Annotated in this window: 59 protein-coding genes and 3 tRNA genes (2 of these 62 cut by a window edge); 45 read left to right on the top strand and 17 right to left on the bottom strand. The window is 61.9% G+C overall.

Annotation, left to right across the window (positions count from 1 at the left end; all coding sequences use genetic code 11):
• The 17 genes from ACK3BK_RS19545 to recX all read left to right on the top strand — a co-directional run.
• On the top strand, positions 1-951 hold the 3' portion of the coding sequence (locus ACK3BK_RS19545) for a phage tail protein (protein ID WP_411383115.1). It extends 786 nt beyond the left edge of the window; only the last 951 of its 1737 coding nucleotides appear in the window; its start codon lies beyond the left edge, outside the window; its stop codon occupies positions 949-951.
• A 39-nt stretch (positions 952-990) separates the two neighbouring features.
• The gene (locus ACK3BK_RS19540) at positions 991-1587 is read left to right on the top strand and encodes a hypothetical protein (RefSeq protein ID WP_411383114.1); all 597 of its coding nucleotides are present in this window, start codon (positions 991-993) and stop codon (positions 1585-1587) included.
• Between the two features lie 106 nt (positions 1588-1693).
• Positions 1694-2860, top strand: coding sequence for a phage tail sheath family protein (locus ACK3BK_RS19535; RefSeq protein ID WP_186718875.1), 1167 nt, complete (start codon positions 1694-1696; stop codon positions 2858-2860).
• Positions 2861-2873: 13 nt separating this feature from the next.
• Positions 2874-3383, top strand: coding sequence for a phage major tail tube protein (locus ACK3BK_RS19530; protein ID WP_065862264.1), 510 nt, complete (start codon positions 2874-2876; stop codon positions 3381-3383).
• Between the two features lie 11 nt (positions 3384-3394).
• Positions 3395-3697, top strand: coding sequence for a phage tail assembly protein (locus ACK3BK_RS19525; protein WP_054891038.1), 303 nt, complete (start codon positions 3395-3397; stop codon positions 3695-3697).
• A gap of 124 nt (positions 3698-3821) precedes the next feature.
• Positions 3822-5852, top strand: coding sequence for a hypothetical protein (locus tag ACK3BK_RS19520; protein ID WP_411383113.1), 2031 nt, complete (start codon positions 3822-3824; stop codon positions 5850-5852).
• Positions 5853-5867: 15 nt separating this feature from the next.
• Positions 5868-6713 (top strand): phage tail protein, encoded by an 846-nt coding sequence (locus ACK3BK_RS19515; RefSeq protein WP_411383112.1) that lies wholly within the window; start codon positions 5868-5870, stop codon positions 6711-6713.
• Positions 6688-6894: a tail protein X gene (locus ACK3BK_RS19510; RefSeq protein WP_063545897.1), complete on the top strand. Its 207-nt coding sequence runs from the start codon at positions 6688-6690 to the stop codon at positions 6892-6894. The genes ACK3BK_RS19515 and ACK3BK_RS19510 overlap by 26 nt, the downstream gene beginning before the upstream one ends.
• A 40-nt stretch (positions 6895-6934) precedes the next feature.
• Complete coding sequence (locus tag ACK3BK_RS19505; protein ID WP_411383111.1) at positions 6935-7969, top strand: phage late control D family protein; 1035 nt, start codon at positions 6935-6937, stop codon at positions 7967-7969.
• A gap of 24 nt (positions 7970-7993) precedes the next feature.
• Positions 7994-8578, top strand: coding sequence for a 2OG-Fe(II) oxygenase (locus tag ACK3BK_RS19500; RefSeq protein ID WP_186718885.1), 585 nt, complete (start codon positions 7994-7996; stop codon positions 8576-8578).
• Positions 8579-8584: 6 nt separating this feature from the next.
• Complete coding sequence (locus ACK3BK_RS19495; protein ID WP_411383110.1) at positions 8585-9394, top strand: hypothetical protein; 810 nt, start codon at positions 8585-8587, stop codon at positions 9392-9394.
• 50 nt (positions 9395-9444) lie between these two features.
• On the top strand, positions 9445-9990 hold the full coding sequence (locus ACK3BK_RS19490; RefSeq protein ID WP_411383109.1) for a hypothetical protein: 546 nt from the start codon (positions 9445-9447) through the stop codon (positions 9988-9990).
• A 103-nt stretch (positions 9991-10093) separates the two neighbouring features.
• Positions 10094-10642, top strand: a complete 549-nt coding sequence (locus tag ACK3BK_RS19485; protein WP_186667202.1) for a glycoside hydrolase family 19 protein — start codon at positions 10094-10096, stop codon at positions 10640-10642.
• Positions 10636-11136, top strand: coding sequence for a lysis system i-spanin subunit Rz (locus ACK3BK_RS19480; RefSeq protein WP_411383108.1), 501 nt, complete (start codon positions 10636-10638; stop codon positions 11134-11136). The genes ACK3BK_RS19485 and ACK3BK_RS19480 overlap by 7 nt, the downstream gene beginning before the upstream one ends.
• 59 nt (positions 11137-11195) lie before the next feature.
• Positions 11196-11678, top strand: a complete 483-nt coding sequence (locus tag ACK3BK_RS19475) for a CinA family protein (protein ID WP_186667201.1) — start codon at positions 11196-11198, stop codon at positions 11676-11678.
• Positions 11679-11782: 104 nt separating this feature from the next.
• The gene (gene recA, locus ACK3BK_RS19470; protein ID WP_125931569.1) at positions 11783-12850 is read left to right on the top strand and encodes a recombinase RecA; all 1068 of its coding nucleotides are present in this window, start codon (positions 11783-11785) and stop codon (positions 12848-12850) included.
• Between the two features lie 67 nt (positions 12851-12917).
• Positions 12918-13340 carry a recombination regulator RecX gene (gene recX / locus ACK3BK_RS19465; protein ID WP_238343269.1) on the top strand — a complete coding sequence of 141 codons (423 nt, stop codon included), beginning with the start codon at positions 12918-12920 and terminating at the stop codon, positions 13338-13340.
• 60 nt (positions 13341-13400) lie between these two features.
• Here the strand turns inward: recX and ACK3BK_RS19460 are convergent, their stop codons facing one another.
• A complete protein-coding gene (locus tag ACK3BK_RS19460) occupies positions 13401-14519 on the bottom strand; it encodes an LOG family protein (protein ID WP_186667199.1) in 1119 nt (372 codons plus the stop codon).
• 357 nt (positions 14520-14876) lie between these two features.
• Here ACK3BK_RS19460 and ACK3BK_RS19455 point away from each other — a divergent pair, with 357 nt between their 5' ends.
• Positions 14877-15080: a hypothetical protein gene (locus ACK3BK_RS19455; RefSeq protein WP_186667198.1), complete on the top strand. Its 204-nt coding sequence runs from the start codon at positions 14877-14879 to the stop codon at positions 15078-15080.
• A 1-nt stretch (position 15081) separates the two neighbouring features.
• Here the strand turns inward: ACK3BK_RS19455 and ACK3BK_RS19450 are convergent, their stop codons facing one another.
• On the bottom strand, positions 15082-15504 hold the full coding sequence (locus ACK3BK_RS19450; RefSeq protein WP_186667197.1) for a quorum-sensing-regulated virulence factor family protein: 423 nt from the start codon (positions 15502-15504) through the stop codon (positions 15082-15084).
• A gap of 222 nt (positions 15505-15726) precedes the next feature.
• On the opposite strand from ACK3BK_RS19450, the gene ACK3BK_RS19445 reads away from it, so the two are divergent.
• The 3 genes from ACK3BK_RS19445 (at position 15727) to ACK3BK_RS19435 (ending at position 17782) form a co-directional block, all read left to right on the top strand.
• The gene (locus ACK3BK_RS19445; protein ID WP_411383107.1) at positions 15727-16437 is read left to right on the top strand and encodes a tRNA-uridine aminocarboxypropyltransferase; all 711 of its coding nucleotides are present in this window, start codon (positions 15727-15729) and stop codon (positions 16435-16437) included.
• 256 nt (positions 16438-16693) lie between these two features.
• Positions 16694-17344, top strand: a complete 651-nt coding sequence (gene erdR, locus ACK3BK_RS19440) for a response regulator transcription factor ErdR (protein WP_054891023.1) — start codon at positions 16694-16696, stop codon at positions 17342-17344.
• A 72-nt stretch (positions 17345-17416) separates the two neighbouring features.
• Positions 17417-17782, top strand: a complete 366-nt coding sequence (locus ACK3BK_RS19435; RefSeq protein WP_186667195.1) for a diacylglycerol kinase — start codon at positions 17417-17419, stop codon at positions 17780-17782.
• Between the two features lie 3 nt (positions 17783-17785).
• Here the strand turns inward: ACK3BK_RS19435 and finR are convergent, their stop codons facing one another.
• A complete protein-coding gene (gene finR / locus ACK3BK_RS19430; RefSeq protein WP_186667194.1) occupies positions 17786-18712 on the bottom strand; it encodes a LysR family transcriptional regulator FinR in 927 nt (308 codons plus the stop codon).
• A 121-nt stretch (positions 18713-18833) separates the two neighbouring features.
• Between finR and fpr the strand changes: the two genes are divergently transcribed.
• Positions 18834-19613 (top strand): ferredoxin-NADP reductase, encoded by a 780-nt coding sequence (gene fpr, locus ACK3BK_RS19425; RefSeq protein WP_054891020.1) that lies wholly within the window; start codon positions 18834-18836, stop codon positions 19611-19613.
• A 66-nt stretch (positions 19614-19679) separates the two neighbouring features.
• Here the strand turns inward: fpr and tsaA are convergent, their stop codons facing one another.
• The 5 genes from tsaA to rimO form a co-directional block, all read right to left on the bottom strand.
• Positions 19680-20375: a tRNA (N6-threonylcarbamoyladenosine(37)-N6)-methyltransferase TrmO gene (gene tsaA / locus ACK3BK_RS19420; protein ID WP_411383106.1), complete on the bottom strand. Its 696-nt coding sequence runs from the start codon at positions 20373-20375 to the stop codon at positions 19680-19682.
• Positions 20376-20382: 7 nt separating this feature from the next.
• Positions 20383-20844: a DUF1456 family protein gene (locus ACK3BK_RS19415; RefSeq protein ID WP_186667192.1), complete on the bottom strand. Its 462-nt coding sequence runs from the start codon at positions 20842-20844 to the stop codon at positions 20383-20385.
• A 49-nt stretch (positions 20845-20893) separates the two neighbouring features.
• Positions 20894-21604, bottom strand: coding sequence for an rRNA pseudouridine synthase (locus tag ACK3BK_RS19410; RefSeq protein ID WP_186667191.1), 711 nt, complete (start codon positions 21602-21604; stop codon positions 20894-20896).
• Positions 21605-21716: 112 nt separating this feature from the next.
• Positions 21717-22175, bottom strand: a complete 459-nt coding sequence (locus tag ACK3BK_RS19405; RefSeq protein ID WP_411383105.1) for a GNAT family N-acetyltransferase — start codon at positions 22173-22175, stop codon at positions 21717-21719.
• 119 nt (positions 22176-22294) lie between these two features.
• Entirely contained in the window at positions 22295-23626 is a 1332-nt protein-coding gene (rimO, locus tag ACK3BK_RS19400) for a 30S ribosomal protein S12 methylthiotransferase RimO (RefSeq protein ID WP_186711655.1), read from the bottom strand.
• Between the two features lie 268 nt (positions 23627-23894).
• Here rimO and ACK3BK_RS19395 point away from each other — a divergent pair, with 268 nt between their 5' ends.
• The gene (locus tag ACK3BK_RS19395) at positions 23895-25793 is read left to right on the top strand and encodes a potassium transporter Kup (RefSeq protein WP_186667188.1); all 1899 of its coding nucleotides are present in this window, start codon (positions 23895-23897) and stop codon (positions 25791-25793) included.
• A 38-nt stretch (positions 25794-25831) separates the two neighbouring features.
• Here ACK3BK_RS19395 and ACK3BK_RS19390 read toward each other — a convergent pair whose 3' ends face one another.
• The 4 genes from ACK3BK_RS19390 to ACK3BK_RS19375 form a co-directional block, all read right to left on the bottom strand.
• Positions 25832-27124 carry a virulence factor family protein gene (locus tag ACK3BK_RS19390; protein ID WP_186711654.1) on the bottom strand — a complete coding sequence of 431 codons (1293 nt, stop codon included), beginning with the start codon at positions 27122-27124 and terminating at the stop codon, positions 25832-25834.
• The gene (gene mprF, locus ACK3BK_RS19385) at positions 27124-29766 is read right to left on the bottom strand and encodes a bifunctional lysylphosphatidylglycerol flippase/synthetase MprF (RefSeq protein WP_411383104.1); all 2643 of its coding nucleotides are present in this window, start codon (positions 29764-29766) and stop codon (positions 27124-27126) included. Before mprF ends, ACK3BK_RS19390 begins: the two co-directional genes overlap by 1 nt.
• 238 nt (positions 29767-30004) lie before the next feature.
• Positions 30005-30081 (bottom strand) — tRNA-Met (locus ACK3BK_RS19380).
• Between the two features lie 121 nt (positions 30082-30202).
• Positions 30203-30279 (bottom strand) — tRNA-Met (locus ACK3BK_RS19375).
• A gap of 250 nt (positions 30280-30529) precedes the next feature.
• On the opposite strand from ACK3BK_RS19375, the gene dinB reads away from it, so the two are divergent.
• The gene (gene dinB / locus ACK3BK_RS19370; RefSeq protein ID WP_411384495.1) at positions 30530-31588 is read left to right on the top strand and encodes a DNA polymerase IV; all 1059 of its coding nucleotides are present in this window, start codon (positions 30530-30532) and stop codon (positions 31586-31588) included.
• Positions 31589-31618: 30 nt separating this feature from the next.
• Here the strand turns inward: dinB and ACK3BK_RS19365 are convergent, their stop codons facing one another.
• The 3 genes from ACK3BK_RS19365 to ACK3BK_RS19355 form a co-directional block, all read right to left on the bottom strand.
• Positions 31619-32572: a hypothetical protein gene (locus tag ACK3BK_RS19365; RefSeq protein WP_186667185.1), complete on the bottom strand. Its 954-nt coding sequence runs from the start codon at positions 32570-32572 to the stop codon at positions 31619-31621.
• 20 nt (positions 32573-32592) lie between these two features.
• A complete protein-coding gene (locus tag ACK3BK_RS19360) occupies positions 32593-34308 on the bottom strand; it encodes a proline--tRNA ligase (RefSeq protein ID WP_186667184.1) in 1716 nt (571 codons plus the stop codon).
• A gap of 159 nt (positions 34309-34467) precedes the next feature.
• Entirely contained in the window at positions 34468-35769 is a 1302-nt protein-coding gene (locus ACK3BK_RS19355; protein ID WP_186667183.1) for an OprD family porin, read from the bottom strand.
• Positions 35770-36515: 746 nt separating this feature from the next.
• Here ACK3BK_RS19355 and ACK3BK_RS19350 point away from each other — a divergent pair.
• The gene (locus tag ACK3BK_RS19350; protein WP_186667182.1) at positions 36516-36935 is read left to right on the top strand and encodes an HIT family protein; all 420 of its coding nucleotides are present in this window, start codon (positions 36516-36518) and stop codon (positions 36933-36935) included.
• 3 nt (positions 36936-36938) lie between these two features.
• The gene (locus ACK3BK_RS19345) at positions 36939-37145 is read left to right on the top strand and encodes a SlyX family protein (RefSeq protein WP_065862241.1); all 207 of its coding nucleotides are present in this window, start codon (positions 36939-36941) and stop codon (positions 37143-37145) included.
• Between the two features lie 18 nt (positions 37146-37163).
• Here ACK3BK_RS19345 and ACK3BK_RS19340 read toward each other — a convergent pair whose 3' ends face one another.
• The gene (locus ACK3BK_RS19340) at positions 37164-37757 is read right to left on the bottom strand and encodes a cold-shock protein (protein ID WP_186667181.1); all 594 of its coding nucleotides are present in this window, start codon (positions 37755-37757) and stop codon (positions 37164-37166) included.
• A gap of 280 nt (positions 37758-38037) precedes the next feature.
• Here ACK3BK_RS19340 and ACK3BK_RS19335 point away from each other — a divergent pair, with 280 nt between their 5' ends.
• From ACK3BK_RS19335 to ACK3BK_RS19250, 18 genes are all read left to right on the top strand, one after another.
• Positions 38038-38511, top strand: coding sequence for a Dps family protein (locus tag ACK3BK_RS19335; protein ID WP_023381917.1), 474 nt, complete (start codon positions 38038-38040; stop codon positions 38509-38511).
• A 179-nt stretch (positions 38512-38690) separates the two neighbouring features.
• Positions 38691-39008: a ribbon-helix-helix domain-containing protein gene (locus ACK3BK_RS19330; RefSeq protein WP_186667180.1), complete on the top strand. Its 318-nt coding sequence runs from the start codon at positions 38691-38693 to the stop codon at positions 39006-39008.
• A 92-nt stretch (positions 39009-39100) separates the two neighbouring features.
• On the top strand, positions 39101-39319 hold the full coding sequence (locus ACK3BK_RS19325; protein ID WP_063545878.1) for an FmdB family zinc ribbon protein: 219 nt from the start codon (positions 39101-39103) through the stop codon (positions 39317-39319).
• 94 nt (positions 39320-39413) lie between these two features.
• A complete protein-coding gene (aspS, locus tag ACK3BK_RS19320) occupies positions 39414-41189 on the top strand; it encodes an aspartate--tRNA ligase (RefSeq protein ID WP_054891002.1) in 1776 nt (591 codons plus the stop codon).
• Positions 41190-41298: 109 nt separating this feature from the next.
• Complete coding sequence (locus ACK3BK_RS19315) at positions 41299-42045, top strand: YebC/PmpR family DNA-binding transcriptional regulator (RefSeq protein ID WP_186667179.1); 747 nt, start codon at positions 41299-41301, stop codon at positions 42043-42045.
• Positions 42046-42109: 64 nt separating this feature from the next.
• Entirely contained in the window at positions 42110-42634 is a 525-nt protein-coding gene (gene ruvC, locus ACK3BK_RS19310; RefSeq protein ID WP_054891000.1) for a crossover junction endodeoxyribonuclease RuvC, read from the top strand.
• Positions 42635-42743: 109 nt separating this feature from the next.
• Positions 42744-43361: a Holliday junction branch migration protein RuvA gene (gene ruvA, locus ACK3BK_RS19305; RefSeq protein ID WP_186667178.1), complete on the top strand. Its 618-nt coding sequence runs from the start codon at positions 42744-42746 to the stop codon at positions 43359-43361.
• Entirely contained in the window at positions 43358-44404 is a 1047-nt protein-coding gene (gene ruvB, locus ACK3BK_RS19300; RefSeq protein ID WP_054890998.1) for a Holliday junction branch migration DNA helicase RuvB, read from the top strand. The genes ruvA and ruvB overlap by 4 nt, the downstream gene beginning before the upstream one ends.
• A 125-nt stretch (positions 44405-44529) precedes the next feature.
• Positions 44530-44982: a tol-pal system-associated acyl-CoA thioesterase gene (gene ybgC / locus ACK3BK_RS19295; RefSeq protein ID WP_186667177.1), complete on the top strand. Its 453-nt coding sequence runs from the start codon at positions 44530-44532 to the stop codon at positions 44980-44982.
• Positions 44983-44984: 2 nt separating this feature from the next.
• Positions 44985-45680, top strand: a complete 696-nt coding sequence (tolQ, locus tag ACK3BK_RS19290; protein ID WP_054890996.1) for a protein TolQ — start codon at positions 44985-44987, stop codon at positions 45678-45680.
• Between the two features lie 14 nt (positions 45681-45694).
• The gene (gene tolR, locus ACK3BK_RS19285; protein ID WP_012315816.1) at positions 45695-46147 is read left to right on the top strand and encodes a protein TolR; all 453 of its coding nucleotides are present in this window, start codon (positions 45695-45697) and stop codon (positions 46145-46147) included.
• Positions 46147-47214, top strand: coding sequence for a cell envelope integrity protein TolA (gene tolA / locus ACK3BK_RS19280; protein WP_186667175.1), 1068 nt, complete (start codon positions 46147-46149; stop codon positions 47212-47214). Before tolR ends, tolA begins: the two co-directional genes overlap by 1 nt.
• Positions 47215-47240: 26 nt before the next feature.
• Positions 47241-48512, top strand: coding sequence for a Tol-Pal system beta propeller repeat protein TolB (gene tolB / locus ACK3BK_RS19275; protein WP_054890993.1), 1272 nt, complete (start codon positions 47241-47243; stop codon positions 48510-48512).
• A 53-nt stretch (positions 48513-48565) separates the two neighbouring features.
• On the top strand, positions 48566-49063 hold the full coding sequence (pal, locus tag ACK3BK_RS19270) for a peptidoglycan-associated lipoprotein Pal (RefSeq protein ID WP_023381906.1): 498 nt from the start codon (positions 48566-48568) through the stop codon (positions 49061-49063).
• Positions 49064-49069: 6 nt separating this feature from the next.
• Positions 49070-49876, top strand: a complete 807-nt coding sequence (gene ybgF, locus ACK3BK_RS19265) for a tol-pal system protein YbgF (RefSeq protein ID WP_186667174.1) — start codon at positions 49070-49072, stop codon at positions 49874-49876.
• A gap of 160 nt (positions 49877-50036) precedes the next feature.
• Entirely contained in the window at positions 50037-50684 is a 648-nt protein-coding gene (queE, locus tag ACK3BK_RS19260; protein ID WP_186667173.1) for a 7-carboxy-7-deazaguanine synthase QueE, read from the top strand.
• Between the two features lie 17 nt (positions 50685-50701).
• Positions 50702-51376 carry a 7-cyano-7-deazaguanine synthase QueC gene (gene queC, locus ACK3BK_RS19255; protein WP_186667172.1) on the top strand — a complete coding sequence of 225 codons (675 nt, stop codon included), beginning with the start codon at positions 50702-50704 and terminating at the stop codon, positions 51374-51376.
• A 60-nt stretch (positions 51377-51436) separates the two neighbouring features.
• Positions 51437-51512: transfer RNA gene (locus ACK3BK_RS19250), tRNA-Lys, on the top strand.
• A 165-nt stretch (positions 51513-51677) separates the two neighbouring features.
• Here the strand turns inward: ACK3BK_RS19250 and katB are convergent.
• Entirely contained in the window at positions 51678-53219 is a 1542-nt protein-coding gene (gene katB / locus ACK3BK_RS19245; RefSeq protein WP_411383103.1) for a catalase KatB, read from the bottom strand.
• A gap of 250 nt (positions 53220-53469) precedes the next feature.
• Here katB and ACK3BK_RS19240 point away from each other — a divergent pair, with 250 nt between their 5' ends.
• Positions 53470-54447, top strand: partial view of an N-acetylmuramoyl-L-alanine amidase gene (locus tag ACK3BK_RS19240; protein WP_411383102.1) — the 5' portion only. It continues 234 nt past the right edge of the window; the window shows 978 of its 1212 coding nt (coding positions 1-978); it begins with the start codon at positions 53470-53472; its stop codon lies off the right edge, out of view.

Below are 54447 nucleotides of genomic sequence, written 5' to 3'. Positions count from 1 at the left end.
GACTTCGAAATGGCCTTTGGACGCAGCGGCGTTGCTGTTGGGACCTATCGCAGTGTAACAGTCGACAAGTATGGGCGTGTGGTGGCGGCGACGAACCCTAGCACTGTGGCAGGTTATGGTCTGACCGATGTTTACACTGCTGCCCAGATGGACACCGCGTTGACGCTCAAGGCTCCTTTGATCAGCCCGATGTTTACGGGAAATCCCGTTGCACCGACGCAGCCGCGTTTCACCGCCAATACAACGCTGGCGAGCACAGATTTCGTGCATTCTCGAGGTCAGCAATTCAATGGCGTCTCGGTTTACAACGGCACGTCCGTCGTTGCAGGTACCGTTGCTCACGTGGGCGGGGTGGTACATTTCTGGGGTAGTGGTATTCAAGCATATACGGTACCTAACTCCGCACTCATCTCAGCCACTCCCGGCAGCACGATCCGCGTACACAACTGGGGCTGGCAAGCACTATCGGTCACACCTCAAGGAGCGGATGAATTACAGGAAAGTATGGCGACCTCGTCGTCGAAGCTACCTCGAATGCTTCCACCCGATACCTATGTAGATTTGACTTACATCGGCACGGGTAAGTGGATGATGTTAGGTACCGGAGTCGAACACCTTCGCCAGCCTTGGGCCAAGTACTTAGGTACAACGGGTTACTATCGCCTACCTAATGGACTCATCGAGCAATGGGGCTTTCGTTATTCCTTGGTGGGTGCCTCTAGTATATCAATCGATACGGTGTTCCCGGTCGCCTTTTCAACTGCCTGCTTGAGCCTGGTCGTCACCGTCGGAGTGGCGATAGACGATTACGACCGCGATCCTTCTTATCGCTTATCACGCCAAGAAGTCAGTCACGGTCACCCTACCCCTACTGGCTTCGAAGGCCAGGTCTTCAATGATAACTACCTGAACAATTCCCGTTCTATGCATTGGCGCGCGCTGGGCTATTGAACACGTGCGGAAAGTTCGAACATTCTCCAGGGAGCTGAAATGACCATTTACGCAAGTAGCCAGGCAAGAGCGTTTTACAGTGACGAGGTGTCGTCGACGCTCCCACCTGATGCTCAAGCAATATCCGATGATCTCCACGAGTGCTTGTTGGCGGGGCAAAGCGAGGGAAAATTTATAGACTTTTCCTTGCATCCCCCGCGCCTCGTTGATGCCGCAGATTCTTGGCCAAGCAGTAAAGAACTGTCCAGACGTATCGATGACCGGGTCGCTGACGTTTATGCCAGATGGGCTAGGTTCGAACCCGAATATGCAGCTCGTGAAAAAGCTGCAGTGGCTTATCGTCAAGCAGGGTACAGCGGTGAGGCAGGGAGCTGGATCAAATATTATGCCGCCACTACGGGGCTGAGTCTTGAGGCAGCGACCAATCTGATCCTCGATAAGGCGCAACAACGTGAATCCACTCTCGAAGCCTTGGCCAGTTTCAGATTACGCAAACATGAACTATTCAACTTGGAAGGTGAAGCTAGACAAGTGCTTTATCAAGAAATCATTGGGCGAGTCCAGGCGACAACTTTGCTGCTTGAATCTCTCGAAGGCTTGCCTAATCCACATGAGGGCGCGGGGCAGCCGTCCTAAAACCCGCCAGTCCATGCTTTGACTGAGTCAAAGCCCATTTCCCAATACCCCGCAGGCCCAGCATTCCCCGCAGGGCCTTTTTATATCCGACTTGGAGACAACCTACATGAGTGGATTCTTCCACGGCGTCACCGTAACCAACGTAGACACCGGCGCCCGCAACATCGCACTGCCGTCGTCCTCGATCATCGGCCTGGTCGACACCTTCACCGAAGGTGCCGGTGTCACGGCCAAGGCCAACGACCTGGTCCTCATCACCAGCGAGCGTGAAGCCGTGGCCGCCTTCGGCGCCGATGCGGCGATCACCAAGGCCTGTCGTGCCATCTACAGCCGCGCCAAGGCGGTCATCGTCGCCTGCGGCGTGGCAAAGCTCGAAGAGGCGGCCGAGCAGACCGCGGCGATCATCGGCAACGTGCTCGCTGACGGCAAGCGCACCGGCCTGCAGGCACTGCTCGACGGCAAGAGCCGTTTCAACGCCCAGCCGCGCCTGCTGGTCGCGCCCAAGCACAGCGCCACCCAGGCGGTCGGCACCGCGCTGGTGGCACTGGCCGACAAGCTGCGCGGCATCGCCATCATCGACGGCCCTGGCACCACTGACGAAGCCGCGCTCGCCTACGCCAAGAACTTCGGTGCCAAGCGCGCCTTCCTGGTCGATCCGGGCGTGCGCTACTTCGACACCGTCGCCGAGGCCACCGAGGATGCGCCAGGTTCGGCCTGGGTCGCCGGCCTGTTCGCCTTCACCGATCGCGAGTACGGCTTCTGGGCCTCGCCGTCGAACAAGGAGTTCGTCGGTATCACCGGCACCAGCCGCCCGGTGGAGTTCCTCGATGGCGACGACAGCTGCCGCGCCAACCTGCTGAACAACGCCAACATCGCCACCATCATTCGCGATGACGGCTTCCGCCTGTGGGGCAACCGCACCCTGTCCAGCGATCCGAAGTGGGCCTTCGTCACCCGCGTGCGGACCATGGACATCGTCATGGACGCGATCCTCTACGGCCACAAATGGGCCGTCGACCGCTCCATCACCGCCACCTACGTCAAGGACGTCACCGAGGGCTTGCAGGCCTTCATGCGCGACCTGAAGAACCAGGGCGCGATCATCAACTTCGAGGTCTTCGCCGATCCGGAGTTGAACACCGCCAGCCAACTGGAGCAGGGCAAGGTGTACTGGAACATCCGCTTCACCGACGTACCGCCTGCCGAAAACCCCAATTTCCGCGTCGAAGTCACCAACCAGTGGCTGACCGAAGTCCTCGATTCCGCCGCTTAAGGAGCGCATCTACATGGCAATGATTCCCGAAACCCTGGCCAACCTGAACCTGTTCGTCGACGGTGTGAGCTTCCAGGGCGATGTACCCAGCCTGACCCTGCCCAAGCTGACCCTGAAGATGGAGGAGCATCGTCCCGGTGGCATGGACATGCCCGTCGAGATGGACCTGGGCATGGAGAAACAGGAAGCGGCCTTCACCACCACCGGCGTGCGCCGCGAGTCGCTGAAGTTCTTCGGCCTGGCCGACGGCACGGCCTTCAACGGCACGTTCCGCGGTGCCTTCAAGGGCCTCAAGGGCCAGATCAATCCAGTCATCGTCACCCTGCGCGGCTCGCTCAAGGAAATCGACATGGGCGACTGGAAATCCGGCGACAAGGCCGAGATCAAGCACAGCGTCGCGCTCAGCTACTACAAGCTGGAAGTTGACGGTCGCCTGGTCTACGAGATCGATGCCCTGGGCATGAAGCGGGTGATCGATGGTGTCGACCAACTGGCGGCGCAGCGTACTGCGCTGGGCCTGTAAGGGAGGTGCATATGGCTCAGGAAAACCGCCAGCCCCAATGGCTGAACCTTGCAGCCGACCGCGTCACGGTGCGTTTGTCGCGTCCGAGCGAGGCCAATGGCGTTCAGGTCGACAGCCTGACGTTGCGGGCCCCGACGGTGCGTGACATGCGCAACGCCCAGGCCGGCGGCGCCAGCGACGACGAGCAGCGCGAGCTGAACCTCTTCGCCTCGCTGGCCGAAGTCGGCATCAAGGACCTCGAAGGCCTCACCCTGAAGGACTACGGCCGCTTGCAGGCCGGGTATTTTCGCCTGGTGCAGGACGACGAGGTTTGACCCGACCCGGCAGAAGGCCGCCGCAAGGCGGCTGGCCAAGGAGCTGAACTTTTCCGCGAGCGAAATCATGACCATGTCGTTCAGCGACATGGTCTGGTGGCTTTCGGATTGAGAGGATTAACGGATGGCGAACAAATCAGGGATTGCCCTGGGGGAAGCCGTCGCATCTGGCTCGGCTTTCCCTGGCGCGCTCGATGACTATCGCGCCAGGTTTACCGATCATTGGGCGCCTTACGGCAAGGCGCTGCAATCGTTTTCATCACCGCTGGATATCTGGCGACCAGGCCCGTATCCATCGGTCGTGCCACAGCTGTCGAACTGGCAAGGACTCACTCCGGCACTGGAGCACCAGCCGTTACCCTTGGCTGAACAGGGATGGCGCGCATCCAACTCACCCCCGTTCGAGTTGCCCGCTCAGATCGTACATGCGTACCCCCAGCCTCGGCCGCGCGCAGATTCAACTCCCCGGATCAACGCGGATGCACCTGAAGCTCGACAAGGGGTGGTGTCGGGGGAGGGCGAAGCAGTTTCGTCAGCCTCTGCTGATCCCACGCCGAGCCGAGCCACTGCCCGTACCCGAGCAGGGGCTGCGGCCAAGGAGGCTGCCTCTGCAACCAAGTTGGATTTGGGGTTGAAGCTCTTCCACACCGCTTCCACCGCCACCACGGCGAAGGAGCAAGCAGTGGGCTATCTCAGTGCGGTTGGGTCGGCAGTCGGCACCATAGGCGGCAAGGCCTTGGGGGCGGCGGTGCCGCGCTGGGGCACGATGGTCTCGGAGGTGGGCGGCGTTGCCTTCGGTATGGCCGGCGACAAGCTGGGCGCCTGGGCTGGCGAGCGGGTCACGAACCCTGCATCGGCTACAGCCAAGGACAAACCGCCATCAACGCCGGTATCGACTCAGTCGAAACCTGACGCGGATCCTTATTCGACGCTGTCTGGCTCAGTCAGGGACGCGCTTACGACTGCTGCGGTGGTGGGCGGGGGTTATGCCAGCTGGGAGGTACTCAAGCGGCGTTACACCAACCCAGGGGCTGTCGCTGGGACCGCCAAGGGCGTCGCAGAGAACCTCAAGGCATTGAAAATACCCCTTGCTTCGATGTTCATCGAGGCTGGTGCAAAGGCGGCCTATACCTATGGCACGGCGCAAACCCGTGAAGAAAAGTGGAGCGGTTATGGCGGCGCGGCAGGGGGCCTGATTCTTGGTGGCGCCCTGGGTGCCGCCGGATCGTTGCTGGGTCCGATCGGTACCACGATAGGGATGTCGGTCGGCAACTTTGTGGGCGATCAGGTTGGGTCGGCGGTAGGCAAATATTTGGCCACCCAGTACCAAGAGCCTGCCTCCACAGAGCAGCCGGTACGGCGCGGGCTGCCGGCCAAGGCGAGCGGGACGGCAAAGGAGCAGAGCCCGGAGCGTGCCAGGTCGTCAGGACCGCCGTCTCCTCTTCGGCCGGCGGGGCTTATGGCGCAGTTTGCAACCGCCGCAAGCGTTTCATCGCAACGGCGGCCTTCGATGTTGACTAGGCCGAAGCCGGGTTCGACTGCTGACACTGCCGGCATGGACAAGGCTCTCGTGAGGGATCTGTTGAGACGTCCTGTGGATGAGGGGAGGGCGCCAAGTGCGGCGGCCAAGCACCGGGTTGCAGGCGCCATCGCTGAGCCTCGTGCATGGCCTCCGGCGATTCCTGGTCTTTCGTTGGTCCCCGGTATCGTGCCTTCTCCCAGATTCGAAAGTCCTGGCGCCAGCGTTGCGCCCGCTGCCATAAAGGTCGAGCTCCCTCGATCGCCTCAGAAGCCGTCAAGGCCGGCTGCTGTACTGGGGTTGCCGAAGGTTGCGGTGCAGGCCTCAGCGTCTGGACGTTCAGCTGTAATGGACAAGCTCGCAGTAGAGGTGCAGATACCAGCCGCGCAGTTGTCGGAGCCGCCGCAAGCCAGCGTCCTGCCAGATGCTCCGCCGCAAGCCCCCGCCCAACCGGTGATTACCAGCGGGGCAGGCCAGCCCTTCAACTTCACCACCAACATCCCCATCACGCTGCAAGGCGCCGCTGTTGCACACGACCAACTCGCCACCGACCTGGAACTGGCTGTGCGCCGGGTTCTGGAAGAACGGCAAAGAGCTGATGAAGCGCGTCTGGCAGACCCTCTACGACAATTTTGAACCGGAGGGACATTCATGACCTACCTGGAGCAGTTGCAGGCCGCACTGCATGCACTGGTCAAGGCGGGCGAGGAGGGGCGTCGGCGTGCCGGCGCCATGCTCGACCCGATGAACCAGGCCGTGGACCACGTCAAGGAAGCCGCGGCCGAACTCGAAGCATTGCCCTGGATCGGACCGGCCATCGGCCAGCGCCTGCAACGTACCCTGCGTGCCATCGACTCGGCACAAGGGCGTGTCAACAAAGTGATTGCCCGCTACGACAAGACCGTCGACGAGGTGCGCAAGGTGCAGGAGCGTGTCGAGGTCTTTTCCGAGCACCTGGGCAAGGCCGGCGCGGCGATCCGCAAGGTGGTGGGCGATGCCCGCGCAGTGGCAAGCGGGGTACTCGTCACCTTCGGCTTCGCGCCGCGGACAACGCCGGCCGCCGAAGCGATCAAGCCATTTGCGCACCTGCTGGTGTTGCAACCGCTGAAGGCCAATGCCGCACCCTACTACTTCAACCTCGATACCGCAGCGTTCGACCAGTTGCGCCGCCAGACCCGTTTCCGCTGGGCTGCCCAGGAGCGCCTGAGCCGCGACAGCGCGCAGCAGGCTGTCGGCCAGGGCGAGGAGACGATCAGCATCCGTGGTGCGATCTTCCCTGCGTTCAAGGGCGGACTTGGCCAGTTGCAGACCCTGCGCAGCATCGGTCGCCAGTTGCTGCCCCTGAGCCTGACCACCGGTTACGGCGAGGTGCTAGGCAATTGGTGCCTGACCAGTATCGATGAAGACCAGAGCAATCTGCTGGCAGGCGGTATTCCACGCAAACAGGGTTTTTCACTGGAGTTCACCCGCTATGGCGAAGACCTGCAAAACGTCTGACGGCGACCTGCTCGACACCCTCTGCCAGCACTACTACGGCCACCTCAACCGCACGGTCGAAGCCGTACTGGAGGCCAATCAAGGGCTGGCCGACGAAGACCAGCCGCTGCGTGCCGGCGTGATGATCCTGCTGCCCGACCTACCCACTGCCACGGTCAGCAGCGTGCAGCTCTGGGACTGAACGCAGGCTTGTTTCCACACCGACAACGGAGGCATGAGTCATGCAACCCGTCTTCAGCATCAAGGCCGATGGCAAGGACATCACCGCGCTGATCAACGACCGCCTGCTGCTGCTGCGCACCACCGACAAACCCGGCATGGAGTCGGATACGTTCGAGCTGCGCATCGATGCCCGCGACGGCGCCCTGGCCTTGCCGCCTCGCGGCGCGGTGCTGGAGGTGCACCTGGGGTACGCCGGGCAGCCGCTGACGCTGCTGGGACGCTTCACCGTCGATGAAGTCGAGCTATCCGGGCCGCCAGATACGCTGGTGATCCGCGGCAAGGCCAGCGACCTGTGCGGCAGTGGCAGAACCATCCGCAGCGGCAGCTGGGAGAACGTTCCGCTGCAACGCATCATCGCCGAGATTGGCGCGCGCAACGGCTGGCAGGCGATCTGCCCGGTCACCCTGAACGTGCCGCGTATCGACCAGTACAACGAATCGGACTTCAACTTCATCACCCGTCTGGCTCGTCAGTACGACTGCACTGGCAAGCTCGCCAACGGCCAGTTGCTGGTACTGCCGCGCCAGGGCGGGCAGAGCGCCAGCGGCAAGACGCTGGGGCTGGTGACACTGCGGCGCGGCGACGTCAGCCAGTGGCAGTTTCGCCTGGACGACAAGGCCACCCGCAAGGCCGTGCGCACCCGTCACCAGGACAGTGCCAGCGGTGAGCTAAAGGTGGTCGAGCTGGGCAACGACGCAGGCTCCGAGAGCCAGCGTCCTGTCCATACCGACCGCCACCTGTACCCCAATCGCGCCGCCGCCGAACAGGCTGCCCGCGCACGCTTGGCCAGCTTCAACCGCGAGACGGCCAGCGTGCGCCTGGACATGCCCGGGCGCACTGACCTGTTCGTCGAACGCAACATCGAGGTGAGTGGTTTTGTCGACGGGCTAGACGGCCAGTACCTGATCGACTCGGTCGAGCAAGTGTTCACCGGCTCTGGCTGGCGGACCACCGTGCAGTGCAACGGTGGCAAGACGGGCAAGGCCGGGAACGCGGGGCGTGCAGCGGACAAGGCCGCCACCCTCAAGGCCTAGGCCTTTTCGACAAGGAGTATCTTCATGCAATCGAGTTTCAACCCGGATGCGATCCAGGTGCTGGACGACCTGCTGAGCCCACAGGAGCTGTCCATGCTCGCCCAGCGGCTGGCCGGCCCTGTGTGGCGTTTCGGCTGGGCGCAGCACTACGGCGTATTGGATCGACCGTGCTGGCATGCCTTCATTGCCGGCAGCGCACGCGAACAACGACAGGACTGCGAGCAGGAACTGCGTGAGCGCGCCGGCTGGACGTTCCTGGCCGATTGGTGGGCCGGCTTCAAGGACAGCCATCTGCCGCAGGCAACGTTGCTTGGGGTCTACGCCAATGGCCAGACCAGCGGCCAGGACGGCCCTATCCACCGCGACAACCGCCCGGATGAGCCGGGCAAGACCCTGGTCATGTTCTGCAACGAACACTGGGCTACGGCCTGGGGCGGCGAGCTGCTGTTCTTCAACGCCGCCAAGACCGATGTAATCAAGGCCGTACTGCCCAAGCCCGGGCGAATCGTGCTTTTCGACGGACGCATTCCCCATAGCGCCAGATCGCCCACCGCAAGCTGCAATCGCTTGCGTGTGAGCCTGGCTTTCAAGACCCTCATCAAGGAGTAGATAACCATGGCTGGAACAGTCGAACTGATCGTCGGCTATGTCGACAAGGCGGCGGGCACCGGTGCAGCCGGCACGTCGCTGATCGATCAGTACAATAGCGACAAGGAGGGCTTCGCCCTGGTCAACCAGAGCACCCAGACGGTTGCGACAGTGGCTGGCGTGACTTCCATGGTCAAGCTGACAGCCGGCTTCACGCCGTTCCTGAGCGTGACCACCAACACGCTGGCCGCGACCACCGTGTTCGTCAAGATCACTGCGGAGTACCGCACCGAGCAACCGTTCAACACCGGCGATGTCATCAGTTTGGTAGGCAACGTTGCCGGCGTGGTCGGCGGTATTGCCCTGCTGGCCGGGCTCGGCCCTGCCGCGGCCTTGTTCACAGCGGTCGGTATTGGCGCCAACGTCTCGGGCATCATCACCTCCGACGTCAGGAACAACCTCTACCAGTCGCTGGTGAAACCGGTTTGGGAGCAGTATTTCAGCGCCAACTCCCAGGCCAGCTACCCCGACTACTGGGTGGCGCCGGACCTGAAACTGGCCACGCTCGCCGAGCTGGGCGCCTACTACGCCGATCGCATTGCTACCACTCACTGGGATCCGGCAACGGGGGCGGTGGCGCTGTCCAGCGACAGCCGTGCCGTCTATGACGAAGGGGCGGCGGCTGGCGGCGGGGGAGGGGGCTATGTCGAAGGAGGCAGCTCCGGTACGGCGCCTGTGGTCTACCCTGATCTGCCGGACGCCTGGATCGATATCGGTCCGATCGAGATCGTGAACCCGGGTGATGTGTACCTGGGCAGCGATCAATACCACCGCTGAGGTTCGTGGTAGGGTTGCGCTCCAGCCCAACGGTCATCGATAACGGACATATGGCTTCACTCGCCTCTCAGCTTTCTGCACTCACGCCCCGCCAGCGTTTCATCGTCCTGCTGCTCCTGGCGATCTGTTTCCTTGCTTTCGCCGCGATCTACGCGCGGGGATATCGCGACGATCCTGCGTCGGATGACACCAGGCTGTTCACGCTCGACGGTCGACTGACGACCCACCCACAAGTCTGGAAGCCCCAGCCCGAGCTGGTCAACTTTGGTGTGGCCTACGACCTGGACGGTCAGCGTCGGCAGCAAGGTCTGTATGCTTATCGCAGTGCGTTCGAGCAGGCGGGAATCGGTATGGGCACTGTGCTCAGGCTGACCGTGGAAGGCTCCGGGCGGGTGCGAGCCCTGGCCAGTGAAGAGGGTCGTATTCTGTTCGACGACCGGCTGAACCAACAGGTCATCGAGTGGAACAACACTTCGATCCGCCGCGGTGTAATCGTCAGTGGCGTCATGTCGGCTGCAGCGCTGGCCTTCGCGCTGCTGACCGGTTGGCGCCACCGGCGGCGCATTTTTTCCCGGGGCGGTGCTGCCGAAGGCTGACGTCTTGCACCGATTCTCTGCGCCATTATCCAGGACGCAGTCCACAACCCACTCCCAACCCAGGCATTGCCTGGGTTTTTTTTGCTTGCCAGGGAGGTTCTGCATGCTCACCGAGCGGCAACTCATTCAGATCTATCCGCTCGCCGGCCAGCGTGCCGGCGCGTTTCTCACACCTCTCAACGACGCCATGGCCCGTTGGGAAATCGACCATCCCAAGCGCATCGCCGCCTTTCTCGCCCAGGTCGGTCATGAGTCCGGCCAGTTACGCTATGTGAAGGAACTGGGCAGCGACCGCTACCTTTCACGCTACGACACCGGCCCACTGGCCCTGCGCCTGGGCAACACCCCTGAGGCTGACGGCGATGGCCAGCTGTATTGCGGTCGCGGCCTGATTCAGGTCACCGGGCGTAACAACTACCAGGCCTGCAGCCGTGCGCTGTTCGGTGATGAGCGGTTGCTGGCGCAACCCCAGCTTCTCGAGCAGCCGCGCTGGGCCTGCGAGTCGGCGGCCTGGTTCTGGCAGTCGCGCGGGCTCAATGCCCTGGCCGATCGTGGTGAATTCAACCGTATCACCCGGCATATCAACGGTGGGCTCAATGGCCTGGATGAGCGCCTCAAGCTCTGGGCCAGGGCCCGGGAGGTCTTGTGCTGAGCCGTTGGCAGCTCTGCGCATGCCTGGCGCTGATGCTGCTGTCGGCGGCACTGGCCTGGCAGGCCCAGGCCTGGCGCTACGAGCGTCTGTTCGCCGAGTCGGACGAGCTCCAGGCGCGCCAGCGAGTGGAGCAGGCCGAGGTGCTCAACGAGCAACTGCGCAGCGAGCGCGAGCAGCGCCAGGCGCTTGAGCGACGCCTGCATGACAGCGAGTCCAACCATTTCCAGGAGCTTACCGATGCGCAACAGAATCAGGCTCGGCTGCGTGATCGCCTTGCTACTGCCGATCTGCGCCTGTCGGTCCTGGTCGAGCGTGACGCCGCCTGTTCCACAATGCCTGCCGCCACCGGCGCCGGCGGCGTGGATCATGGCGCCTTACGCGCCCGACTTGACCCGGCGCATGCTCGACGAATTATCGCCATTACCGACGACGGCGACCGGGGGCTGATCGCCCTGCGTGCCTGCCAGGCGTATATCCGCGCGCTGGCGCCGTGAATCCTTGCCTGGGGGGATGAGGGTGGTAGGGTAGTGCGCAGTCACGCAAGGAGCCTGTCATGGACCCGATCACCGTACTTTCTACCCGCCTGGGCGAACACCTGCGCCGTTTCAATGCGCAGGTGACCACCGCCGAGTCCTGCACCGGCGGGGGCATCGCCGAGGCGATCACCCGTATTCCCGGCAGTTCGGCCTGGTTCGAGGCCGGCTACGTCACCTACTCCAACACCCAGAAGACCCGGCAGCTTGGCGTCCCCGAGGCACTGTTCACCCAGGTTGGCGCAGTCAGCCAGGAGGTGGTCGAGGCCATGGTTCGTGGTGCCCAGGCCGCCAGCGGCGCGCGTTTTGCCGTGGCGGTCAGTGGTGTCGCCGGGCCGGATGGCGGCTCGCCGGCCAAGCCGGTGGGCACTGTATGGCTGGCCTGGGGCGATGGAGGCCGTGTTATCAGCGAGCGCCGTCACTTCGATGGCGACCGCGAGGCGGTGCGCCGACAGACGGTGATCGCTGCGTTAGACGGCTTGTTACAGCTTGGTGCCGAGTAAATCGCTCGACGGGGGTTTGCGGAAACGAATCCCTGTGGAATAATACTGGCTACTTATACAGGTATTCCGGCCATCAGGGCCACGTCGAACACGTGAGGATTTCAATGGACGACAACAAGAAGCGCGCCTTGGCTGCGGCCCTGGGTCAGATCGAACGCCAATTCGGCAAGGGCGCAGTCATGCGCATGGGCGATCACGAGCGCCAGGCTATTCCAGCCATCTCCACCGGCTCGCTGGGCCTGGACATCGCCCTCGGCATCGGCGGCCTGCCAAAGGGCCGTATCGTCGAGATCTACGGCCCGGAATCCTCGGGCAAGACCACGCTGACCCTGTCGGTCATCGCCGAAGCCCAGAAGAACGGCGCCACCTGCGCCTTCGTCGACGCCGAGCATGCCCTCGACCCTGAGTACGCTGGCAAGCTGGGCGTCAACGTCGATGACCTGCTGGTCTCGCAGCCAGACACCGGCGAACAGGCCCTGGAAATCACCGACATGCTGGTGCGTTCCAACGCTGTCGACGTGATCATCGTCGACTCCGTGGCGGCCCTGGTACCCAAGGCCGAGATCGAAGGCGAAATGGGTGACATGCACGTCGGCCTGCAGGCCCGTCTGATGTCCCAGGCGCTGCGAAAGATCACCGGTAACATCAAGAACGCCAACTGCCTGGTCATCTTCATCAACCAGATCCGTATGAAGATCGGCGTGATGTTCGGTAGCCCGGAAACCACCACCGGCGGTAACGCCCTGAAGTTCTACGCCTCGGTCCGTCTGGATATCCGTCGTACTGGCGCGGTGAAGGAAGGCGACGAAGTGGTCGGTAGCGAAACGCGCGTCAAGATCGTCAAGAACAAGGTTTCGCCACCCTTCCGTCAGGCCGAGTTCCAGATTCTCTACGGCAAAGGTATCTACCGTAACGGCGAGATCATCGACTTGGGCGTCTCTCAAGGCTTGGTCGAGAAGTCCGGCGCCTGGTACAGCTACCAGGGCAACAAGATCGGCCAAGGCAAGGCTAACGCCGCCAAGTACTTGCAAGAGAACCCGGCCATCGGTTCGGAAATCGAGAAGCAGATTCGTGAGAAGCTGCTGACCTCCGGCGCTGTCGCCGCGGCTGCCAAGGCTGCCGCCGCCGAAGCTGATGCCGACGATATGGCTGATGCTGAAGCCGGTTATTGATATCGCTGGTTGATCGCACATGTCGTCCGTCGTACTCGACACCCCCGTCGCCGTTCGGCGGACAGCCATGGACCTGCTTGCGCGCCGCGAGCACGGTCGTGTCGAGCTGACTCGCAAGCTGCGTCAGCGCGGCGCCACGGATGAGCTGATCGAGCCCGCGCTTGATCGGCTTGCCGAGGAAGGCCTGCTCAGTGAGGCCCGCTATCTGGAGAGCTTCATCTCCTACCGTTCCAACGCCGGTTATGGTCCAGCGCGTATTCGTGAAGACCTGAGCCAGCGAGGGTTGAACCGTGGCGATATCGATCAGGCACTGCGCGAAAGCGGTGTAGATTGGTCAGCCCGCTTACGGGACGTCTGGCAGCGCAAGTTCGCCGGGCAACGCCCTCAGGATCCTCGCAGCCGAGCGCAGCAAACACGCTTTCTCGCCTACCGTGGTTTTTCCATGGACATGATCGGGCGACTGCTCAGCGGGCGCGATCTCGACGATTGACGGCCAGTGCGGCTGACATGGCAGACATCTGCCAGGTCAGCCGCACTGGCCGTTTTTCGTTCAACTGACTTTCAACGCTTCCCGGGCATGTTGCGTCGTGTGCATCGGTTGGGGTTTGGCCCAGTTTTCCGGCAGGTTGATGAAGTCCACCAGTTCACGCAGGCGTCCCTGGTCACGGCCGTTGAAGGCGAAGGTCAGGCGGGTCAGGTGGTTGAAGTCGCCGACTTCATGTTCTGCGCTGCTGTCGGCTTGCTGATGGTATTTGCCACTCAGGCGCAGGTCGGCGAAGCCCTCCTGAATGTCGTATAGCGCCGCCTCGCTGAGGGGGTGCAGCATCCGGATCACGAACTGGTTCTTCAACCAGCGACTGGAGTGGTAATTGCTGTAGAACTGGTTGATTTCCTCCACTGCCTCGTCAGCGCTGTGTACCAGACGTACCAGTTTCAGGTCGCTGGGGAGTATGTAGCGGTTCTCTTCCAATTGACGGCTGATGAAGCTCAGTGCGTCCTGCCAGAAACTCCCGCCAGGCGAGTCGAGCAACACCACCGGTACCAGAGGGCTTTTACCCGTCTGGATCAGGGTCAGCACTTCGAGTGCCTCGTCGAGGGTGCCAAAACCACCCGGGCAGAGCACCAACGCGTCAGCTTCCTTGACGAAGAACAGCTTGCGGATGAAGAAGAAGTGGAAGGGCAGCAGTTGATCGGTGCCATCCACCGTTGCGTTGGCATGCTGCTCGAAGGGCAAGGTGATGTTGAAACCCAGGCTGTTTGCTGCTCCGGCGCCTTCGTGGGCAGCGGCCATGATGCCGCCTCCGGCCCCGGTGATGACCATCAGGTCGGAGCGGGCGAGGCTGGCGCCCAGCTCTCGGGCCAGGGCATACATCGGGTGTTCCTGAGGCGTGCGCGCCGAGCCGAATACAGTGACTTTGCGTCGCCCCTTGTAGCGTTCGAGGGTGCGGAAGGAGTGGTCCAGTTCGCGCAGGGCCTGCAAGGTGATCTTGGCATTCCATCGGTTGGCGTCGTCGAAGGCCATGCGCAGGATGGTCAGCATCATGTCGCGGTAGAGCGGCAGGTTGGGGCTGTCCGGTGCCACCAGTTGCAGTTGTTCATCAATCTTGTTCAGGTCGATCCCCTGTTCCCTGAAATGATCGGACAGACGTTCATTCGGTAGGTAAGGCATTCAGCGTCTCCTTCTGCAGCAAAACCTCTGACCGGGTCGATGGGGTGTCCCGGCCGCGACACTGCGTGTGTCGCTGGCTGCTGTCGCTCGAGTGTGCATCTCGAGCATTGCAGTAGGCCTTCAAGGCCGTGATGCAGTGGCGTGAGTCCATCTTGTCTTTTGTCGTTGCGGGTCCGGCAACGTCGTGGCGCGGCAATCTCCTGTGCTTGCCGCTGACGCGTGCTCTTCGCTTTCAATCTAGACGCTGGCGAGCGATCCTGCCGGTTTGCGGCTGCAAACCGTTCGTCTGATAGGATCCAATCGGTGCAGGGGTTTGATTAACTGAAAGACAACGGCGCGATGCAGGGAGGTCGCGGTATGCATCGGTTGGTCATTGAGGTGGACTTGCAGTTGTATGAACTGCTCAGGCGTGCAGCCCAGGACCATCAATTGAGCCTGGAGGGCGAGTGCCTGCGCAGGTTGCAAGGCGCCGACAGGCAATCACGTTACCTTCAGGCCTTGCTGGCGGATCTGCGCGCCGATGAGGAGCAACGGCGCGCCAGCGACGATCAGGTCGCCTGAATCACTTCTTCTTGTTGCCGGCCGTGCAGCTGGCAGCATCGAACGCCTGGTCCATGACCGGCTGGTTGGTCTTGTAGACGGTGAAGCGGTAGACCATTACCGCGCCCTTGGTCATCAGTTGGCGGTAGCCGGTGTTGCGGCAGACGCTGTCGCCCAGCTGGCTGCGCACCAGCGCCGGGTTTTCCAGCATGCGCTGGGCATGTTCTTCGCGCACGCTCAGGTGATTGACCAGCGCCTTGCCCTTCTCGACGGTGTATCCCTGATCGAGGATGTCTTCGTTGACGGCGCGTGGCGTGCCGACGCTGCTCTCCTTGGCAACCTTCTGCAGCATCTGGTTCAGCTCGTAGTCCTGCTTGGACGCCGCATTGGCTGCGAGCGGCAGGGCGAGCAGCAGGCTCAGGGTCGGGACGATAAGACGCAGCATGAATCTCTCCTGGTTCGGTAACTGGCGCTTTGACCTGCGCCTTCTGGCGGCGTTCCATGAACGCGTCGCTCAACGGGCGCAGCGGTCGCCAAAGGCGCGATTATAAGGGAGCGCGCTTGTAGCCTGCACGGCAATCCTGTGGCTGCTCTGGTAGACTCACGTCTTTGTTCCCCGCCGAGTTGTCGCAGTGTCCATCCCATTCCTGTCCACAGGCTTGCAGCCATGAGCCATGCGGTAGCGCGCCTGCGCGCCGAGCGTCTGGCGCGCAGCAACAAACCTTTCGTCGCCCGCGGTTCGCGCGCTGATCGCTGCCCGGACTGCCGGGTGATCGCCAGCCATTGCCTGTGCGCCTGGAAGCCTCGGGTCGACGCCCGGGCCGGCATGTGTCTGGTGATGCACGACACCGAGCCATTGAAGCCGACCAACACCGGCTGGCTGATCGCCGATCTGATCGAAGATACCTGGGCCTTCGGCTGGCAGCGCACCGATGTCGACGCGCGTTTGCTGGCGCTGCTCGAACAACCCCAGTGGCAGCCCTATATCGTCTTCCCTGGTGAGTTCGTCGCACCGGAGCGGGTGGTCAACAAGGTGGTGTGCGAGCCTGGCAAGCGGCCGCTGTTCATCCTGCTCGACGCTACCTGGACCGAAGCGCGCAAGATGTTTCGCAAGAGTCCGTACCTGGATCGCTTCCCGGTGCTGAGCCTGGAGGCCGAGCAGATGTCGCGCTACCGCCTGCGCCGCTCCAAGCGTGACGATCATTTCTGCACCGCGGAAGTGGCGGCCATGTGTCTGGACCTGGCCGGCGACAACCGTGCCTCCCAAGCGCTGGATGCCTACCTCGACGTGTTCAGCCTGCATTACCTCAGCGGCAAGCGACACCTGGCACTGGACGACCAGGATGAGCCGCATCAACGCTTGCATACCTTCCTATAGTCCAAGGGGCAAGCGAGCCGGATTGGTTCATACTGTCGAGCAGGTCGCCAGGGTGGGCGAGGCCGCCGGGCAATTGGCTTGACCACCCGGACGGTGCTCGGCATCCTTGGCGCCGATTCGGCCACGACGCAGCCGCCATCCCAGGCTGCGGTCGTGCCCTTGCCGCAGGCGGCGCCGTCGCCCGCGCCTTGAGTTGCCCGCCAGGCACAGGCCCCGTACCCCGCAGCGCCTGGCACAGAACAGGACCCCTGGATCGATGGCTACATATGAAATCCTGATTGCCGATGACCATCCGCTGTTCCGTAGCGCCTTGCGCCAAGCCGTGACCCTCGGCCTCGGGCAGGACGTACGGCTGGTGGAGGTGGCAAGCATCGCCGAACTGGAAACACGCCTGACCGAGAAATCCGACTGGGACCTGGTCCTGCTCGACTTGAACATGCCGGGGGCCTATGGCTTCTCCGGTCTGGTCCTGCTGCGCGGGCAGTATCCGCAGATTCCGGTGGTGATGGTGTCGGCGCAGGAAGAGGCGGCCGTGGTGGTCAAGTCCCGCGAGTTCGGGGCCAGCGGTTTCATTCCCAAGTCCAGCCCGCTGGAAACCATCCAGGACGCCGTGCGCAAGGTGCTCGATGGCGAAGTGTGGTGGCCGCCGCAGGCGTTCGAAAAGGTTGATGTGTCGGCCGAGGCCAAGGCCGCCAGCGAGGGGCTTGCGAGCCTGACGCCGCAGCAGTTCCGGGTACTGACCATGGTTTGCGAGGGTTTGCTGAACAAGCAGATCGCCTACGAGCTGAGCGTCTCGGAGGCGACCATCAAGGCCCACGTCACTGCGATCTTCCGCAAGCTGGGCGTTCGCACCCGGACCCAGGCGGCCTTGCTGCTGCAACAACTTGAATCGGTTTCAGCTAACTGAGCCTCGCGGCTTCACGCTTTTTTGACCCAGGCTGGACTAGCCTGCAGGCCTTTTCCAGGTGAATTGACTCACATGTCGCCATTCAAGGGCCAGACCGGCCTGAAACGCATCTTCAATGCCGCCGGCTATTCGCTGGACGGCCTGCGCGCCGCCTTCAAGGGCGAGGCTGCCTTCCGCCAACTGGTGCTGCTCAACGTGCTGCTGATCCCGACTGCCTTCTGGTTGCCGGTCAGCCGCGGCGAGCGTGCGATCCTGATCGCCGTGTGCCTGCTGGGGCTGATCGTCGAGCTGCTCAACTCGGCGGTCGAGGCTGCCATCGACCGCATCTCGCTGGAGCGTCACCCCTTGTCGAAGAACGCCAAGGACATGGGCAGTGCCGCGCAGTTGGTGGCAATGAGCATGGTGGCGCTGGTCTGGGGCGTGATCCTGCTCGGCTAGCGCTTAGGCGATGGCCGGCAGCACGATCTCGTCGCTGCGCTGCACCCCCGCAGTAAAGCTGCGGCACAGCTCGAGAAACTCACGCATGGCCGAGGTCTGGTACTTCTGCTTGTGCCAGATGAAGTAAAACTGCCGCAGCAGATCCAGCTCCGGTGTTTCCACCGCCACCAGGCTGCCGCGCCTGAAAGCGTCGCGCAACGCGAGGCGTGAAATGCAGCCGATCCCCAGACCCGACTCCACGGCGCGTTTGATCGCTTCCGTATGTTCGAGCTCCAGACGGATGTTCAGGTTGGCGCGGTGGTGGCGCATGGCCTGGTCAAAGGTCAGGCGGGTGCCTGAGCCTTGTTCGCGCAAGATCCACGCCTCCTGGGACAAGGCCTCGATATTGGCGCGGCCGACCTTGGCCAGGGGGTGTTGCGGGGCGCAGAACACCACCAGTTCGTCCTCGACCCAGGGTTGCACCTCCAGGTCAGGGTGGTTGCAGTCACCCTCGATAAGACCCAGGTCAATTTCGTAGTGGGCTACCTGTTGCACAATGTGCGCCGTATTCTGCACGTGCAGCTTGACCTGGCTTTCCGGGTGCACCTGCATGAAGCTGCCGATCAGCAGCGTTGCCAGGTAGTTGCCGATGGTCAGGGTGGCACCGACGGCGAGCGAGCCGAAGCCGGACTTGCCGTTGAGCAGGTCTTCGATTTCCTTGGCCTGGTCGAGCAGGGCTACTGCTTGGGGCAGCAACTGATGGCCCAGGGCGTTGAGGCTCAGGCGCTTGCCGGCGCGATCGAACAGCTGGCAGCTGGACTGGCGCTCCAGTTCGGTGATGGAAGTACTGGCCGCCGACTGCGAAAGGGCCAGTACATTGGCCGCTCGCGATACGCTTTGATGCTGGGCGACGGCGACGAAGACTTGAAGCTGGCGGAGAGTGAATCGCATATCTATATAACCGATAAGTCATATCTTGATAATTCAGTTAACAGATATTCTCGCTGCCCCTAAACTATCGCGCAACTGCGCGTCTTGCGCGCGCCGCGTTTTTCTTCAGGAGCCCCATTAGATGAGCAACATGAACCACGAACGTGTCCTCAGTGTGCATCACTGGAACGACACCCTGTTCAGCTTCAAGTGCACCCGCGATCCGGGCCTGCGCTTCGAGAACGGTCAGTTCGTGATGATCGGCCTGCAGCAGGAAAGCGGCCGTCCGCTCATGCGTGCCTATTCGATCGCTTCGCCGAACTGGGAAGAGCATCTGGAGTTCTTCAGCATCAAGGTGCCGGACGGTCCGCTGACCTCCCAGCTGCAGCACCTGAAGGAAGGCGACGAGATCATCATCAGCAAGAAACCGACCGGCACCCTGGTGCTGGACGACCTGAACCCAGGCAAGCACCTGTACCTGCTGAGCACCGGTACTGGCCTTGCGCCGTTCATGAGCGTGATCCAGGACCCGGAAACCTACGAGCGTTTTGAAAAGGTGATCCTGGTCCATGGCGTGCGCTACGTGAACGAAGTCGCCTACCGCGAGTTCATCACCGAGCACCTGCCACAGAATGAATTCTTCGGCGAAGCGGTGCGTGAGAAGCTGATTTACTACCCGACCGTGACCCGCGAGCCGTTCGAGAACCAGGGCCGTCTGACCGATCTGATGCGCAGCGGCAAGCTGTTCAGCGACATCGGCCTGCCACCGATCAACCCGCAGGACGATCGTGCGATGATCTGCGGCAGCCCGAGCATGCTCGACGAGACCAGCGAAGTACTCGACAGCTTCGGCCTGAAGATCTCTGCGCGTATGCGTGAGCCGGGTGATTACCTGATCGAGCGCGCATTCGTCGAGAAGTAAGGCGAATTGCGGCATAAAAAAACGCAGACTTGGGTCTGCGTTTTTTTATGCCTGGAAAGTGTGAATTCAGGCTTCGCGTGCAACCTCCAGCACCCGGATCACCTCCGGCTGCGGATAATGCCAGCGCACCTGCACATCCCAGAACTTCACTCCGTAGAGTCGTTCCGGCGCTGGCACCTGATAGGCCGGGCGTGGATCCTGGGCCAGGCACTGTTCGATGAGTTCCACCAGTGGTTCTGCCAGGCGCAGAGCGTGCTCGTGGGCCTGGTGCAAGGCGCTATCGCTCCACTGCACGTTGATCGGCAGTGGCGCATCGCTGGCCATCTGGTTGATGGCATTGTCGATGCTGTCGGCGTAGGGCACGTAGGGTTTGATATCCAGCACTGGCGTACCGTCCAGCAGGTCGATGCCAGACAGGAGCAGACGCCCGGGCTCTACAGCTTCAAGGCGCACCACCGACTGGCCGATCCCGTTGGGGCGATGGGTGGCACGCGTGGCGAACACGCCCATGCTCTTGTTGCCGCCCAGGCGCGGCGGGCGCACCTTCAGCCGGGGCCTTTCCTCCAGTGCTTGGTGGAACAGGAACAGCAGCCACACGTGGCTGACCTGCTCCAGGCCCTGTACCGCGTCGCCCTGGTCGAACGGCGGCAGCAACTCCAGCACGCCGCGTGCCGCGGGCGCCAGGCGGGGCTGGCGGGGGATGGCGAACTTCTCCTTGAAGCAGGAGCGGACGATGCCGACCGGTGTGACGCTGTGCTGCATGATCGGCTCAGCCACGCACGCGAAGGGTCAGGCCCTTGAGGAAGTTGCGCAGCAGCTGGTCCTGGCAGGGACGGTAGTTGTCATGGCCGACCTTGCGAAACAGCGCGCTGAGTTCGGGCTTGGACACCGGGAAATTGACCGATTTGAGGATCGCGTGCAGGTCGTCTTCCTTGAGTTCGAAAGCCACCCGCAGTTTCTTCAGCACGGTGTTGTTGGTCACCGGCAGCTCGACGGGCTGGGGCGCACGGTTGTCGTCCTTGCCACGGCGGTGGATCACCAGGCCATCGAGGAAATGCGCCATGACGCGCTCCGGGCAACGCACATAGCCGGCTTCGTCTTCCTTCTTGATATAGCCGGCAAGCACCACCGGGTTCACTTCAAGGCCGGACAGGGCGATGATTTCGGCCATCTTGGCGTCGTTCACCTTGAGCATGTAGCGCAGGCTGCGCAGGACATCGTTGTGGTTCATGTGACTCGAATCCTTTTCTGAGCCGCACCTTGCGGCGCGGCGGTATCGCTTAGAAGCGTTCGCTGCCGGACAGGTAGCGCCATTGGCCCAGGGGCAGCTTGCCCATCGACACGCCACCCAGGCGAATGCGGCGCATGCCGAGCAGTTCCAGGCGCAGGTAGGCGCAGATTTCGGAGATTTGCCCGGGCTGCGGGTTCTTCAGGGCCAGGCGCAGGTGAGTTTCGTTCTGCCAACTGGCTTTGGCCCGGGGCAGTTCCCGGTCATTGCGGGTCGCACCACGGGCCAGGCGCTCCAGGGCCTGGGGCGTGGTTTCGCCGCGCACCTCGAGGATGTACTCCTGTTCCAGACGGCGCAGGTCGGCGTCGATCTTGCGGGTGACACGCCAGTCCTGGCTGAATACCTGCAGGCCACTGGCGCCGCGTTCGAGCGGGGCGGGGCAGGTCAATCTGGCGAAGTGCCCGTGCAGGGGGCGCACGCCTTCGCGGTGGGTTTCGCTGAGGCTGGCCATGTTCATGCTGGCGCGGGCAGTTTCACTGTCCTGGCCCTTGGGCTGGTTGAGCAGCAAGGTAACCGGCTCCAGTGTTTCGGCACGTGCCCCCGGGAGCAGTTCGACACGCTGGGTTTCAACCTTGAACTGCGGTTGCTCGACCACCACGCCATCGACCGTGACCCAGCCCCCTTCGATGTACAGTTCGGCCTCGCGGCGTGAGCAGCCGAGCTGTTCGATGAGGCGTTTGGACAGGCGGACGGGTTCGGACATGAGCTGAGGGTTCGCAGGGCAGGGAAAGGTGCTTATTGTACCTGCCCGTGCCGTGTTGCGGCTGCGAATCTGCGCCGGTCGGGCCATTTCAGGCGCGGCTGACGGGCCGTGCCTACCGCGGTGCGCGGATCAGTCGCATGTGCAGCAGTGGATAGGGTTGTCCGAGGCCATCGGTTTCCGAGCGTCCCGCCACTTCGAAGCCCTCGTGCAGGTAGAAACCCAGCGCCTGAAGGTTCTGTTCGTTGACGTCCAGACGTTCGGCGTTGAGCTCCTCGATGGCATGGCGCAGCAGACGCTTGCCAACCCCCAGGCCGCGTTGTTCGGGGGCGACGAAGAGCATGTCGACGCGGCCGTTGGCGACACCGGCAAAGCCGAGGATCCTGCGTTGGGCGTCCCGGCAACAGATCAGCATCACGGCATCCAGGTAGCGGCGCAGCACGTGATCGCGCAGCAGCACGATATAGGCGTCAGGGAGAAAATCATGGGTGGCGCGCACCGACGCTTCCCAGATACGGACCAGTTCGGGGTAGTCGCTGTAGTGGGGGGTATGCAGCGTCAGGGGCAAGGACATTCTGTATTCCTCGGGTAGTGAGGAAAACATAGATGCTTGATGACAGTTTTGCGGAGTTTTTCTTCAAAGCTTGCCCCTTCTCGGCGTGTGGCCGCGAAGGGGCGGGGCTTGCGTCTCGATCAGACCGGTTCGGCCCACATGTCGTATTCGTCGGCATCGACAATACGGCAACGTACCTTGTCGCCCGGCTTGAAGCCGTGGTCACCGTCGATGAAAACGCTGCCGTCGATTTCCGGCGCGTCGAAGAAGCTGCGGCCTACCGAACCCTGCTCCTCGACTTCGTCGATCAGTACCTCGATCTCCTTGCCGATACGCAGTTGCAGGCGTGCGCTGCTGATCGCCTGCTGGTGGGCCATGAAACGGTCCCAGCGATCCTGCTTGACGTCATCCGGGACTTCTTCCAGGCCCATGTCGTTGGCTGGGGCGCCTTCGACCGGCGAGTACTGGAAGCAGCCGACGCGGTCGAGCTGGGCTTCGGTCAGCCAGTCGAGCAGGTATTGGAAGTCTTCTTCGGTCTCGCCGGGGAAGCCGACGATGAAGGTCGAGCGGATCACCAGTTCCGGGCACTGCTCGCGCCAGTTCTTGATGCGCGCCAGGGTACGGTCCTCGAAGGCCGGGCGTTTCATGGCCTTGAGCACCTTGGGGCTGGCGTGCTGGAACGGGATGTCCAGGTACGGCAGGATCTTGCCGGCGGCCATCAGCGGGATCACGTCATCGACGTTGGGGTAGGGGTAGACATAGTGCAGGCGCACCCAGGCGCCCAGGCTGCTCAGGGCTTCGCACAGCTCGAGCATGCGGGTCTTGACCGGGCGACCGTTCCAGAAGTCGGTCTTGTACTTGACGTCGACGCCATAGGCGCTGGTGTCCTGGGAAATCACCAGGATCTCCTTGACGCCAGCCTTGACCAGGCGCTCGGCCTCGCTCAGCACTTCGCCGACCGGACGGCTGACCAGCTTGCCGCGCATCGACGGGATGATGCAGAAGCTGCAACTGTGGTTGCAGCCTTCGGAAATCTTCAGGTAGGCGTAGTGGCGCGGGGTCAGCTTGACGCCCTGCGGCGGCACCAGGTCGATCAGTGGGTTGTGGTCCTGGCGCGGTGGCACCACCTCGTGCACGGCATTGACCACCTGCTCGTACTGCTGTGGGCCGGTGACCGACAGCACGCTGGGGTGCACGTCACGGATGGCGCCTTCCTCGACACCCATGCAGCCGGTGACGATGACCTTGCCGTTTTCCTTGATCGCTTCGCCGATCACTTCCAGCGACTCGGCCTTGGCACTGTCGATGAAGCCGCAGGTGTTGACCACCACCACGTCGGCGTCTTCGTAGGTCGGAACGACTTCATAGCCTTCCATGCGCAGTTGGGTGAGGATGCGCTCGGAGTCGACCAGGGCTTTTGGGCAGCCCAGGGAGACAAAGCCGACCTTCGGCGTGGCGGGAGTGGTGGACATGACTAACCTCGGTATTGAAACAGGTCGCGCCTGCCAGTGGCGGCGTGATCCGGGCGGGCGTTTTTGGCGCCTCTGATCAAAAAGTGCGCAATTCTAGCGAGCGCAAGGTCGCTTGACCAGCAGAAAAGCGACGAGCGCTGCGCTATGCTTCGCGCCGTTGTGTCCGGGTAGCAATGATAGCCGGATGACGACAGCGGTCCGGGCGCTGCGAGCATGCCGTCCGGTGCGAATACTATCGGCCCCGAAGGGCCGTCTGCGGGAGTGGTCGATGGTTCAGGCAAGCAGTCACGCCGAGGGCGGGCATGGGGCGGCACGCCCTTTGGGCCTGCTGGTGGCAGCTGTGGGGGTGGTCTATGGCGATATCGGCACCAGCCCGTTGTATACCCTTAAGGAAGTCTTTACCGGCGGTTATGGCGTACAGGTCGACCACGACGGGGTGCTGGGCATCCTGTCGCTGATTCTCTGGTCGCTGCTGTGGGTCGTGTCGTTCAAGTACGTGATGTTCATCCTGCGCGCCGACAACCAGGGCGAGGGCGGCACCATGGCGCTCACCGCGCTGGCGCGGCGTGCCACGGCGGGGCATCCGCGGCTGCGCATGCTGATGGTCGGCTGTGGGCTGGTCGGCGCCTCGCTGTTCTATGGCGACAGCATGATCACCCCGGCAGTCTCGGTGCTGTCGGCGGTCGAGGGCATGGGGCTGGCGTTCGATGGCATCGACCACTGGGTGGTGCCGATCTCGCTGGTAGTGCTGGTGGTACTGTTTCTGGTGCAGAAGCATGGCACCGAGAAGATCGGCAAGGCCTTTGGCCCGATCATGGTTGCCTGGTTCCTCGTGCTGGCTGCGCTCGGGGTGCATGGCATCCAGCAGAGCCCGGAAGTGCTCAAGGCGTTCAATCCCGGGTGGGCGTTGAACTTCTTCATCGTCCATCCCGGAATGGGCGTGGCGATTCTCGGTGCGGTGGTGCTTGCGCTGACCGGCGCCGAGGCGCTGTACGCCGATATGGGCCACTTCGGGCGCAAGCCGATCGCCCGTGCCTGGTTTGCCCTGGTGCTGCCAGCGTTGGTGCTCAACTACTTCGGCCAGGGCGCGATGCTGTTGCAAAACCCCGAGGCTGCGCGCAACCCCTTCTATCTGCTGGCACCAAGCTGGGCACTGCTGCCGCTGGTGGGGCTGGCGACCATGGCCACGGTGATCGCCTCCCAGGCGGTGATTTCCGGTGCCTTCTCCCTGACCCGCCAGGCCATCCAGCTGGGCTACGTGCCGCGCATGCAGATCCAGCACACCTCCAGTGACGAGCAGGGGCAGATCTACATCGGTGCAGTGAACTGGACCCTGATGGTCGGCGTCGTGCTGCTGGTGATTGGCTTCGAGTCTTCCGGTGCCCTGGCGGCGGCCTATGGGGTGGCGGTGACCGGCACCATGCTCATGACCACTATCCTGGTCGCCGCAGTGATGCTGCTGCTGTGGAAGTGGCCACCGGTGCTGGCAGTCCCGCTGCTGGTGGGGTTCCTGTTGGTGGACGGGCTGTTCTTCGCCGCCAACGTGCCGAAGATCGTGCAGGGTGGTGCTTTCCCGGTACTGGCGGGGATCGTCTTGTTCGTGCTGATGAGCACCTGGAAGCGTGGCAAGCAGATTCTCGTCGAGCGTATCGATGAGGGGGGGCTGCCGTTGCCGGTGTTCATCAGCAGCATTCGTGTGCAGCCACCGCATCGTGTCGAGGGGACAGCAGTGTTCCTCACGGCGCGTGCCGATGCGGTGCCCCATGCGTTGTTGCACAACATGCTGCACAACCAGGTGCTGCACAGCCAGGTCGTACTGTTGACGGTGGTCAGCGAGGATCGGCCGCGGGTGCCGGAGTCGGAGCGTTTCGAGGTCGAGGCCTATGGCGACGGGTTCTTCCGCGTATTGCTGCACTTTGGCTTCATGGATGAACCGGACGTACCCGCGGCACTGCGGCTGTGCCATCTGGAAGAGCTGGATTTCAGCCCAATGCGCACCACCTACTTCCTCAGCCGCGAGACGGTGATCGCCTCGCGCCTGGAAGGCATGTCGCGCTGGCGCGGGAACCTGTTCGCGTTCCTGCTGAAGAATGCCAACGGCAACCTGCGCTTCTTCAACCTGCCGCTGAACCGAGTGATCGAGCTGGGAACCCAGGTCGAGATCTGACTCAAATAACAAGGGCCGCATTGCGGCCCTTGTTGTTCTTACTGCTCTGCGACGTTCGACTTGCCCTGACGGGTTTCGATCTCACCGATCAGGCGCTTGGCCAGCGCCGGGTAGTTCTCGTCGAAGTGATGGCCGCCTGGCAGCTTCATGCGCTCGCCGACGGCCGTCTTGTCGGTGCAGCCGCTCTCGTCGGTTTCTTCCACACCATAGATGCACACCACCTTGGCGGCAGGCAGCTTGGCCATCTCCGGCCCGGTCGGGGCCTCCTGGCCTTCCTTGCCCAGCCAGCCTTCCACTTCGATCTCGAAGCTGCCACTGCGGGCGAAGGCCAGCAGGATCACCGCGTCGATGCGCTTCTGGTCGGCTTCCGGCAGGCGATTGTAGATGGCCGGCAGGACATCGGCACCGAACGAATAGCCGGTCAGCACGAAGCGCTTGGTGCCCCATTTCTGACGATAGTGCTGCATCAGCTCCGACAGGTCGGCAGCGCTCTGTTCAGGCGTCTTGTGCTGCCAGTAGTAGCGCAGGGTGTCGATGCCGACCACCGGGTAGCCGAGCTTGGCCATCTCGCCCGCCACGTCGCGGTCCAGGTCGCGCCAGCCGCCGTCACCGGAGAGGAACAGGGTGACGGTGTCGGTGGTCTGGCCGGCTGGCACTTCCACCACGGGAATCGCCAGGGCGTTACCGTCGCGACCGACCAGGGCCTGGGTCAGTTGGGCCTTGAGCACCTGCGGCAGGTGAATGTCATAGTCGCTGATGCTGGTTTCGGCGTTGGCCTGGTCGCGCACGAAGGCAGCGCTGGCATCGTCGGGGTTGTCGTTCCAGGCCACGTTCCAGTGACCGTGGGCAGCGGTTTTGGGCAGCTCGACCTTGCAGTCTGGCTGTTCGAGGTTGAAGTCGACCGAGATGGCCCGGGCCTTGTCGTCGTTCTGCCCGGCCAGCCAGCGCCAGGCCTGCGAGGCGCCTGGCCCGATGCCGGCAACCAGGGTCGGCTTGCCGGAGAGCTTGCCCATGGCCTGGTCCAGCGCCACCTGCTGCTTGCTGCAGTCGCCGGTCGGCAGGATCACCTGCACCAGTTGAGCCTCACCGGCCTGGCTGAGGTCCAGCAGTTGCTTGTCGGTCAGTGCCTGATCATGGGGCACGCCAACTGCCACCAGGGTCTTGGCGCGTACGCCGGGTGTGACCCGGGTCAGGTTACTGCCATCGTCCAGCGTGAAGTGCTCGATACGGGCTTCGGGGGCAGGGCGGGTCCACAGCCAGAAGGCCCCGCCGCCAGCCAGCACGGCGAGCAGCAGGGGGATCAGCAGGTACAACCAGTAACGTCGAGTCATCAGCGTTTCACCAATCCAGTCAGGCCGCCAGCAATCAGGGCGGCAGTATCAGCCAGTGCAACCAGGGGGTCCAGCCCGGCTGGCACAGCCATGTAACGGGGTTCCCAGTCCGGCTGGAACTTGTCCTTGAAGCGCCGCAGGCCCTGGAAGTTGTAGAGCTGCTCGCCGCGCTGGAACACCATCGAGCCCAAGCGTTGGGTCAGCGGTGCGCCGCGACGCGGTTGCAGGCCGGAAAGCGGCACCATGCCCAGGCTGAAGCGGGCATAGTCGTGGCTTTTGTAATGCAGGATGAGGCCGAGCATCATGAATTCCATGGTCAGCTTCGGTGCCTCGGGGTGTGCGCGCATCAGGTCCAGGCTGGCCAGTTCGTTGCTGTGGGTTTCCAGCAGGTTGGCGAAGGCCACCGGACGGCCCTGGAAGCGGATCAGTGCGATACGGAAATGTTGCAGGTACTCCGGGCTGAAGCGGCCCAACGAGAAACCTTTTTCGCGCACGTTCTTGCCGGCCAGCCAGGCGTCGGAGATTTCCCGGAGCTCTTGCAAGGGCGCATGCCCGGGTTCGTGGACTTCCAGTGTCAGGCCGTCACGGCCGCCGCGGTTCCAGGTGTAGCGCAGGTCCTTCATCTCCTTGCCCTTGGCTTCGAGGTCGAAGCGGCGCAGGTCGACCCGCGCCTCTTCGCCAAGCTTGATCGCGGTCAGGCCGATGTCCATGTAGAACGGCAGGTTTTCCGCGCGCACCTGGTAGAACACCGGGCGGGCATGGTGCAGGTCGCAGAGGTCGCGGAACTGCCAGATCATCTCGGCACGCTCCTGTGCCGGGCCGATCGGGTCGTACAAGGCGACCAGGCTGCGGCCGCGACGGGCATACATGAGGAAGGCGTTGTCGTTGGGGTGGAACAGCAGCGCCTTGTCACCGGTCAGGGCCAGGCCACCGTCGGGCTGATCGGACGCCAGCAGAATGCGGTTGGCGCGCTGCAGTTCGTCTTCGCTCGGCAGGTGAATCACCGGGCGCGCGGTGCGCAGCAGCCAGGTCAGGGCGACGATCACCAGCAGTACTGCACTGCCCAGTGCAGCGCGCAGGCCGCGCGGAGCATCGGCGTCGAGGGTGAATTGCCACCACAGTTTGTGGCTGTAGGGGACGTCCTGATAGGCGAACAGCAGCAGCCATACCGAGGCACCGACCACGCACGCGCTGGCTACCAGGTAGATCGGCGAGAACGGCAGCTCCAGCAGGCGGCTGGGGCGATAGAACGAGCGCCGGAACAGGGCCAGCAGGGCGGTGGTGAAGATCATCATCGACGCCTCTTCCCAGTCGAAGCCCTTGAGCAGCGACAGCAGTGCGCCCGTCAGCAGCAACACCGTGGTCAGCAGCCAGGCCGCCGACAGGCGGCGACGCAGGCCTTGTGCCAGCAGCAGGCAGAGGACGCCAATCAGGCTTGCGCCGAAGTGCGAGGCGTCGATCAGGCGATGCGGGATGAGAAAGCCCATGTGCTCCAGGCGGCTGTCGATCTCCGGGGTCACGCCGGAAAACAACAGCACCACGCCGGACAGAAACACCAGGATCGCCAGCACGGGAGCGGCGAGCCCGGACGCTGCCTTGATCGCCTGTTGGGCGAACAGCAGGCGGCGGGCTTCGTTGACCAACAGCAGAACGCAGGCCACCAGCAACGGCAGCACGACGTAGATCAGGCGATACAGCAGCAGCGCCGCGGCCAGTGGGGCGGCGCCCAGTTCGTTGGCGAAGGCCGCGAGGAGGATCGCTTCGAACACACCGACACCGCCGGGCACATGGCTGAGTACACCCGCCGCGAGGGCCAGCAGGTAGACCAGAACGAAAGCACCGAATGGCGGGGCTTCGGGCAACAGCAGGTAAAGCACCGTGGCGGCGGCGGCAACGTCCAGTGCGGTGATGACCAGTTGCAGGGCGGTCAGGCGTGCACTGGGCAGGCGCAGGGTGCGGCGTCCGACCTGCACCAGCAGATTGTCGGCCAGGGGCTGCTCGGCAGCGCGGCGACGATAGAGCCCCACCGCCAGGACGGCGCAGGCCAGCAACACCGCGGTGGCGATGCTGCCCAGCAGTACCGGGGACATACGCAATGCGGTGGAGGCCGAGGTGAGGTCGCTCAAGGTGGCCACTGCTGCCAGCGGAGGCAATGCGCAGCCTAGGGAGAGGCTGGCGAACACGGTCATCCGTGCGACTTCCGCAGCCCCCAGCCCCTTGCGCGCGTACAGGCGATAGCGCACCGAGCCACCGGAGAGCATTGACAGCCCGATGGCATTGCCGATGGCGAATGCACTGAAACCGCCCAGCATCAGGGTGCGGGGTGGTAGCTTGACGCCTGCATAGCGGGCCGCGGACCACTCGTACCCCAGCAGGGTCACGAAGCCTGCCACAGTGGCCAGTAACGCACCTAGCAGCGCCTGCTTGGGCACGCTGAGCATGGCGTCATGCAAGGCATAGATGTCCAACTCGCTCAGCAGGTGTCGGCAGGCGATCAGCGCCATGGCGAACAACAACAGGGTTATCGCCAGGCCGATGGGCTGGCGGTATTTGCTGAGGCGTTCGAGCCACGGCAGACGCTGTGCTGCCGCAGGCAGGGCAGCAGTGATAGGGGCCTGGGAGTCTGGAGAGCGGGAGGTCATGAAATACCTCGTGCGGCGAGCGCGAGGGGGAGGAGACGTGCGGCCAAGTGAAAGTCCCTTTGGAAAACGTGTCCAGATAGTACTCCGGGTGGAGTAGGTTTATCCGTTTCAGGTTAGTTAAAGTTAGTTCATTGAGGTGCCAGACAAATGGCAAAGCGCGTACGACAGGTTTTTTCCAGGGACAAACGCAACAAGCCCCGCACTATCCTGGGATAGGCGGGGCCTGTTCTGACGAATATGGTTGCGGGAGCCGGATTTGAACCGACGACCTTCGGGTTATGAGCCCGACGAGCTACCAGGCTGCTCCATCCCGCGTCAGTGGTGCGCATTCTACGGATTAACGATTGAGTGTCAAGTGTTAATCGTTGATTTTTTTCGAGTTTTTTCGAGGGCAAAGAAAAAGGCCACTGTGTGAACAGTGGCCTCTTCTCGAATCTGGTTGCGGGAGCCGGATTTGAACCGACGACCTTCGGGTTATGAGCCCGACGAGCTACCAGGCTGCTCCATCCCGCGCCTGTGGAATCGAATTCTACGCAGATCCTTCAGCGAGTCAAGCGTTATCTTCAAAAAACCTTTTTTGTTCAATCCCTTAGCGTCGCTGGAATAGTCTTGGCCTCAGCCACGACGCGGGTTGTGGCGTGTTTTGAGTGGCAGGCGGTGATAATGCCGATCATCCTGGCAGCGGTGCAGCAGGGCTGACGAATATCGGGTGTCGTGCTGTAATATCTGTATGAATTTACAGTGCTGACGGTCATCCATGTCCCTGCGCAAGATCATCCACATTGATTGTGACTGTTTTTATGCCGCGATCGAGATGCGTGACGACCCCCGGCTGGCGGGGCGACCGATGGCTGTTGGCGGTCAGCCCGGTCAGCGTGGGGTGATCGCCACCTGCAACTATGAAGCGAGGGCCTATGGGGTGCGCTCGGCGATGTCGTCGGGCCATGCCATGAAACTGTGCCCGGACCTGTTGATCGTCAAGCCGCGCTTCGAGGCCTATCGCGAGGCTTCGCGGGAAATCCACACGATCTTTCGCGACTACACCGACCTGATCGAGCCCTTGTCGCTGGATGAGGCCTATCTGGATGTGACAGACAGTCAATGGTTCTCCGGCAGCGCCACGCGTATTGCCGAGGATATTCGCCGGCGCGTCGCACAGACCTTGCACATCACCGTTTCCGCTGGAGTCGCGCCAAACAAGTTCCTGGCCAAGATCGCCAGCGACTGGCGCAAGCCCAATGGATTGTTCGTGGTCAGGCCCGATCAGGTCGATGAGTTCGTTGCCGCACTGCCGGTGGCGCGCCTGCATGGGGTGGGCAAGGTGACTGCCGACAAGCTTTCAAGGCTTGGTATCGACACCTGCCAGTCGTTGCGCGAGTGGTCGCGCCTGAGCCTGGTGCGTGAGTTCGGTAGTTTCGGTGAGCGGCTGTGGGGGCTCGCCCATGGCATCGACGAACGAATCGTACAGACCGACAGCCGGCGTCAGTCGGTCAGTGTTGAGAACACCTACGACAACGATCTGCCTGATCTGGCCAGTTGCCTGGAAAAGATTCCTGAGCTGCTCAACAGTCTCAATGAACGAATTTCGCGGATGGACAGCAGTTATAAGCCGGACAAGCCTTTCGTCAAGGTCAAGTTCCATGACTTCAGCCAGACCACGCTGGAACAAGCAGGGGCGGGGAGGGGCTTGGAAAGCTACCGGCAGTTGCTCAGTCAGGCCTTTGCTCGTGGCGCCAAGCCGGTGAGATTGCTGGGGGTAGGGGTAAGGTTGCGGGATCTGCGCGGAGCGCATGAGCAGTTGGAGCTGTTTCCTGCTCAATAAAAGAAAGGGGCGCATTGCGCCCCTTTCTTTTTACCGCTCGCCAGGGTCAGCGACCAATCGGCCGGTTTCCTTGGTCAGCGTCTTGAGAAACTCCTGCTGCAGTTCCGGATCGTTGCGTGTCAGCTCGATCAGGCTCTGTTCCAGCTCGCTGGCTTCCTCCTCAAGGCCCAGCTCCGAGAGGCGCTTGACCCGATGCACCCACTGGCCGACGTCATCGTCCTCAAGGTCGTCGAAGATCAATTCGTGGGCTTCCAGCAGCTTGTTGCGCAGGTTGCCGCTTACCAGCAGGCTGGCATCGCCACGGATGCCGTTGTCCTCATCGACCGCTGCCAGGTGCAGGGTGCCGATGTGGTTGAGGTTCTGCTCCGAGAACGGGCTGTCGAGCAGGTTCAGGCGCAGCACGCCATGCTTGTCGGTGGTCAGCTCGTGGGTCATCTTGCCGGCCTTGACCTCGACCAGGCGTTCGCTCCACGGCAGGCTGGTGAACTCCTCGCGCTTGTCCTTCTGGATCTCGCTGATGCCTGCGAGGTTCTGCTGCGCGCGACCGTTGGACTGCACGTTCATGAACGGGTTGAGCCCGGCCAGACCGTAGCTCAGCCAGTCGTGGGTCATGCTCTGCGGCAGGCTGTCGAAGGTGATCACGTTGACCACGTTGGCGCCGATGCCCGCGACTACCGCCACCGCACCCAGTGGGATCTCGTAGATCTCCCGCCAAGGCTGGTAGGGCGTGTAGCGGTCATAGCGCCGTGTGACTTCGAACTCGGTGACCTCGAAACGTCGCTGTTCATTGATGCGAACACGTCGTTGCGGAAGCTCCATCACCTTGGGCTCGCCGACGTCGATCTGCAGACTGTGCTCGAGCAACTTGCGCTCGACACGTTCCTCGTGCTCGCTGCGCTGGGACATCTGGTTGGCGCAGCCGCTGAGGAACAGGGCGCCGCAGAGCGCGGCGCCCCCCAGGGTAAAGGTACTTCGCTTGGACATGTTCACTCGTGCATTGGTGGTCAGCGGCGGATGCGGGCCTGCAGGAAGGTCAGCACTTCGTTGAGCGGCAGAGGCTGGGCATCCTGTTCGGTGCGGTGCTTGTACTCCAGGTTGCCTTCGGCCAGGCCGCGGTCGCTGACGACGATACGGTGCGGGATGCCGATCAGTTCCATGTCGGCGAACTTGATGCCGGGGCTGGTCTTCTTGTCACGGTCGTCCAGCAGCACTTCGTAGCCTGCGGCGGTCAGCTCGGCGTAGAGCTTGTCGGTTGCCTCGCGCACGGCGTCGGTCTCGTAGCGCAATGGTACGAGGGCGATCTGGAAGGGCGCCAGGGCGTCGTTCCAGATGATGCCCTTGTCGTCATGGCTCTGCTCGATGGCGGCGGCAACCACACGGGATACGCCGATACCGTAGCAGCCCATGGACAGCACTACCGGCTTGCCGTTCTCGCCCAGTACCTGGCACTTGAGCGCTTCGCTGTACTTGGTGCCGAGCTGGAAGATGTGGCCCACCTCGATGCCGCGCTTGATGACCAGCGTGCCCTGGCCGTCTGGGCTCGGATCGCCGGCGACGACGTTGCGCAGGTCGGCGACCTGTGGCACTGGCAGGTCACGCTCCCAGTTCACGCCGAAGTAGTGCTTGTCGTCGATGTTGGCGCCGATGCCGAAGTCGCTCATCAGGGCGACCGAGCGGTCGATGACGCATTCCAGCGGCAGGTTCAGCGGGCCGAGCGAGCCAGCGCCGGCACCGATGGCCGCCCGCAGCTCGGCGTCGCTGGCCATGACCAGCGGGTCGGCAACCTGCTCCAGCTTGGCGGCCTTGATTTCGTTCAGCTCGTGGTCGCCACGCACGATCAGGGCGACCAGCTTGCCTTCCTCGGCGCCATGCACGATCAGGGTCTTGACGGTCTTCTCGATCGCCAGGCCGTGGTTCTCGACCAGTTCGGCGATGGTCTTGGCGTTTGGCGTGTCGACCAGGCGCAGTTCTTCGGTTGGCGCCGGACGCACGGTTTCCCGTGGAATCGCTTCGGCTTTCTCGATGTTGGCGGCGTAGTCGGAGGTGTCGCTGAAGATCACGTCGTCTTCGCCGGAAGAGGCCAGGACGTGGAATTCGTGGGAGTAGCTGCCACCGATCGAACCGGTATCGGCCTGCACCGGACGGAAGTCCAGGCCCAGGCGGGTAAAGATGTTGGAGTACGCCTGGTGCATGCGGTCGTAGGTTTCCTGCAGGGAAGCCTGGTCGGCATGGAAGGAGTAGGCGTCCTTCATGATGAACTCGCGGCCGCGCATCAGGCCAAAGCGCGGACGGATCTCGTCACGGAACTTGGTCTGGATCTGGTACATGTTCAGCGGCAGCTGTTTATAGCTGGACAGCTCGTTGCGTGCCAGGTCGGTGATCACTTCTTCGTGAGTCGGGCCGACGCAGAAATCGCGGTCATGGCGATCTTTCAGGCGCAGCAGCTCAGGGCCGTATTGCTCCCAGCGCCCGGATTCCTGCCACAGCTCTGCTGGCTGGATGCTTGGCATCAGCACTTCAAGGGCACCGGCGGCGTTCATTTCTTCGCGCACCACGTTCTCGACCTTGCGCATGACTCGCAGGCCCATCGGCAGCCAGGTGTACAGGCCGGAGGCCAGCTTGCGGATCATGCCGGCGCGCAGCATCAGCTGGTGGCTGATGACAACGGCGTCTGCCGGGGTTTCTTTCTGGGTGGCGAGCAAATATTGACTGGTGCGCATGGGAAGCCGTGTCGATTGCCTGAATGTTTGAAATGACCCCGCATTGTACGGGGGCGAGACGAAAGCGTACAGGATGCCCCAGGGCGCTCGGCTTGTCAGCCAAGAAAAAGCCCGGCAGATGCCGGGCTTCTTCAGGTGCGGGGCATTGCAAGCCGGGGCTTACAGGATGCTCAGCGGGTACTCCACGATCAGACGCAGTTCGTCGATCGATGCGGAGCCGTAGTAGACGCCGTCGCTGGAGCGGTAGGTTGCTTGGCGTACGCGGAAGCTCAGGTCTTTCGCAGGACCTTCCTGCAGGACGTACTTGACGTCGATGTCGCGTTCCCATTCCTTGCCGTTGGTGGTGCCTTCGACGTGAGCACCGGTACCACGGGCGTAGCGGGTCATGAAGGTCAGGCCCGGAATGCCGTACTCGGCGAAGTTCAGGTCGTAGCGAGCCTGCCAGGACTTCTCGCCTTCGGCGTTGAAGTCGGAGCGGGCGATGGAGTTGGCGAGGAAGATGGTGCCGCCGCCGTCTACGCCGTAGGCGTAGTCGCCGTCACCGGTGACCTTCTGGTAGGCCAGGGTGAAGGTGTGAGCGCCAACGTTGTAGGCGCCGGACAGGCTGAATGCACGGTTGTCCAGTTTGTCGCCATCGAAGGCGCGTACCTTGCCTTCGCCATCGCTCTTGGTGTCATAGATGTTGAAGTCGAATACCAGGCCTTGTTTGTCGGACAGCGGCAGTGCCCAGTTGACGTTGGCGTAGTATTTACGCCAGTAGTCTTCGACTTTGGAATAGTAGAGGCTGGTGCTCAGACCGTCGGTCACGGCATAGGTGCCACCGAAGACGTTGGCTTCGGTCAGGCCTGGGTTCTTGATGCCGAGGTTGTTGCGACCGCCGATGCTGTCCTTGTAGCTCTGGGCTTGTGCGTCCAGACGGGTGAAGTGACCGGCGTTCAGCTCCAGGCCTTCGATTTCCTTGCTGGTCAGCAGGAAGCCTTCGGCGGCTTCCGGTAGCAGGCGGCTATCATCAGTGGCGAAGACTGGCAGCGAGGTGAACTGGCCGCCAAACTTGAGGACGGTGTTCGAGATGCGTGCTTTGACGGCACCGTAGCCTTTCGAATAGGAATCTTCCGGGCGACCTTCGGAGTCGACAGGGAACAGGCCGGTGTTGGTGGTGCCACGACCGCCGTCGAGCTTGATGCCCAGCAGGCCGATGGCGTCGACGCCGACACCAACGGTGCCCTGGGTGAAGCCGGATTCGAAAGTGCCAATGAAGCCTTGGCCCCACTCGGCGCGACGGCTCTGTTCGTCGCTTGGGTTGTTGCGGAAGTCACGGCTGAAATACAGGTTACGCAGCTTCACGTTGAGCTTGCTGTCGTCGACGAACCCTTTGGATTCATCCTGCGACGACGCAACTGCCAGTCCGGAAGTCCCCGCTGCAACAGCCAGGGCGATCATGCTCCACTTCATCACGCGCATCGTGATTTGCTCCTTTGGTTTTAGGAAGAGTACCGCTGCGCCCAAGTGTTTTAGTTATATGGGGCAGCTCTTTCTTTTTATGTCGGCGAAAATGTATATCACGCAGACTGTACTTGGCGACATGAAAAACGGAACCTTTCGGTAAGTTTACGGTCGTGTCGCTTTTGGCTATTTCCATGTCGCAAATCACGTCCCGCTACAGGCGGGCCGTACACCCCAGCGCTGCTTCAAAGCCGTCACGATTCCGTAAAGAACACGTGCGTGCTCGAAGCTCCCTGGTGAATCCCTTGTCGCTGTTGTTATTTGTCGCGTTCACCGGCTAATGCAGGTGCCGTGCCGACTTGGCGTAAAAAGAATGCAACAAGCGTGCACAAAAACGATCAGCGTTGATGAATTTTTCACAAATGCTCTCAAAACGTCCTGAAACCTCCGGAAACACGGGGTTCAGGTTGTCTGATGGTATTCCTCGATGTTGATTATCGTTTGCAAAATAAAGCTGGCTTGAAAGTCAAGGTGTTACCGCTGACTGTTGATGCTGAGTAGTTTGTACCGAGGTGGTGTGACAGGCGTATTTTTCGTTGCTTCATTTTGGTGCGAAAAGTAGCGCAGTGTTACCGCTTGTGGCACGTACGTCTCGTTCGGGGCGCCAGGCAAGGCGGTGGGTCGTGTCTTGGGCTCTGCAAGCAAGGTATCCTTGCGCTCTGCCCGCGTTCGAGTCGGGTCGTGTCAGTCGATGGAGGTTTGCCGTGTTTGTCCTGGATTCGCGTCTGCAGCAGGATTCCCTGGTGCTGGGGGATTTCCCGTTGTCCCGTCTTTTGCTGAGCAAGGATGCCAACTATCCCTGGTTCATCCTGGTGCCGCGCCGTGCTGATGTCAGTGAGCTCTTTGATCTGGATCTGGCCGACCAGCAGCAATTGTGGAAAGAGACCACTTTGCTCGCCGAGGCGCTCAAGGGTGAGTTCACGGCGGACAAGATGAATGTCGCCACGCTGGGCAATGTCGTCAGTCAGTTGCATATGCACGTGGTGGTGCGTCATCGCAGCGATGCGGCGTGGCCTGCGCCAGTGTGGGGCAAGGTGCCTGCGCTCGGCTACGCGCACGGGCAGGTCGATGCAATCCGCCAGCGCCTGCGTGGGTTGGCGCTTGAAGGTTTCGAGGAGGCCTGAGCCATGTCACTGGAAGCGAGAATCGTCGAGCTGGAGATGCGTCAGGCGTTTCAGGATGACACCCTTCAGGCGCTCAGCGACGAAGTGGCCGGTCAGAACCGGGTGATCGAGCGCCTGCAGTTGCAGATCGCCGAACTGATCAAGCGTCATGAAGAGATGGTCGGCCAATACGAGGCCGGAGGGGAGGAGCCTCCACCACCTCATTATTGAGGTGATGGAGGCGAGTGATCAGCGGCGTGAAACCGCGACCACGTCTTCGGCCTGCAGGCCTTTGTCGCGGTGCATTACCGAGAACTCCACGCGCTGGCCTTCCACCAGAACGCGATGGCCTTCGCCGCGGATGGCGCGAAAGTGCACGAAGATGTCATCGCCGGAGTCGCGGGAGATGAATCCGAAGCCTTTCGAGGTATTGAACCACTTCACGGTGCCGGTATCGCGCTTGCTGGCATCTTGCTGGCCCACCTGACTGGCTCGTGATTTGCGACCGCTGCGGGCGAAGCCGGCAGCCAGGTGCAGGGCCGTTGCCAGTGCCGCGCAGAGCAAGGCCGACAAGCTGCCGAGCTCTGGGCGGGCGAGGACGGTGATGGTTTGCAGGATCACCGCCAGCACCAGGAGTGCGCTGGCCAGATGTTGCAATTGCTGGCGCGCGCCGCGGTAGTAAAGCGGTACCACCGGTGCGAGGACCAGGTTGAGCAGGCCCAGGAATACCAGGTAGGCCGCTTCGGGTTGTTGCAGGAAGGGTGTGGCGTCGGTTCTGAGGCTGGGTATGAACGACAGCAGCAAAGCCGCAACGCCCGTCACCAGATGGACGATCTTGAACATTGGGTTGGCTCACATATATGGATAAGGCCGATCACGGAAGAGCTGGCAGCACGGTGCGCATGAGGTGTAGAGCGCGATCACGTGACTGTTCAGCCTATGCACCCGGCATTGTCAGTCCGCACGGGTGGCACCCTGCCTATTTAACAGCAAAGCCGGGGGCTTCTCAAACCGCAGGGGTGGTCGGGCGATGTGTTGCCTTGTGTCACATGCAGCTGCCTGCAAGTCTTGGTACAGTGTTTTCGCCCGCTTGATCGTCAAGCCTTATGGAAAGGGGAGATTCATGGCAATCGATATCGGTATCAGCGAAGAAGATCGCAAGTCCATCGTCGAAGGGTTGTCCCGCCTGCTGTCGGACACCTATGTGCTGTATCTGAAAACCCACAACTTCCACTGGAACGTCACCGGTCCGTCGTTCCGAACCCTGCACCTGATGTTCGAGGAGCAGTACAACGAGTTGGCCCTGGCGGTCGATTCGATCGCCGAACGTATTCGCGCGCTGGGGTTCCCGGCGCCGGGTTCCTATGCATTCTATGCGCGTCACTCCTCGATCAAGGAGGAAGAAGGGGTGCCTGCTGCCGATGAGATGATCCGCCAGCTGGTCCAGGGGCAAGAAGCGGTGGTGCGCACGGCGCGCAGCATCTTCCCGGTGGTGGACAAGGTCAGTGACGAGCCGACCGCCGACCTGCTCACCCAGCGCATGCAGGTGCACGAAAAGACCGCCTGGATGCTGCGAGTGCTGCTCGACGGCAAATAATGATGCGCTGGCCTGCGGCCAGACTTGGTCATAGAGCCCGGTATCGCCTAGCGATGCCGGGCTTTTTCATTATGGGGAAACCCTTGCTGCTGCTCTGTAACGCCGGAACGGCGCTTCATTGAAACACCCTGAAGCTTCTTGCTCAGGGCGTGAAGTGATCGGCAATAGGGAGCAGTACCATGGCGCAAGCAAACAGGCACGGCGGTTGGCCAGGCAGGGATTGTCATGATCCGTTCAGAGGTGATTTCGACATGTTGCAGATCGTACCGGTCTCGCGGTCGGTAAGGCTCAATGGTTTTGCCACTTGCCTTCGGCTCGAGGCGGTCTACTGGCGTATTCTGGAGCGTATCGCCGAGGCCAATCACTGTTCGGTGAGCGCTGTGCTGTCCTACGTTGACCGGGAGGTGCACCTGCGCCAGGGAGGGGTGCGTAATTTCAGTGGGCTGATTCGGGTCATCTGTGTGGCCTGGTTACTTGATCCGCCAAGTGCGCGCTGATCGCCGGGCGGGCTGCACAGCACTCCTTAACCATATATAATCCCGCCTTTTGCTGCCCCGGCAGCCAGCGTTGTGGTTGACGAGAGACTTCCATGCCCCTTTATGACTATCAATGTGCTTCCTGCGACCACCGCATGGAGGTGTTGCAGAAAATCAGCGCCGCGCCATTGACCGATTGTCCGGCATGCCAGGCGCCGGCCCTGAAAAAACTGTTGTCGGTACCCGGCTTTCGCCTGAGTGGCAATGGCTGGTACGAGACCGACTTCAAGACCGGGGCGAAGAAGAACCTGGCCGGCGACAAGGCCGACTGAGTTGAATTGCAGCGACAGGGTCTTGCACTATTAGCCCTCAGGGCGGACAAGACCTCCACCGAATACACGAATCACGAGAAGCGAAACCACGATCATGATGCGCAGCCATTATTGCGGCCAACTGAACGAGAGCCTGGACGGCCAGGAAGTCACCCTTTGCGGCTGGGTCCATCGTCGTCGCGACCACGGCGGGGTGATCTTCCTCGACATCCGTGACCGCGAAGGCATGGCCCAGGTCGTGTTCGATCCGGATCGCGCCGAAACCTTCGCCGCTGCCGACCGCGTGCGCAGCGAATACGTGGTGCAGATCACCGGCAAGGTGCGCAAGCGCCCGGACGGTGCGGTGAACGCGAACATGGCCTCCGGTGCCATCGAGATCCTCGGCTACCAGCTGAACGTGCTCAACGAAGCTGAAACCCCGCCATTCCCGCTGAACGAATACTCTGACGTCGGCGAAGAAACCCGCCTGCGCTATCGTTTCATCGACCTGCGTCGCCCGGAAATGGCCGACAAGCTGCGTCTGCGTTCGCGCATCACCAGCAGCATCCGCCGCTTCCTCGACGAGAACGGCTTCCTCGACGTCGAAACGCCGATCCTGACCCGTGCCACTCCGGAAGGCGCGCGCGACTACCTGGTGCCGAGCCGCACCCACGCAGGCAGCTTCTTCGCCCTGCCGCAGTCGCCCCAGTTGTTCAAGCAACTGCTGATGGTGGCCGGCTTCGACCGCTACTACCAGATTGCCAAGTGCTTCCGTGACGAAGACCTGCGCGCTGACCGCCAGCCGGAATTCACCCAGATCGACATCGAGACCAGCTTCCTCGACGAGTCCGAGATCATGGGCCTCACCGAGAGCATGATCCGCAAGCTGTTCAAGGAAGTGCTCGACCTCGAGTTCGGCGACTTCCCGCACATGACCTTCGAGGAAGCCATGCGTCGTTATGGCTCCGACAAGCCGGACCTGCGCATCCCGCTGGAACTGGTCGATGTTGCCGACCAGCTCAAGGACGTCGACTTCAAGGTCTTCGCAGGCCCTGCCAACGATCCGAAGTGCCGCGTCACTGCCCTGCGCCTGCCGGGTGGCGCTGCCATGCCGCGCAGCAAGATCGACGAGTACACCAAGTTCGTCGGCATCTACGGTGCCAAAGGCCTGGCGTACATCAAGGTCAACGAGCGCGCCAAGGGCGTCGAGGGCCTGCAGTCGCCGATCGTCAAGAACATCCCTGAGGCCAACCTCAACGTGATCCTGGATCGCGTCGGCGCGGTCGATGGCGACATCGTGTTCTTCGGTGCCGACAAGTTCAAGGTCGTCAGCGAGGCCCTGGGCGCGCTGCGTATCAAGCTGGGTCACGACTTCAACCTGCTCACCTGCGAGTGGGCACCGATGTGGGTCGTCGACTTCCCGATGTTCGAGGAGAACGAAGACGGCAGCTTCACCGCGCTGCACCACCCGTTCACTGCGCCCAAGTGCACCCCTGAAGAGCTGGAGGCCAACCCGGCCACCGCCTTGTCGCGTGCCTACGACATGGTGCTCAACGGCACCGAGCTGGGTGGCGGTTCGATCCGTATCCATCGCAAAGAGATGCAGCAGGCCGTCTTCCGCCTGTTGGGTATCGAGGCGGCGGAACAGGAAGAGAAGTTCGGCTTCCTGCTCGACGCCCTGAAGTTCGGCGCCCCGCCACACGGTGGCCTGGCCTTCGGCCTGGATCGCCTGGTCATGCTGATGACTGGCGCCCAGTCGATTCGCGAAGTGATCGCGTTCCCGAAAACCCAGAGCGCTGCGTGCGTCATGACCCAGGCCCCGGGCCTGGTCGATGCCAAGGCTCTGCGCGAGCTGCACATCCGTCTGCGTGAGCAGACCAAGGTCGAGTAACCAACCGCAGGCGCCCCGGATTCGGGGCGCTTCGCGCTTGTGCGCAGGATTTTCCGCGTTCCGCCCTTCGGGGCGGAACCTGTTTCTGTTTCAAGGATTTGGAGTCGTTATGGCCGGTCATTCCAAGTGGGCGAACATCAAGCACCGCAAAGAACGCCAGGATGCCAAGAGAGGCAAGATCTTCACCAAGTGGATTCGCGAACTGACCGTCGCTGCCAAGCAGGGTGGTGGTGATCCGGCCTCCAATCCCCGGCTGCGGTTGGCGCTGGACAAGGCGCTGGGTGCCAACATGAGCCGCGATATCATCGATCGTGCGGTCGCCCGCGGGGCCGGCACCAACGAAAGCGACAACGTCGAAGAGCTCAGCTACGAGGGTTACGGCCCCGGTGGCGTGGCGATCATGGTCGAGGCCATGACCGACAACCGCAACCGCACAGCAGCGGCTGTGCGCCATGCGTTCACCAAGTGCGGGGGCAACCTCGGTACCGATGGCTCGGTGGCCTATCTGTTCGAGCGCAAGGGGCAGATCAGCTTTGCGCCGGGCGTCGATGAAGAGGCGCTGATCGAAGCGGCCATGGAAGCCGATGCCGATGATGTGGTTGGCAATGACGATGGCTCGTTCGACGTCTTCACGTCCTTCAACAGCTTCTACGCCGTGCGCAATGCGCTGGAAGAGGCGGGCTTCAAGGCCGCCGACGCAGAAATCGTCATGCAGCCGACCACCAGCGCCGAGCTGGACCAGGACGGCGCAGAGAAGGTGCTCAAGCTGATCGATATGCTCGAGGACCTGGACGACGTGCAGAACGTCTACTCCAATGCGCAGATATCCGACGAGATCATGGAAAAACTCGGCTAAGGTTCTCCTTGGTCTTCAGGGTCTCTTCGCGGGCCAGTGAAATGTGTAAAGAACCGCAGGCTTTATGACGCTGATTCTTGGTATCGACCCCGGCTCGCGAATCACCGGTTATGGTGTGGTGCGCCACACGCCGCGGGGGTGCGAGTATGTGGCCTCCGGTTGCATCCGCACGGGTGGCGGCGAGTTGCATGAGCGGCTGCAGATCGTGTTTCGCGGCGTCAGCGAGGTGATTCGCCTGCATGGCCCCGTCACCATGGGCATCGAGCGGGTGTTCATGGCGCGCAATGCCGATTCGGCGCTCAAGCTTGGCCAGGCCCGTGGTGCAGCCATCGTCGCCGCCGCCGAGGCGGGCCTGGAGATCGCCGAATACACGGCCAGCCAGGTCAAGCAGTCAGTGGCCGGTACGGGCGGGGCGAACAAGGATCAGGTCATGCTGATGGTCATGCACCTGCTCAAGCTGACGCAGAAGCCGCAGATCGACGCCTCCGACGCCTTGGCCATCGCCCTGTGCCACGCCCATACACGCTCCAGCCTGGTGCCCCACGGCCTGGCCACTGCACGCCGGCGCGGTGGGCGCTTGCGTCTGTAACAGCTTCATGCCCTGATACACATTTTGTCCGGGTGACACGCTCACCCGCCGCATTTGCTGATAGGGTTGTCCGGTCACCGACCAGACGCCCGAGAGAAAGGATCCGAACGTGATTGGACGTTTGCGTGGCACCCTGGCGGAAAAACAACCGCCGCACCTGATTATCGATGTCAATGGCCTGGGTTATGAGCTGGAGGTGCCGATGACGACGCTGTACCGCCTGCCCAAGGTCGGCGAAGCGGTGACGCTGCACACCCATCTGGTGGTCCGCGAAGATGCCCACCTGCTCTATGGCTTCTTCGAGAAGCGCGAGCGTGAACTGTTCCGCGAGCTGATCCGCCTCAATGGCGTCGGCCCGAAGCTGGCTCTGGCGTTGATGTCGGGCCTCGAGGTCGATGAGCTGGTGCGCTGCGTGCAGGCCCAGGATGCGTCGGCTCTGGTGCGCGTACCGGGCGTTGGCAAGAAGACCGCCGAGCGCCTGCTGGTCGAGCTCAAGGACCGTTTCAAGGCCTGGGAAACTTCGCCTGCGATGTTCACCCTGGTGTCTGATGGCCCACTGCCAGTGGCCAGCACCTCCAGCGCCGAAGCCGATGCGGTCAGCGCCCTGATTTCGTTGGGCTACAAGCCGCAGGAAGCGAGCAAGGCAGTGTCGGCGATCAAGGACAAGGCGAACATGAGCAGCGAGGAGCTGATTCGCCATAGCCTCAAAGGGATGATCGTCAAGTGATCGAAGCCGACCGCCTGATCGCCGCCAGCGGGCGCGACCGCGAAGAGGTCCAGGACCGCGCCATTCGCCCGTTGAGCCTGGACGAGTACATCGGCCAGCCGGTGGTGCGCGAGCAGATGGGCCTGTTCATCCAGGCCGCCCGTGGCCGCAACGAGTCCCTCGATCACACCTTGATCTTCGGTCCGCCCGGTCTGGGCAAGACCACCCTTGCCAATATCATCGCCCACGAGATGGGGGTTTCGGTCAAGAGCACGTCCGGCCCGATCCTCGAGCGTCCGGGTGATCTGGCGGCGATGCTGACCAATCTCGAGCCGCACGACGTGCTGTTCATCGATGAAATCCATCGCCTCTCGCCAGTGGTCGAGGAGGTGCTCTACCCGGCGATGGAGGACTTCCAGCTCGACATCATGATCGGTGAGGGGCCTGCCGCACGCTCGATCAAGCTCGACCTGCCGCCGTTCACCCTGGTTGGTGCGACCACCCGGGCCGGGATGCTCACCAACCCGCTGCGTGACCGTTTCGGCATCGTCCAGCGCCTGGAGTTCTACAGCAACCAGGACCTGGCGACCATCGTCAGCCGGTCGGCGAACATCCTGGGGCTTGCCATCGAAGACAAGGGCGCTTTCGAAATCGCCCGTCGCGCCCGCGGTACGCCGCGGATCGCCAACCGCCTGCTACGCCGCGTGCGTGACTACGCCGAGGTGCGTGCAAAGGGCCAGATCACCAAGGAAATCGCCGACAAGGCGTTGAACCTGCTGGATGTCGACGAGCGCGGTTTCGACCATTCCGACCGGCGCCTGCTGCTGACCATGATCGAGAAATTCGATGGCGGACCGGTCGGTGTGGACAACCTGGCGGCTGCGATCAGCGAAGAGCGGCACACCATCGAGGATGTCCTCGAGCCGTACCTGATCCAGCAGGGCTACATCATGCGTACACCGCGTGGCCGCGTGGTCACCCGTCACGCCTACCTGCATTTCGGCCTGAACATTCCGGGGCGCTTTGCAGAGGGCGGAGAATTTTCTGATCCTGACGATGAGTGACAGATCGAATTGGGGTTTTCGTGGTCCTAGCGCTGGCACTTTGCGATAGCGCTGGCAATACGACATTTCCCCTGAAAAAACAGTTGCCGGGGCGGATTGGCAAGCTGAGGAGTAAGCACTAGAGTATGCGCGCGCAAAATCGGCAGGACCCGTTCGCTCATCGTTGTCGCGTCTATTACGAGGATACTGACGCAGGCGGGGTGGTGTACTACGTCAACTACCTGAAATTCATGGAACGTGCACGCACCGAGAGGTTGCGGCACCTGGGGTTTTCCCAGTCCGAGCTGGCGGAACAGAATCTATTGTTCGTCGTCCACTCCAGCGAGGCGCGCTACCACGCGCCGGCACGGTTGGACGATGCGTTACGGGTAACCGCACAAGTACTTGAATTGAATCGCGCCAGCCTGCGCTTCGTGCAGCAGGTCTGGCGGGAAACGGATGAAACACTGCTTTGCGAAGGGCAGTTCCTGGTGGCCGCCGTGCGCGCCGACACTTTCAAACCCCGGGCCATTCCCCCTGAACTGCGCGACGCTTTCATGGCGGACGGCATGGGTACTCAATCGAACGCAGGAGAATAAGCGTGGAAGCAAACGTCGTCGACCATACCTCCATGTGGAGCCTGGTCGCCAATGCCAGTGTGGTGGTTCAGCTGGTAATGCTGACTCTCGTGGCAGCCTCGGTGACCTCTTGGATCATGATCTTCCAGCGCAGCACCATGCTGCGCGCCGGTCGTCGTGCGCTGGACGCGTTCGAAGAGCGTTTCTGGTCGGGCATCGACCTGTCCAAACTGTATCGCCAGGCCGGCAGCAACCCTGATCCGGATTCGGGTGTCGAGCAGGTCTTCCGCGCCGGCTTCAAGGAGTTTTCGCGCCTGCGCCAGCAGCCGGGCGTCGACCCTGATGCGGTCATGGAAGGGGTGGGGCGCGCCATGCGTGTGGCCATCTCCCGCGAGGAAGAGAAACTCGAGCAAAGCCTGCCGTTCCTGGCTACCGTCGGTTCCACCAGCCCGTATATCGGTCTGTTCGGTACCGTATGGGGCATCATGAACTCCTTCCGTGGCCTGGCCAGCGCCCAGCAGGCCACCCTTGCCACCGTGGCGCCCGGCATTGCCGAGGCACTGATCGCCACCGCGATCGGCCTGTTCGCCGCGATCCCGGCAGTCATCGCCTACAACCGTTTCGCTGCACGCAGCGAAACACTGATCGGTCGCTACTACACGTTCGCCGATGAGTTCCAGGCGATCCTGCACCGCAAAGTACACACCAGCGAAGAGTGATCAGGTAGACATCCATGGCCCGAGTTCGCCACAAACGCAAGCCGGTCGCCGAGATGAACGTGGTGCCCTACATCGACGTGATGCTGGTGCTGCTGGTCATCTTCATGGTGACCGCACCCATGCTCAACCAGGGCGTGAAGGTCGACCTGCCCAAGGTTTCCAGCGAAGCCTTACCGCAGGACAACAACGTCCAGATCCTCACCATCTCGATCAAGGCCGACAAAACCTACTACTGGAACCTCGGTAGCGAAGTCGATACCGACAAGCAGATGGACAAGGCGATGACCCTGCCGGAAATGACCAGCGCGGTGACCAAGATCATTGCTGCCGGCCGTGACCAGGGCAAACAGACCCAGGTGTTTATCCGGGGTGACAAGGCCGTCGACTACGGCGCGGTCATGGGCGCCATGGGCGGGTTGCAGAAAGCCGGTGTCGGTAACGTTGGCCTGATTACCGAGGCGCCCTGATGCAACAGCGAGAGCCATCTGCCTCGGAAAGCTACTTCTGGCCCAGCGTCTGGGCCATTGGTCTGCATGTGCTGGTGTTCGGCCTGCTGTTCGTCAGCTTCGCCATGACCCCCGAACTGCCGCCTTCCAAGCCTATCGTCCAGGCTACGCTCTATCAGCTCAAGTCCAAGAGTCAGGCGACCACCCAGACCAATCAGAAGATTGCCGGGGAAGCCAAGAAAACGGCTTCACGCCAGACTGAAGTCGAGCAGATGGAGCAGAAGAAGGTCGAGCAGGAAGCTGTGAAGGCCGCGGAACAAAAGAAAGCCGACGCCGCTCAAAAGGCCGAGGAAGCCCGCGAAGCCGCCGAGGCTAAGAAAGCTGAAGACGCCGCCAAGGCTGCGGAAGCGAAGAAAGCCGCCGAGCAGAAGAAGGCCGAGGAAGCGAAGAAGCAGCAAGCGGATATCGCCAAGAAAAAGGCCGAGGAAGAGGCCAAGAAGCAGGCTGAGGAAGAAGCCAAGAAAGCGGCCGCCGAGGAGGCGAAGAAGAAAGCCGCCGAAGACGCCAAGAAAAAAGCAGCCGAGGACGCCAAGAAGAAAGCAGCGGCGGCCGAGGAAGCGAAGAAGAAGGCAGCCGAAGAGGCGAAGAAGAAAGCCGCTGCGGATGCACAGAAGAAAAAGGCACAGGATGCGGCCCGCAAGGCGGCTGAAGACAAGAAGGCTCAGGCCCTGGCCGAGTTGCTGTCCGACACCACCGAGCGTCAGCAGGCACTGGCCGATGAGCAAGGCGACCAGGTGGCAGGTGATTTCGACGACCTCATCCGCATGCGTGCGGCCGAAGGTTGGGCGCGTCCGCCATCCGCGCGCAAGGGCATGACGGTAGTCCTGCAGATCAACATGCTGCCGGACGGCACGATCACCAATGTGAGCGTGGCCAAGTCCAGTGGCGACGGTCCGTTCGACAGCTCGGCCGTGGCCGCGGTGAAGAACATTGGCCGGTTGACTGAAATGCAGGGCTTGAAGCCGAACGAGTTCAATCCGTATCGTTCGTTCAAGATGACATTTACACCTGAGGATCTAGCGTTGTGATTAAACGTCTGAGAGGACTGCTGGTCATGCTCTGCTGCGTGGCAGGCATGGCCGTGGCAGAGGAAAAGAACATCCTGGTCACCAGCGGCAGCGATCGGGCCACGCCCATCGCGGTAGTGCCGTTCGGTCTGCAGGGTGGCAGCGTGCTGCCGGAAGACATGGCCGACATCATCGGCAACGATCTGCGCAACTCCGGCTACTACGCGCCCATCCCGCGGCAGAACATGATCAGCCAGCCGACCCAGGCCAGCGAAGTCATCTTCCGCGACTGGAAGGCGCTGGGTGCCCAGTACGTGATGGTCGGTAGCATCGTGCCGTCCGGTGGTCGCCTGCAGATCAGCTACGCGCTGTTCAACGTTGCAACCGAGCAACAGGTGCTGACCGGCAGTGTCGGTGGTGGCGTCGATCAGTTGCGCGACATGGCGCACTACATCGCCGACCAGTCGTTCGAGAAGCTCACCGGTATCAAGGGTGCGTTCTCCACTCGCATGCTGTACGTGACTGCCGAGCGATTCTCGACCAACAACACCCGCTACACCCTGCAGCGTTCCGACTATGACGGTGCCCGTGCAGTGACGCTGCTGCAGTCGCGCGAGCCCATCCTGTCGCCGCGTTTTGCACCTGATGGCAAGCGTATCGCCTATGTCTCGTTCGAGCAGAAGCGTCCACGTATCTTCGTCCAGCACATCGACACCGGTCGCCGCGAGCAGATCACCAACTTCGAAGGCCTCAACGGTGCACCAGCCTGGTCGCCCGATGGCAATCGCCTGGCGTTCGTGCTGTCCAAGGACGGCAACCCGGACATCTATGTGATGAACATGGGGTCGCGTCAGATCAGCCGTGTCACTGCAGGTCCTGGTATCAATACCGAGCCGTTCTGGGGCAAGGATGGCAACACGCTGTACTTCACTTCCGACCGTGGTGGCAAGCCACAGATCTACAAGACTTCGGTAGGTGGCGGTGGCGCCGAGCGTGTGACCTTCGTTGGCAACTACAATGCCAACCCGAAACTGTCGGCGGATGAAAAGACCCTGGTTATGATTCATCGCCAGGAAGGTTTCACCAACTTCAAGGTGGCTGCTCAGGACTTGCAACGGGGAAGTGTAAAGATTCTTTCTGAAACAAGTCTTGATGAGTCTCCCACTGTTGCGCCTAACGGCACCATGCTAATCTACGCCACCCGCCAGCAGGGCCGGGGAGTCTTGATGCTCGTGTCGCTTAACGGCCGTGTGAGGCTCCCACTTCCTACCGCTCAAGGCGAAGTCAGAGAACCGTCCTGGTCCCCCTACCTGAACTGATTGCGGCGTAACAATTTTGCTTAACACACTGGGGTTTCATTAGGAGTTTCACGATGGAAATGCTGAAGTTTGGTAAATTCGCTGCGCTGGCTCTGGCCATGGCCGTAGCTGTAGGTTGCTCCTCCAAGGGCGGTGACAACGCTGGCGAAGGCGCTGTTGACCCGAACGCTGGCTACGGTGCAAACACCGGCGCTGTTGACGGTTCCCTGAGCGAAGAAGCCGCCCTGCGCGCAATCACCACCTTCTACTTCGAATACGACAGCTCGGATCTGAAGCCAGAAGCCATGCGCGCCCTGGACGTTCACGCCAAGGACCTGAAAGCCAACGGCAACCGTGTTGTTCTGGAAGGTAACACCGACGAGCGCGGTACCCGCGAGTACAACATGGCTCTGGGCGAGCGTCGTGCCAAGGCCGTTCAGCGCTACCTGGTTCTGCAGGGCGTTTCCCCTGCTCAACTGGAACTGGTTTCCTACGGCGAAGAGCGTCCAGTTGCTACCGGCAACGACGAGCAGTCCTGGGCTCAGAACCGCCGCGTAGAACTGCGTAAGTAAGTTCTTATGCGTATGTGCCGTCGTGTTGTAACCGTCCTCGCCCTCAGCCTGCCGCTTTCTGCGTGGGCTGCGGTTCCTGTAGTTGATGACAACGGAGGCAGCTATCCGCCTTCGGGTTATGGCACGAGCGGCGCCTATGCCGGGGCAGGGGCTTCGGCCCCTGCTTCTGCACAGGGTCAGTTGTTCATGCAACTGCAACAGATGCAGGACCAGATTTCCCGTCAGCAAGGCATCATCGAAGAGTTGCAGAACGATGTGTCGCGCATGAAGCAGGAAAACCTGGAGCGTTACCAGGATCTGGACCGCCGTATCAACAGTGGTGCCGCGCCAGCCGCTACACCCGATAATTCCTCCACCGGTGGCGCATCCGACGCCGCAGGTGCCGCTGCAGGCGCAAGCGCTGCGCAGCAACCGGCCGCCAGTGGCGAGCCGGCCGATCCGGCGAAAGAAAAGCTGTTCTACGATGCTGCTTTCGATCTGATCAAACAGAAAGACTTCGACAAGGCCAGCCAGGCCTTCAGTGCCTTCCTGCGCAAGTACCCCAACAGCCAGTACGCCGGCAACGCGCAGTACTGGCTGGGTGAGGTCAACCTCGCCAAAGGCGACCTGCAAGGTGCCGGTCAGGCCTTCGCCAAGGTCAGCCAGTTGTACCCCAAGCACAGCAAGGTGCCTGACTCGTTGTACAAGTTGGCCGATGTCGAACGTCGCATGGGCCACACCGACAAGGTCAAGGGTATCCTGCAGCAGGTCATCACCCAGTACCCCGGCACCTCTGCCGCGCAACTGGCCCAGCGAGACCTTCAGAAGCTCTGAACTGCACCGCTTGAAAGAAACCCGCGCCTGGCGCGGGTTTTTTCGTTAGAATCTCTGCCCTTTTTTCGTAAACACGCTGCTGCGGATAACGCTATGTCGAGTCTGCAGCAGTGCCTGACGGAGGCGGTCAGCCTGTATAGCTGTCACGCCCGTGGCGACCATGCAAGACACATTACGTATCACCGAAGTCTTTTACTCGTTACAGGGTGAAACGCGAACGGCTGGCTTGCCCACCGTGTTCGTGCGCCTGACCGGTTGCCCCCTGCGCTGCCAGTACTGCGACAGTGCCTATGCATTCAGTGGTGGCACACTGCGTACCCTCGACGACATTCTCGAGCAGGTTGCAGGTTTTCGCCCGCGCTATGTCTGCGTCACTGGCGGCGAACCGTTGGCCCAGCCCAACGTATTGCCTTTGCTTGAGCGCCTGTGCGATGCGGGCTACGAGGTTTCGCTGGAGACCAGCGGCGCGCTCGACATCTCGCGGGTGGACACGCGGGTCAGTCGCGTGGTCGACCTCAAGACCCCAGGTTCGGAAGAGGTTCACCGTAACCGCTACGAGAACATCGAACACCTGACGAGCAATGATCAGGTCAAGTTCGTCATCTGCTCCCGTGAGGACTACGACTGGGCAGTGTCCAAGCTGATCCAGTACAACCTCGAAGAACGGGCAGGTGAAGTCCTGTTCTCGCCCAGCCACCATCAGGTGAGCGCCAGCGACCTGGCCGACTGGATCGTCGCCGACAACCTGCCCGTGCGCTTCCAACTGCAACTGCACAAGTTGCTGTGGAACGACGAACCGGGCCGCTGATCAAGAGAGTGAATGACATGACTGAAAAACGTGCGGTAATCCTGCTGTCTGGCGGTCTGGACTCGGCCACTGTGGTCGCCATGGCCAAGGCCGAGGGCTACAGTTGCTACACCATGAGCTTCGATTACGGCCAGCGCCATCGCGCTGAGCTCAACGCAGCTGCGCGGGTGGCTCGCGATCTGGGCGTGGTCGAGCACAAGGTCATTGGCTTGAACCTCGATGGTATTGGCGGTTCGGCTCTGACCGACAGCAGTATCGATGTGCCTGAAGCACCTACCGAGGGTATTCCGGTCACCTACGTACCGGCGCGCAATACCGTATTCCTGTCGTTGGCGCTGGGCTGGGCAGAAGTGCTGCAAGCTCGTGACATCTTCATTGGCGTCAACGCTGTTGATTATTCGGGTTACCCCGATTGCCGCCCGGAGTTCGTCGAGGCCTTCGAGCGCATGGCCAACCTGGCTACCAAGGCGGGGGTGGAAGGTCAGGGGTTCCGCATCCAGGCGCCACTGCAGAACCTGAGCAAGGCGCAAATCGTCGAGGCCGGTATTGCCCGTGGGGTGGACTACAGCCTCACAGTATCCTGTTACCAGGCCGACGACGATGGCCGTGCCTGCGGTAAGTGCGATAGCTGCCGCCTGCGTGCTGAAGGCTTCAAGGCTGCCGGGATCGCTGATCCAACACGTTATTTTTGAAAATAATGCGATGGGGTGTTGATTTTCTCTGAGAAATCAGTAGTATACGCGCCATCCAACGGGTCGTTAGCTCAGTTGGTAGAGCAGTTGGCTTTTAACCAATTGGTCGTAGGTTCGAATCCTACACGACCCACCATATTCTCAGCGGTTTTCATGTATTGAAACCGCTGTACGAGAAGCCCGCCTTATGGCGGGCTTTTTTGTTTCCGTCGTTCCTCTGATTGGTCCCCAGTCGAACCCCCCGCCTGGTTCAACCACGCGTGGGGCTCTGGAGCGCAGCTGTCAGGCCTCTGGCTGATCGTCAGTCCTCAAGCTGCGAGGCCATCTGGCGAACCCGTTGCAGGTCGGCCTTGGCGACTTTGGCGAGCCCCATGCCATAGTCGGTGTCGGCCTTGTAGAAGTAAGACAGCATGATGTAGCGGCTTTCTTCGTCCGCGCTTGCCAACGCCTTGCCAAGGTTTGAAATCAGATCCTGCTGATCCTTCTTGCTGTAGCCGCGGAACAGTTCACCGGCTTGCTTGAAGTTCTGTTCTCGCTGGATCTTCGCCTGTTGAGTGCTGCCGCTCAGAGGTGTCTGGGCATATCGCGCACCGGCGATTTCTTCACGGGGCTGCAGGCGGCTGGGCTGGTAGTTGATAGCACTGGCGGTCGCGCCGGCATTCATGGCGCCGTCCTGGTTGATGGTGTTCACCTCGTTGCGCGGTTGATTGACCGGCAGGCTCAGGTTATTGGCTCCGACGCGATGCAACTGGGTGTCGGCGTAGGAGAACAGCCGTCCTTGCAGCAACCGGTCCTCCGACGGCTCGATGCCGGGCACCAGGTTCGATGGCGCCATGGCGACCTGCTCGGTTTCCTGGAAGAAGTTGTCGACGTTGCGGTTGAGTACCATCTGGCCGATCTTGCGCTTGGGCACATCGGGCCAGATCTTGGTCGCGTCCAGCGGGTCGAAGTCGAAGGTGGCCAGTTGTTCAGGCTTGAGTGTCTGGATGTACAGATCCCACTTCGGATAGTTGCCCTTGTTTATTGCAGCGACCAGGTCGTTGGTCATGTGGCTGTAATCGCGCCCCTGGATCTTCTCGACTTGTTTCGGGTCGAGATTCTTCTGGCCCTGCAGGCTCTTCCAGTGGAATTTCACGTAGTGCACCTGGCCTTCGGCATTGACCAGCTTGTAGGCATGCACGCTGTTGCCGTCCATTTCTCGGTAGCTGGCCGGCGTGCCCTCGTTGGAATACAGCAAGGTGAGGGTGCGGGTGGCTTCTGGCAGGTGGGAGAAGAAATCGAAGCGTCGCGCGTCATCGTCGAGGTTGGTGCGCGGGTCGGGCTTGAACGAGTGGACCATGTCCGGGAATTTGATCGCATCGCGGATGAAGAATGTCGGGAAGTTGTTGCCTACCAGATCCCAGTTGCCGTCAGCGGTGTAGAACTTGGTGGCGAAACCGCGTGGGTCGCGCAGGGTTTCCGGAGAATGGTTGCCATGCACGACGCTGGAGAAGCGCACGAATACGGGGGTCTTGGTGCCCTGAGTGAAGACCTTGGCCTGGCTCAGGTCACGGATGTCGGCGCTGGCAGTGAACTCGCCATGGGCGCCAGTGCCGCGGGCGTGCACGACGCGCTCGGGAATACGCTCACGGTCGAAACGCTGCAGTTTCTGCAGCAGTTGTACATCCTGGAGCAACACCGGGCCATTGGGGCCGGCGGTTTGCGAGTTTTGATTGTCGCCTACGGGAGCGCCGTTATCGCGGGTCAAGGGTGCGGCGTGGGCAGCAGTTGACCACAGGCTGCCGACGAGGCTGGCGGCGAGCAGCAAGCGACCCGGGCAAGAGGATGGGCTGATAGGTTTCACGGAAACTCCTGACGATTGTAGTTGTGCGCCGAGATACGCAGCCGCAACCTTAATCAGCCCGTGCAGATCAGATGAATGGGAGAATTCCCAATCCTTGCAAGGAACTTCAACGATCCACATTCTGCGGTCGCTGGTCAGGTGGCCGTGGGAGGGAAGGGTGGCGCTTGAAAAATCCTTGCACGTCACTTTAAATTGTTATGTTATAACAATAATATTCATCATCTTTTTGTCGACATGAGTGCCCTTCGCAATGGAGAGACGCACCTTCCTACAGTTGCTGTTTGCCGGCTGCACCTTGCCTGTCAGCCGCCTGGTGCTGGCCAATACCGCCGAGCAGGTTCGCGGTGCAGTATTGCGCCAGGGGGCAGAGGGCACGACCCTGCTGCTGGACCTCAGTGGCCCGATACCCGCTCGCACCTTCACCCTGGAAGCACCACCGCGACTGGTTCTTGATCTGCAAGGCGCGGGGCTGGCGACTTCGCTTGATGGGCTGGCCCTCAAGGACACGCCGATCAAGGCAATTCGCAGTGCAGCGACTGCAGACGGCGGCTTGCGCATTGTGCTGGACCTGCGCTCATCGGGAATTTCCGGCGAGTTGCAGACGCTCGCCCGCGGTCGGCAGTTGGCCCTGCGTCTTGGCGGATTGCCAGTTGCGGCCGCAGTGCCGACGGGCAAGGCTGTCGGGAATATGGCACCGCCGCAGGGGCGTGACCTGCTGATCGTCATTGACGCCGGTCACGGCGGCAAGGACCCAGGTGCCGTCGGCAGTGGCGGTGAGCAGGAAAAGCTTGTAGCACTGGCCATCGCCCGCCTGCTAGCGCGACGCATCGATGCGCAGAAGGGCTTCAAGGCGCGCCTGGTGCGCAATCAGGACGTGTTTATCCCGCTGCGCAAACGTGCCGAAATGGCCCAACGGCTGAACGCCGACCTGTTCATTTCCGTGCATGCCGACGCGGCGCCGAGGCGCACCGCATCCGGTGCCTCGGTGTTCGCCCTGTCCGAGCATGGTGCTACTTCGACAGTGGCGCGCTGGATGGCACAACGCGAGAACGATGCCGATTTCGTCGGGGTATCCAGCGTGTTGAAAAAACCACCCAAGGACCCGGTGGTGGCAGGTGTGCTTCTGGACATGTCGATGAATGCGACCATCTCCACCAGCCTGGACCTGGGGCATTCGGTGCTGGGCCAGCTCGAAGGCGTGGCCGGTCTGCATCAGGCCCGGGTGGAG

This window comes from Pseudomonas sp. L7 (genome assembly GCF_046605565.1).
Lineage (GTDB): Bacteria > Pseudomonadota > Gammaproteobacteria > Pseudomonadales > Pseudomonadaceae > Aquipseudomonas > Aquipseudomonas wayambapalatensis.
The sequence above is the reverse complement of the archived record's forward strand: the minus strand, read 5'-3'. Positions and strand labels throughout refer to the sequence as shown.

Excerpts from the sequence above, each read along its gene's own strand:
- ybgC (WP_186667177.1), top strand. The coding sequence starts at position 44,530 with ATGCGCGCGCAAAATCGGCAGGACCCGTTCGCTCATCGTTGTCGCGTC.
- tolR (WP_012315816.1), top strand. The coding sequence starts at position 45,695 with ATGGCCCGAGTTCGCCACAAACGCAAGCCGGTCGCCGAGATGAACGTG.
- ACK3BK_RS19515 (WP_411383112.1), top strand. The coding sequence starts at position 5,868 with ATGACCTACCTGGAGCAGTTGCAGGCCGCACTGCATGCACTGGTCAAG.
- finR (WP_186667194.1), bottom strand. The coding sequence starts at position 18,712 with ATGCGATTCACTCTCCGCCAGCTTCAAGTCTTCGTCGCCGTCGCCCAG.
- ACK3BK_RS19340 (WP_186667181.1), bottom strand. The coding sequence starts at position 37,757 with ATGTTCAAGATCGTCCATCTGGTGACGGGCGTTGCGGCTTTGCTGCTG.
- ACK3BK_RS19390 (WP_186711654.1), bottom strand. The coding sequence starts at position 27,124 with ATGACTCGACGTTACTGGTTGTACCTGCTGATCCCCCTGCTGCTCGCC.
- aspS (WP_054891002.1), top strand. The coding sequence starts at position 39,414 with ATGATGCGCAGCCATTATTGCGGCCAACTGAACGAGAGCCTGGACGGC.
- queC (WP_186667172.1), top strand. The coding sequence starts at position 50,702 with ATGACTGAAAAACGTGCGGTAATCCTGCTGTCTGGCGGTCTGGACTCG.
- ACK3BK_RS19325 (WP_063545878.1), top strand. The coding sequence starts at position 39,101 with ATGCCCCTTTATGACTATCAATGTGCTTCCTGCGACCACCGCATGGAG.
- ACK3BK_RS19505 (WP_411383111.1), top strand. The coding sequence starts at position 6,935 with ATGCAACCCGTCTTCAGCATCAAGGCCGATGGCAAGGACATCACCGCG.
- ACK3BK_RS19490 (WP_411383109.1), top strand. The coding sequence starts at position 9,445 with ATGGCTTCACTCGCCTCTCAGCTTTCTGCACTCACGCCCCGCCAGCGT.
- ACK3BK_RS19335 (WP_023381917.1), top strand. The coding sequence starts at position 38,038 with ATGGCAATCGATATCGGTATCAGCGAAGAAGATCGCAAGTCCATCGTC.
- ACK3BK_RS19315 (WP_186667179.1), top strand. The coding sequence starts at position 41,299 with ATGGCCGGTCATTCCAAGTGGGCGAACATCAAGCACCGCAAAGAACGC.
- ACK3BK_RS19485 (WP_186667202.1), top strand. The coding sequence starts at position 10,094 with ATGCTCACCGAGCGGCAACTCATTCAGATCTATCCGCTCGCCGGCCAG.
- ACK3BK_RS19355 (WP_186667183.1), bottom strand. The coding sequence starts at position 35,769 with ATGCGCGTGATGAAGTGGAGCATGATCGCCCTGGCTGTTGCAGCGGGG.
- ACK3BK_RS19495 (WP_411383110.1), top strand. The coding sequence starts at position 8,585 with ATGGCTGGAACAGTCGAACTGATCGTCGGCTATGTCGACAAGGCGGCG.
- ACK3BK_RS19520 (WP_411383113.1), top strand. The coding sequence starts at position 3,822 with ATGGCGAACAAATCAGGGATTGCCCTGGGGGAAGCCGTCGCATCTGGC.
- ACK3BK_RS19445 (WP_411383107.1), top strand. The coding sequence starts at position 15,727 with ATGAGCCATGCGGTAGCGCGCCTGCGCGCCGAGCGTCTGGCGCGCAGC.
- queE (WP_186667173.1), top strand. The coding sequence starts at position 50,037 with ATGCAAGACACATTACGTATCACCGAAGTCTTTTACTCGTTACAGGGT.
- ACK3BK_RS19330 (WP_186667180.1), top strand. The coding sequence starts at position 38,691 with ATGGCGCAAGCAAACAGGCACGGCGGTTGGCCAGGCAGGGATTGTCAT.
- ACK3BK_RS19435 (WP_186667195.1), top strand. The coding sequence starts at position 17,417 with ATGTCGCCATTCAAGGGCCAGACCGGCCTGAAACGCATCTTCAATGCC.
- rimO (WP_186711655.1), bottom strand. The coding sequence starts at position 23,626 with ATGTCCACCACTCCCGCCACGCCGAAGGTCGGCTTTGTCTCCCTGGGC.
- ACK3BK_RS19540 (WP_411383114.1), top strand. The coding sequence starts at position 991 with ATGACCATTTACGCAAGTAGCCAGGCAAGAGCGTTTTACAGTGACGAG.
- ACK3BK_RS19475 (WP_186667201.1), top strand. The coding sequence starts at position 11,196 with ATGGACCCGATCACCGTACTTTCTACCCGCCTGGGCGAACACCTGCGC.
- fpr (WP_054891020.1), top strand. The coding sequence starts at position 18,834 with ATGAGCAACATGAACCACGAACGTGTCCTCAGTGTGCATCACTGGAAC.
- ruvC (WP_054891000.1), top strand. The coding sequence starts at position 42,110 with ATGACGCTGATTCTTGGTATCGACCCCGGCTCGCGAATCACCGGTTAT.
- ACK3BK_RS19360 (WP_186667184.1), bottom strand. The coding sequence starts at position 34,308 with ATGCGCACCAGTCAATATTTGCTCGCCACCCAGAAAGAAACCCCGGCA.
- ACK3BK_RS19510 (WP_063545897.1), top strand. The coding sequence starts at position 6,688 with ATGGCGAAGACCTGCAAAACGTCTGACGGCGACCTGCTCGACACCCTC.
- pal (WP_023381906.1), top strand. The coding sequence starts at position 48,566 with ATGGAAATGCTGAAGTTTGGTAAATTCGCTGCGCTGGCTCTGGCCATG.
- ACK3BK_RS19345 (WP_065862241.1), top strand. The coding sequence starts at position 36,939 with ATGTCACTGGAAGCGAGAATCGTCGAGCTGGAGATGCGTCAGGCGTTT.
- ACK3BK_RS19395 (WP_186667188.1), top strand. The coding sequence starts at position 23,895 with ATGGTTCAGGCAAGCAGTCACGCCGAGGGCGGGCATGGGGCGGCACGC.
- tsaA (WP_411383106.1), bottom strand. The coding sequence starts at position 20,375 with ATGCAGCACAGCGTCACACCGGTCGGCATCGTCCGCTCCTGCTTCAAG.
- ACK3BK_RS19405 (WP_411383105.1), bottom strand. The coding sequence starts at position 22,175 with ATGTCCTTGCCCCTGACGCTGCATACCCCCCACTACAGCGACTACCCC.
- recA (WP_125931569.1), top strand. The coding sequence starts at position 11,783 with ATGGACGACAACAAGAAGCGCGCCTTGGCTGCGGCCCTGGGTCAGATC.
- ACK3BK_RS19410 (WP_186667191.1), bottom strand. The coding sequence starts at position 21,604 with ATGTCCGAACCCGTCCGCCTGTCCAAACGCCTCATCGAACAGCTCGGC.
- ACK3BK_RS19365 (WP_186667185.1), bottom strand. The coding sequence starts at position 32,572 with ATGTCCAAGCGAAGTACCTTTACCCTGGGGGGCGCCGCGCTCTGCGGC.
- ACK3BK_RS19450 (WP_186667197.1), bottom strand. The coding sequence starts at position 15,504 with ATGCTGCGTCTTATCGTCCCGACCCTGAGCCTGCTGCTCGCCCTGCCG.
- ACK3BK_RS19535 (WP_186718875.1), top strand. The coding sequence starts at position 1,694 with ATGAGTGGATTCTTCCACGGCGTCACCGTAACCAACGTAGACACCGGC.
- ACK3BK_RS19525 (WP_054891038.1), top strand. The coding sequence starts at position 3,395 with ATGGCTCAGGAAAACCGCCAGCCCCAATGGCTGAACCTTGCAGCCGAC.
- ACK3BK_RS19415 (WP_186667192.1), bottom strand. The coding sequence starts at position 20,844 with ATGAACCACAACGATGTCCTGCGCAGCCTGCGCTACATGCTCAAGGTG.
- ACK3BK_RS19530 (WP_065862264.1), top strand. The coding sequence starts at position 2,874 with ATGGCAATGATTCCCGAAACCCTGGCCAACCTGAACCTGTTCGTCGAC.
- recX (WP_238343269.1), top strand. The coding sequence starts at position 12,918 with ATGGACCTGCTTGCGCGCCGCGAGCACGGTCGTGTCGAGCTGACTCGC.
- ACK3BK_RS19455 (WP_186667198.1), top strand. The coding sequence starts at position 14,877 with ATGCATCGGTTGGTCATTGAGGTGGACTTGCAGTTGTATGAACTGCTC.
- ybgF (WP_186667174.1), top strand. The coding sequence starts at position 49,070 with ATGCGTATGTGCCGTCGTGTTGTAACCGTCCTCGCCCTCAGCCTGCCG.
- erdR (WP_054891023.1), top strand. The coding sequence starts at position 16,694 with ATGGCTACATATGAAATCCTGATTGCCGATGACCATCCGCTGTTCCGT.
- tolA (WP_186667175.1), top strand. The coding sequence starts at position 46,147 with ATGCAACAGCGAGAGCCATCTGCCTCGGAAAGCTACTTCTGGCCCAGC.
- ACK3BK_RS19460 (WP_186667199.1), bottom strand. The coding sequence starts at position 14,519 with ATGCCTTACCTACCGAATGAACGTCTGTCCGATCATTTCAGGGAACAG.
- tolB (WP_054890993.1), top strand. The coding sequence starts at position 47,241 with ATGCTCTGCTGCGTGGCAGGCATGGCCGTGGCAGAGGAAAAGAACATC.
- ACK3BK_RS19500 (WP_186718885.1), top strand. The coding sequence starts at position 7,994 with ATGCAATCGAGTTTCAACCCGGATGCGATCCAGGTGCTGGACGACCTG.
- mprF (WP_411383104.1), bottom strand. The coding sequence starts at position 29,766 with ATGACCTCCCGCTCTCCAGACTCCCAGGCCCCTATCACTGCTGCCCTG.